General features: G+C 71.9%; 62 protein-coding genes and 1 pseudogene (2 of these 63 running past the window's edge). 27 read left to right on the plus strand and 36 right to left on the minus strand.

The window, feature by feature from the left end; genetic code table 11:
- The 12 genes from HGK68_RS06020 to HGK68_RS06075 all read right to left on the minus strand — a co-directional run.
- A protein-coding gene (locus tag HGK68_RS06020) for a hypothetical protein (protein ID WP_169165143.1) crosses the window boundary here: on the minus strand, positions 1-13 show its start. 491 nt of this gene lie to the left of the window's left edge; only the first 13 of its 504 coding nucleotides appear in the window; the start codon lies at positions 11-13; its stop codon lies off the left edge, out of view.
- Positions 10-363, minus strand: coding sequence for a hypothetical protein (locus HGK68_RS06025; protein ID WP_169165144.1), 354 nt, complete (start codon positions 361-363; stop codon positions 10-12). Before HGK68_RS06025 ends, HGK68_RS06020 begins: the two co-directional genes overlap by 4 nt.
- Positions 360-1,265 (minus strand): phage recombination protein Bet, encoded by a 906-nt coding sequence (bet, locus tag HGK68_RS06030; protein ID WP_169165145.1) that lies wholly within the window; start codon positions 1,263-1,265, stop codon positions 360-362. Before bet ends, HGK68_RS06025 begins: the two co-directional genes overlap by 4 nt.
- A complete protein-coding gene (locus tag HGK68_RS06035; protein WP_169165146.1) occupies positions 1,262-2,173 on the minus strand; it encodes a YqaJ viral recombinase family protein in 912 nt (303 codons plus the stop codon). The genes bet and HGK68_RS06035 overlap by 4 nt, the downstream gene beginning before the upstream one ends.
- Positions 2,170-3,399 (minus strand): AAA family ATPase, encoded by a 1,230-nt coding sequence (locus tag HGK68_RS06040; protein ID WP_169165147.1) that lies wholly within the window; start codon positions 3,397-3,399, stop codon positions 2,170-2,172. Before HGK68_RS06040 ends, HGK68_RS06035 begins: the two co-directional genes overlap by 4 nt.
- Positions 3,396-3,701, minus strand: a complete 306-nt coding sequence (locus HGK68_RS06045) for a hypothetical protein (RefSeq protein WP_169165148.1) — start codon at positions 3,699-3,701, stop codon at positions 3,396-3,398. Before HGK68_RS06045 ends, HGK68_RS06040 begins: the two co-directional genes overlap by 4 nt.
- On the minus strand, positions 3,701-3,892 hold the full coding sequence (locus tag HGK68_RS06050; protein ID WP_169165149.1) for a hypothetical protein: 192 nt from the start codon (positions 3,890-3,892) through the stop codon (positions 3,701-3,703). The genes HGK68_RS06045 and HGK68_RS06050 overlap by 1 nt, the downstream gene beginning before the upstream one ends.
- Positions 3,889-4,059 (minus strand): hypothetical protein, encoded by a 171-nt coding sequence (locus HGK68_RS06055; protein ID WP_169165150.1) that lies wholly within the window; start codon positions 4,057-4,059, stop codon positions 3,889-3,891. Before HGK68_RS06055 ends, HGK68_RS06050 begins: the two co-directional genes overlap by 4 nt.
- On the minus strand, positions 4,056-4,286 hold the full coding sequence (locus HGK68_RS06060; protein WP_169165151.1) for a hypothetical protein: 231 nt from the start codon (positions 4,284-4,286) through the stop codon (positions 4,056-4,058). Before HGK68_RS06060 ends, HGK68_RS06055 begins: the two co-directional genes overlap by 4 nt.
- 70 nt (positions 4,287-4,356) lie before the next feature.
- On the minus strand, positions 4,357-4,551 hold the full coding sequence (locus HGK68_RS06065) for a helix-turn-helix domain-containing protein (protein WP_169165152.1): 195 nt from the start codon (positions 4,549-4,551) through the stop codon (positions 4,357-4,359).
- A complete protein-coding gene (locus tag HGK68_RS06070) occupies positions 4,548-5,327 on the minus strand; it encodes a phage antirepressor (protein WP_169165153.1) in 780 nt (259 codons plus the stop codon). Before HGK68_RS06070 ends, HGK68_RS06065 begins: the two co-directional genes overlap by 4 nt.
- A 124-nt stretch (positions 5,328-5,451) precedes the next feature.
- Entirely contained in the window at positions 5,452-5,688 is a 237-nt protein-coding gene (locus HGK68_RS06075) for a helix-turn-helix transcriptional regulator (RefSeq protein ID WP_169165154.1), read from the minus strand.
- Between the two features lie 270 nt (positions 5,689-5,958).
- On the opposite strand from HGK68_RS06075, the gene HGK68_RS06080 reads away from it, so the two are divergent.
- The 9 genes and pseudogenes from HGK68_RS06080 to HGK68_RS06115 all read left to right on the plus strand — a co-directional run bounded on the left by HGK68_RS06080 (position 5,959) and on the right by HGK68_RS06115 (position 11,458).
- Entirely contained in the window at positions 5,959-6,390 is a 432-nt protein-coding gene (locus tag HGK68_RS06080; RefSeq protein WP_169165155.1) for a helix-turn-helix transcriptional regulator, read from the plus strand.
- A 10-nt stretch (positions 6,391-6,400) separates the two neighbouring features.
- Positions 6,401-6,796, plus strand: a complete 396-nt coding sequence (locus HGK68_RS06085) for an ImmA/IrrE family metallo-endopeptidase (protein WP_169165156.1) — start codon at positions 6,401-6,403, stop codon at positions 6,794-6,796.
- A gap of 87 nt (positions 6,797-6,883) precedes the next feature.
- Positions 6,884-6,961: pseudogene (locus HGK68_RS16055) on the plus strand (DUF2510 domain-containing protein); the annotation flags it as partial.
- Between the two features lie 159 nt (positions 6,962-7,120).
- Positions 7,121-7,660, plus strand: a complete 540-nt coding sequence (locus tag HGK68_RS06090) for a PASTA domain-containing protein (RefSeq protein WP_246260707.1) — start codon at positions 7,121-7,123, stop codon at positions 7,658-7,660.
- A gap of 114 nt (positions 7,661-7,774) precedes the next feature.
- On the plus strand, positions 7,775-8,806 hold the full coding sequence (locus HGK68_RS06095) for a hypothetical protein (protein WP_169165158.1): 1,032 nt from the start codon (positions 7,775-7,777) through the stop codon (positions 8,804-8,806).
- A 2-nt stretch (positions 8,807-8,808) separates the two neighbouring features.
- Positions 8,809-9,348: a hypothetical protein gene (locus tag HGK68_RS06100; RefSeq protein ID WP_169165159.1), complete on the plus strand. Its 540-nt coding sequence runs from the start codon at positions 8,809-8,811 to the stop codon at positions 9,346-9,348.
- A gap of 270 nt (positions 9,349-9,618) precedes the next feature.
- On the plus strand, positions 9,619-10,497 hold the full coding sequence (locus tag HGK68_RS06105) for a tyrosine-type recombinase/integrase (RefSeq protein ID WP_169165160.1): 879 nt from the start codon (positions 9,619-9,621) through the stop codon (positions 10,495-10,497).
- Positions 10,498-10,699: 202 nt separating this feature from the next.
- Positions 10,700-10,897, plus strand: coding sequence for a hypothetical protein (locus HGK68_RS06110; RefSeq protein WP_169165161.1), 198 nt, complete (start codon positions 10,700-10,702; stop codon positions 10,895-10,897).
- A gap of 204 nt (positions 10,898-11,101) precedes the next feature.
- Positions 11,102-11,458, plus strand: a complete 357-nt coding sequence (locus tag HGK68_RS06115) for an ATP-binding protein (RefSeq protein WP_281358426.1) — start codon at positions 11,102-11,104, stop codon at positions 11,456-11,458.
- 23 nt (positions 11,459-11,481) lie between these two features.
- Here HGK68_RS06115 and HGK68_RS06120 read toward each other — a convergent pair whose 3' ends face one another.
- On the minus strand, positions 11,482-12,816 hold the full coding sequence (locus tag HGK68_RS06120) for a PP2C family protein-serine/threonine phosphatase (RefSeq protein WP_169165163.1): 1,335 nt from the start codon (positions 12,814-12,816) through the stop codon (positions 11,482-11,484).
- A 278-nt stretch (positions 12,817-13,094) separates the two neighbouring features.
- Between HGK68_RS06120 and HGK68_RS06125 the strand changes: the two genes are divergently transcribed.
- Positions 13,095-14,057 (plus strand): S41 family peptidase, encoded by a 963-nt coding sequence (locus HGK68_RS06125; RefSeq protein ID WP_169165164.1) that lies wholly within the window; start codon positions 13,095-13,097, stop codon positions 14,055-14,057.
- Between the two features lie 31 nt (positions 14,058-14,088).
- Here the strand turns inward: HGK68_RS06125 and HGK68_RS06130 are convergent, their stop codons facing one another.
- Genes HGK68_RS06130 through HGK68_RS06140 form a run of 3 tightly spaced genes read right to left on the minus strand, consistent with a single transcriptional unit; the run spans position 14,089 to position 15,337 of the window.
- Positions 14,089-14,445, minus strand: coding sequence for a VOC family protein (locus HGK68_RS06130; protein ID WP_169165165.1), 357 nt, complete (start codon positions 14,443-14,445; stop codon positions 14,089-14,091).
- Between the two features lie 50 nt (positions 14,446-14,495).
- A complete protein-coding gene (locus HGK68_RS06135; protein WP_169165166.1) occupies positions 14,496-14,876 on the minus strand; it encodes a hypothetical protein in 381 nt (126 codons plus the stop codon).
- Between the two features lie 2 nt (positions 14,877-14,878).
- A complete protein-coding gene (locus HGK68_RS06140) occupies positions 14,879-15,337 on the minus strand; it encodes a hypothetical protein (protein WP_169165167.1) in 459 nt (152 codons plus the stop codon).
- A 228-nt stretch (positions 15,338-15,565) separates the two neighbouring features.
- Here HGK68_RS06140 and HGK68_RS06145 point away from each other — a divergent pair, with 228 nt between their 5' ends.
- Entirely contained in the window at positions 15,566-15,856 is a 291-nt protein-coding gene (locus tag HGK68_RS06145; RefSeq protein ID WP_169165168.1) for a hypothetical protein, read from the plus strand.
- Here the strand turns inward: HGK68_RS06145 and HGK68_RS06150 are convergent, their stop codons facing one another.
- The gene (locus HGK68_RS06150; RefSeq protein WP_169165169.1) at positions 15,857-16,201 is read right to left on the minus strand and encodes an STAS domain-containing protein; all 345 of its coding nucleotides are present in this window, start codon (positions 16,199-16,201) and stop codon (positions 15,857-15,859) included.
- 3 nt (positions 16,202-16,204) lie between these two features.
- Complete coding sequence (locus tag HGK68_RS06155; protein WP_169165170.1) at positions 16,205-18,415, minus strand: putative bifunctional diguanylate cyclase/phosphodiesterase; 2,211 nt, start codon at positions 18,413-18,415, stop codon at positions 16,205-16,207.
- Positions 18,416-18,923: 508 nt separating this feature from the next.
- On the opposite strand from HGK68_RS06155, the gene HGK68_RS06160 reads away from it, so the two are divergent.
- Complete coding sequence (locus tag HGK68_RS06160) at positions 18,924-19,241, plus strand: hypothetical protein (protein WP_169165171.1); 318 nt, start codon at positions 18,924-18,926, stop codon at positions 19,239-19,241.
- A 59-nt stretch (positions 19,242-19,300) separates the two neighbouring features.
- On the opposite strand, the gene HGK68_RS06165 is transcribed toward HGK68_RS06160, so the two are convergent.
- The 3 genes from HGK68_RS06165 to map form a co-directional block, all read right to left on the minus strand.
- Complete coding sequence (locus HGK68_RS06165; protein WP_169165172.1) at positions 19,301-19,474, minus strand: CsbD family protein; 174 nt, start codon at positions 19,472-19,474, stop codon at positions 19,301-19,303.
- A gap of 90 nt (positions 19,475-19,564) precedes the next feature.
- Positions 19,565-20,341 carry a polyphosphate--glucose phosphotransferase gene (gene ppgK, locus HGK68_RS06170; protein WP_169165173.1) on the minus strand — a complete coding sequence of 259 codons (777 nt, stop codon included), beginning with the start codon at positions 20,339-20,341 and terminating at the stop codon, positions 19,565-19,567.
- A gap of 23 nt (positions 20,342-20,364) precedes the next feature.
- A complete protein-coding gene (gene map, locus HGK68_RS06175; RefSeq protein ID WP_169165174.1) occupies positions 20,365-21,216 on the minus strand; it encodes a type I methionyl aminopeptidase in 852 nt (283 codons plus the stop codon).
- 42 nt (positions 21,217-21,258) lie between these two features.
- Between map and HGK68_RS06180 the strand changes: the two genes are divergently transcribed.
- On the plus strand, positions 21,259-21,438 hold the full coding sequence (locus HGK68_RS06180; protein WP_169165175.1) for an SPOR domain-containing protein: 180 nt from the start codon (positions 21,259-21,261) through the stop codon (positions 21,436-21,438).
- 7 nt (positions 21,439-21,445) lie between these two features.
- On the opposite strand, the gene HGK68_RS06185 is transcribed toward HGK68_RS06180, so the two are convergent.
- The 3 genes from HGK68_RS06185 to HGK68_RS16060 are packed head-to-tail and all read right to left on the minus strand — an operon-like array spanning position 21,446 to position 24,696.
- Entirely contained in the window at positions 21,446-22,150 is a 705-nt protein-coding gene (locus tag HGK68_RS06185) for a M15 family metallopeptidase (RefSeq protein ID WP_169165176.1), read from the minus strand.
- A 49-nt stretch (positions 22,151-22,199) separates the two neighbouring features.
- Positions 22,200-23,030 (minus strand): 3-methyl-2-oxobutanoate hydroxymethyltransferase, encoded by an 831-nt coding sequence (gene panB / locus HGK68_RS06190; RefSeq protein ID WP_169165177.1) that lies wholly within the window; start codon positions 23,028-23,030, stop codon positions 22,200-22,202.
- 1 nt (position 23,031) lies between these two features.
- Complete coding sequence (locus HGK68_RS16060) at positions 23,032-24,696, minus strand: NAD+ synthase (protein ID WP_169165178.1); 1,665 nt, start codon at positions 24,694-24,696, stop codon at positions 23,032-23,034.
- An 81-nt stretch (positions 24,697-24,777) separates the two neighbouring features.
- Between HGK68_RS16060 and glnA the strand changes: the two genes are divergently transcribed.
- Together glnA and HGK68_RS06205 are read left to right on the plus strand one after the other, a co-directional pair.
- Complete coding sequence (glnA, locus tag HGK68_RS06200) at positions 24,778-26,115, plus strand: type I glutamate--ammonia ligase (RefSeq protein ID WP_169165179.1); 1,338 nt, start codon at positions 24,778-24,780, stop codon at positions 26,113-26,115.
- Between the two features lie 497 nt (positions 26,116-26,612).
- Complete coding sequence (locus HGK68_RS06205; RefSeq protein WP_169165180.1) at positions 26,613-29,690, plus strand: bifunctional [glutamine synthetase] adenylyltransferase/[glutamine synthetase]-adenylyl-L-tyrosine phosphorylase; 3,078 nt, start codon at positions 26,613-26,615, stop codon at positions 29,688-29,690.
- Here the strand turns inward: HGK68_RS06205 and HGK68_RS06210 are convergent.
- From HGK68_RS06210 to HGK68_RS06245, 8 genes are read right to left on the minus strand one after another with little or no spacing between them, the layout of a single operon-like run.
- The gene (locus tag HGK68_RS06210) at positions 29,681-30,877 is read right to left on the minus strand and encodes an AI-2E family transporter (protein WP_246260627.1); all 1,197 of its coding nucleotides are present in this window, start codon (positions 30,875-30,877) and stop codon (positions 29,681-29,683) included. The genes HGK68_RS06205 and HGK68_RS06210 overlap by 10 nt on opposite strands.
- Positions 30,878-30,928: 51 nt before the next feature.
- The gene (locus HGK68_RS06215) at positions 30,929-31,321 is read right to left on the minus strand and encodes a hypothetical protein (RefSeq protein WP_169165181.1); all 393 of its coding nucleotides are present in this window, start codon (positions 31,319-31,321) and stop codon (positions 30,929-30,931) included.
- Positions 31,322-31,369: 48 nt separating this feature from the next.
- On the minus strand, positions 31,370-33,820 hold the full coding sequence (locus HGK68_RS06220) for a polymorphic toxin type 15 domain-containing protein (RefSeq protein WP_169165182.1): 2,451 nt from the start codon (positions 33,818-33,820) through the stop codon (positions 31,370-31,372).
- Positions 33,821-33,824: 4 nt separating this feature from the next.
- The gene (locus tag HGK68_RS06225) at positions 33,825-34,190 is read right to left on the minus strand and encodes a DUF6507 family protein (protein ID WP_169165183.1); all 366 of its coding nucleotides are present in this window, start codon (positions 34,188-34,190) and stop codon (positions 33,825-33,827) included.
- Positions 34,191-34,200: 10 nt separating this feature from the next.
- Positions 34,201-34,536, minus strand: a complete 336-nt coding sequence (locus tag HGK68_RS06230) for a hypothetical protein (RefSeq protein WP_169165184.1) — start codon at positions 34,534-34,536, stop codon at positions 34,201-34,203.
- On the minus strand, positions 34,536-35,564 hold the full coding sequence (locus HGK68_RS06235; protein ID WP_169165185.1) for a DUF6177 family protein: 1,029 nt from the start codon (positions 35,562-35,564) through the stop codon (positions 34,536-34,538). The genes HGK68_RS06230 and HGK68_RS06235 overlap by 1 nt, the downstream gene beginning before the upstream one ends.
- Positions 35,564-35,872, minus strand: a complete 309-nt coding sequence (locus HGK68_RS06240) for a hypothetical protein (protein ID WP_169165186.1) — start codon at positions 35,870-35,872, stop codon at positions 35,564-35,566. The genes HGK68_RS06235 and HGK68_RS06240 overlap by 1 nt, the downstream gene beginning before the upstream one ends.
- 14 nt (positions 35,873-35,886) lie before the next feature.
- Positions 35,887-36,228 carry a WXG100 family type VII secretion target gene (locus HGK68_RS06245; protein WP_206155814.1) on the minus strand — a complete coding sequence of 114 codons (342 nt, stop codon included), beginning with the start codon at positions 36,226-36,228 and terminating at the stop codon, positions 35,887-35,889.
- A 189-nt stretch (positions 36,229-36,417) separates the two neighbouring features.
- Between HGK68_RS06245 and HGK68_RS06250 the strand changes: the two genes are divergently transcribed.
- The 7 genes from HGK68_RS06250 to HGK68_RS06280 are packed head-to-tail and all read left to right on the plus strand — an operon-like array spanning position 36,418 to position 44,820.
- Positions 36,418-36,975: a T6SS immunity protein Tdi1 domain-containing protein gene (locus tag HGK68_RS06250; RefSeq protein ID WP_169165188.1), complete on the plus strand. Its 558-nt coding sequence runs from the start codon at positions 36,418-36,420 to the stop codon at positions 36,973-36,975.
- A complete protein-coding gene (locus HGK68_RS06255; protein ID WP_169165189.1) occupies positions 36,975-37,769 on the plus strand; it encodes an FHA domain-containing protein in 795 nt (264 codons plus the stop codon). Before HGK68_RS06250 ends, HGK68_RS06255 begins: the two co-directional genes overlap by 1 nt.
- Complete coding sequence (locus tag HGK68_RS06260) at positions 37,766-38,275, plus strand: hypothetical protein (protein ID WP_169165190.1); 510 nt, start codon at positions 37,766-37,768, stop codon at positions 38,273-38,275. Before HGK68_RS06255 ends, HGK68_RS06260 begins: the two co-directional genes overlap by 4 nt.
- Positions 38,272-39,537, plus strand: coding sequence for an EsaB/YukD family protein (locus tag HGK68_RS06265; RefSeq protein WP_169165191.1), 1,266 nt, complete (start codon positions 38,272-38,274; stop codon positions 39,535-39,537). The genes HGK68_RS06260 and HGK68_RS06265 overlap by 4 nt, the downstream gene beginning before the upstream one ends.
- On the plus strand, positions 39,537-40,346 hold the full coding sequence (locus HGK68_RS06270; protein ID WP_169165192.1) for a MinD/ParA family ATP-binding protein: 810 nt from the start codon (positions 39,537-39,539) through the stop codon (positions 40,344-40,346). Before HGK68_RS06265 ends, HGK68_RS06270 begins: the two co-directional genes overlap by 1 nt.
- Positions 40,343-44,272 (plus strand): type VII secretion protein EccCa, encoded by a 3,930-nt coding sequence (gene eccCa, locus HGK68_RS06275; protein WP_169165193.1) that lies wholly within the window; start codon positions 40,343-40,345, stop codon positions 44,270-44,272. Before HGK68_RS06270 ends, eccCa begins: the two co-directional genes overlap by 4 nt.
- The gene (locus HGK68_RS06280; protein WP_169165194.1) at positions 44,269-44,820 is read left to right on the plus strand and encodes a hypothetical protein; all 552 of its coding nucleotides are present in this window, start codon (positions 44,269-44,271) and stop codon (positions 44,818-44,820) included. Before eccCa ends, HGK68_RS06280 begins: the two co-directional genes overlap by 4 nt.
- Positions 44,821-44,834: 14 nt before the next feature.
- Here HGK68_RS06280 and HGK68_RS06285 read toward each other — a convergent pair whose 3' ends face one another.
- The 4 genes from HGK68_RS06285 to HGK68_RS06300 form a co-directional block, all read right to left on the minus strand.
- Complete coding sequence (locus tag HGK68_RS06285; protein WP_169165195.1) at positions 44,835-45,083, minus strand: helix-turn-helix domain-containing protein; 249 nt, start codon at positions 45,081-45,083, stop codon at positions 44,835-44,837.
- Between the two features lie 12 nt (positions 45,084-45,095).
- Positions 45,096-45,719, minus strand: a complete 624-nt coding sequence (locus HGK68_RS06290) for a hypothetical protein (RefSeq protein WP_425483676.1) — start codon at positions 45,717-45,719, stop codon at positions 45,096-45,098.
- Positions 45,720-45,983: 264 nt separating this feature from the next.
- Positions 45,984-47,714: a DUF222 domain-containing protein gene (locus HGK68_RS06295; protein ID WP_169165197.1), complete on the minus strand. Its 1,731-nt coding sequence runs from the start codon at positions 47,712-47,714 to the stop codon at positions 45,984-45,986.
- Positions 47,715-47,779: 65 nt separating this feature from the next.
- Positions 47,780-49,312 carry a GNAT family N-acetyltransferase gene (locus HGK68_RS06300; RefSeq protein WP_169165198.1) on the minus strand — a complete coding sequence of 511 codons (1,533 nt, stop codon included), beginning with the start codon at positions 49,310-49,312 and terminating at the stop codon, positions 47,780-47,782.
- A 507-nt stretch (positions 49,313-49,819) separates the two neighbouring features.
- Here HGK68_RS06300 and HGK68_RS06305 point away from each other — a divergent pair.
- The 5 genes from HGK68_RS06305 to HGK68_RS06325 form a co-directional block, all read left to right on the plus strand.
- Positions 49,820-50,812, plus strand: a complete 993-nt coding sequence (locus HGK68_RS06305) for a methionine ABC transporter ATP-binding protein (RefSeq protein ID WP_169165199.1) — start codon at positions 49,820-49,822, stop codon at positions 50,810-50,812.
- A complete protein-coding gene (locus HGK68_RS06310; RefSeq protein WP_169165200.1) occupies positions 50,809-51,486 on the plus strand; it encodes a methionine ABC transporter permease in 678 nt (225 codons plus the stop codon). Before HGK68_RS06305 ends, HGK68_RS06310 begins: the two co-directional genes overlap by 4 nt.
- Positions 51,487-51,526: 40 nt before the next feature.
- Complete coding sequence (locus HGK68_RS06315) at positions 51,527-52,375, plus strand: MetQ/NlpA family ABC transporter substrate-binding protein (RefSeq protein ID WP_169165201.1); 849 nt, start codon at positions 51,527-51,529, stop codon at positions 52,373-52,375.
- A gap of 84 nt (positions 52,376-52,459) precedes the next feature.
- Positions 52,460-53,308 carry a PRD domain-containing protein gene (locus HGK68_RS06320; protein ID WP_169165202.1) on the plus strand — a complete coding sequence of 283 codons (849 nt, stop codon included), beginning with the start codon at positions 52,460-52,462 and terminating at the stop codon, positions 53,306-53,308.
- An 85-nt stretch (positions 53,309-53,393) separates the two neighbouring features.
- Positions 53,394-54,296 carry the 5' portion of a hypothetical protein gene (locus HGK68_RS06325; protein ID WP_169165203.1) on the plus strand. 294 nt of this gene lie beyond the right edge of the window, so 903 of the gene's 1,197 nt are visible here — the first part of the coding sequence; the start codon lies at positions 53,394-53,396; the stop codon falls past the right edge of the window.

Consider the following 54,296-nt stretch of genomic DNA (forward strand, 5'->3'; position numbering starts at 1 on the left):
TCGGGTCGGTCATAGCTGCCCCACCGCCCCCGCGGCGAACTCGGCCCGGACAGCGGCGTTCAGGGACCGGCCCACGTCGAGCCTGTCCCGGAGCGTGCGGATCGACTCCCGGGCGGCCCGGACCTTCGCCTCCGCGATCTCCGCGTCCAGCTTCGTGTCGGCGGTTGCCAGCACGGCCTGTTGCTTGCGGGAGTCCACGGACCCGTCCGAGGACAGGAACGTGCGCGCGAACTGCACCTCGAACCGGGACTTCGCGCGGACCGCTTCCTCGTCCAGGCGGGCGATCTCCGTGGTCTTCGCTTCGAGAGCCCGGGCGAGGTCGGACAGCTGCAGCACGACATCCGTCGGCGTGGGAAGGCTCACGAGTGCTCACCCGCGGCCTTCTCGACTGCGACGCCCCGACGTGCGATGAACCCGAGGTCATCACGCGATGCACCCGCGAGCCCGGCCTCGGCGTACAGATTCTTGAGGTCGTCGATGTCGCCCAGTGCCGCAGCCTCAGCGACCCAGTCGCGGCCGGCGGCCGAGTCCGGAACGATCTCGGCGTCCACCGGCTCGTCCTCAGCCGGAGCCCCCGCGGCGGGCTGCACGATGTCACGCAGACCGGCAACACCTGCACCCGTGGTCGGCTGCTCCGGCTCCTGACGATCCGCGTGCTGCAGTTCCTCCTCGACGTACACCCCGGCGAGGTCCTGGGGGAACGCGAGCCGCCAGGCGAGAGCCTCGGCGCACTTCGCGATCTGCCCGGCGGGGCGCTGAGCCCACATCGAGGTCAGATCGCCGTTGCGCTTGACCTGCTTGTACTCCTCGAACAGGGCGACCCCGACGAACGGCTCACCGTCGCGAGTGATCGTGATCCGGGCGGCGACCGGAGAGCCCCATGCCTTCATCCAGACCGGTCGCCAGCTGCCGTCCTCGTGTGCCCATTCCGGGGCGTTGACCGAGATCCGGACCTTGGCAGCGTCGGCGGCTCGACGGCCGATCAGGCGGTAGCCGTCGATACCGGTCTGGATGGTCTGCTTCGTGACCCACCGGTCCTGCCGCTGGTCGTAGGTGTTGCGCCCGATCATGTAGATCTGCCGGGCGAACGGGTCGAGCTTGGTGCGCTTGGCGACGTGGAAGAACACGTCGAGGTCGTCGTCGTCCGCGCCCTGCACACCAAGGTGGTTGAGGACGGCGACCTGCTGCGAGGTGAACCGGGCCTGGTCGTCCCCGATGGTCAGGGCGGTCGTCGGGCGCTCGCTGGTGGCGACGTCGGTGGTCATGCTGCGGCGCTCCTCTCAGCGGGCAGTTCGGTGGTGGACTTGGCCAGGCAGACGACGTTGATGCCGCCCTTGGCGCCCTGCCGGCGGGCGACCGGCACGTCCCCGCACTTCGCGATGCGGGCGGTGCCCATCGCTTCGCGGACCAGGCCGACGACCCGGCGGCGCTCGGCGATCGCGGCCTTCTCGGCGAGGTTCGTTTCGACGAACGACCGGGCCAGGCCGGGGGTGAGCTGCACCTCGGCGTCCGGGTTCAGGTCGGGGTACATGCGGCGGATGACCGCGAACGTGGCCGGGGACCCGTCCATTGCGGGCGGCACGTCACCGGTCAGGGAGTCGTAGAACTCCTTGCACCGGGCGACCACCGCCGCGGCGACCGCCTCGTCGTACTCGACGACGAACTCCTCGAATTCGAGGAACGGACCCAGTCGGGGCACGAACGCGACCCGGGCGCCGGTCATCAGCATCTGGAAGAACACCTGCAGCAGGTACCGGGGCGGCACCTGATCGGTGCCAGGCTCGCCCCACTCGTCGTCCGGGCGGCCCACGGACTTCGCCTCGACGACCGCGAGGGGAGCGACGGGCCCGGTCGCGAGGCCGTCCGGGGTGGCGATCGCCCACGGCAGGTCCTCGCGGAACGCGACGTGCTGCTCGTCGAGGGCGGTGTACTCCGGGTGCCGGCGACGCCACCACTCGATCACGGCGGGCTCGAGGAGATGCCCGCGCTCCTGCTCCGGCGTCGGGTCGGATTCGACCCACGGGACGTCGCCGCGCATCTCATGCCACAGGGCGCGCGCCGAGGAGTAGTTCGGGTTCGCGACCCCGAAGATCGCGGCGACCTTCGACGCCGTCACCAGGCGGGTCCAGGCGGGGGAACCGGGCGTGAGGTCGGCGACGGTGAGGGCGCTCATGCCGCGACCTGCCCGTCGGTGATCTCGATGCCGACACCGGAACCGTCGGACACCCGCTCGATCCACACCTGGTAGTCCTGGTCGATCGCCATCTGTTCAATCAGCGCGAGGCTGTCGGCGTCCAGCAGAGACCCGTCGAGGATCCGGATGACGCGGAGCTTCGGGTTCAGGGCCATCGCCATCGCGAGGGACACCCGGATCTGCTCGGCGGAGGACGCCTGCGAGAACGGCACCCCCTGGTAGGTGACGCCGTCGGCGTCGAAGCCCAGACCTTCGATCGGGAAGTGCGCCTGCGCCAGCCCGGTCGCCTTCTCCTCGTCGATCGAGGCGAGGGTGTCCGTCAGCTCGGCGACGTCCTGGCGGGCGCCGGTCAGGTGCTCGACGGTCGCGGCGCGGGCGGCCTTCGCGCGGACCGCGGCATTCACAACGTCCAGCGACGCGAGCCGCTCCTCGATCACCCTCGTGTCCGGGGCGTCCGGCATCGCCTCGACCCGCCACGCGACCTCACGCTCGGTCTCGATCGCGGCGGCCAGCTGCTCCTGCGCGCGGGTCAGAGCGGCCTGCGCCTGCTCCCTTGCGCTCTGCGCGGCCTCGGCCTCCTGCAGGACCGCGTCGTTCTCCGCCATGACCTGCCGGGCGGCCTGCAGCTCCTGCACCACCGCCGCGGCCGACACCTCAGCGTCCGGGGTCCCGTCCGGCACCGGGTTCATGCCCGCAAGCTGACCCTCGAGCTCCTTGACGTACCGGCCGATTTCGGTGCGTCGCTCGAACACCTCGGCGCGGCGACGCTCCAACTCCGCGGGCTCGAACGGCAGGTCCACCAGAGACAGCAGGGCGTCCCTCTGCGCCTTGGGTGGCATCTGCGTGAACGCGAGCGGGTCGAAGCTCAACCGGCCGACGAGCTTGTCCAGCGCCGCCTGCGGGGACGTGAAGCGCTGCCCCTCGGCGGACTCGACCCGCAGCGTGGACTTCTCGCCCGCCCACGTCCGCGTCACGATGAACTCTCCGAGGTCCAGGCGCACCGACGCGGTGTCCTGCCCGTCACGGACCGGGCGAGCGGTCGCCTTCGACGCGGCGCCGCCTCCCAGCGCGAGCCAGATCGCGTCGAGGACCGACGACTTGCCCTGCGCGTTCTTCCCGGTGATGACCTGAACGTGCTCGTCCGGGGTGATCTGGACGGCACGGAGGCGCTTCACGTTCTCCGCGTGCAGCTCGATGATCTTCACGACGTGCTCCTGGGGGTCGGGCCGACCAGGGACACCTGGACAGCCGGGTCGAATCGGGACCAGCCGGTGAGGATCTCCGTGGGCTGACCGGTGGTGTAGATGACCTCGCGGCCCAGAGGCCGCCCGTCGGTGACGGCCATCGCGAGGGCGTAGCGGCGGACCGGGTCCGCGACCTCGACACGGATCGCGGGGACGTGCGTCTGGGTGACGGACGCGTCGACCTCGGCCTGCGCGACCGCGTGAGCGACGTGCTCGCGGGCCGCAGCGAGGCGCTGGTCGGGGGTCAGGTCGAAGGTGGCCATCACGCACCCCTCTTCGAACGGCCCTGCAGGTCGACCACCGAGTTCCGGCCGGCCTCGTCGTTGGACGCCCCGCAGCGCAGGCACTTCCACCACGTGCACGTCCGCGACGGGCAGTGCTTCCGGTTGTCGATCTGGCGCCGGTAGTTGCAGTTCGAGCAGACCTTCCCGGCGCGCGCGTCGACGGGCTTCATGCCGCCTCCCAACCGTCGTCGTGGTGCTCCTCCGGGTCCCACGGGTCGTACGGCTCCGCGAGAATCGCCTCCTCGGCGAGCTGGGCGATCTCCTCGTCCTGCGCCGCGTCGCGGCGGGCGAGTTCGCGCTCGGCGTCGCTCGCGAGGTGCTGGTCGTGGGAGGTCACCGAGTCACCGCCTGGCCGTTGTCCTCGACGGTTCCGGCGCCGAAGGCGACGTCCAGCAGCGGGTCGCTGCGGGCGGCCTCGGCACGCGCGATCCGGGCGGCGGCGTCCGCGTAGTCGGCGTCGGTGAGTCCGTTCGGGTCCACGAGGGCGCGGTGCTTCGGCGGGCGGGCGGGGCGCAGGCGCTGCATCGCACGGGCGAGGTGCCCCGGCTTGATGGTCTGGGTCATCGGTACTCTCCTTGCGTCGGTGGGGCCCGGTCCCCGGTCTGGAAACTGGTCCGGGCCCCGCTGGTTTCGATCAGGCCGCGGTCTTGTGGCCCGCGAGGTACGCGTCGATGGACGACGCGGTGAAGCGGTAGGCGGCGGTCCTGCCCCGGCCGACCCGGACGGACGCGAGTTCCCCGCGGCGGGCCATGACCCGGACGGTCTCCGGGTTCAGACGCAGACGGTCGGCGACCTCCCGCACGGTCAGCAGCGGGTCGCCCCCGGTCACGACGCCACCGCCAGCGGCGAGGTCTCGGCCTGAACCGGGGCGAGGCCGTGCAGGTGTCCGTGCAGCGCCTCGATGCCTTTGAGCGTGATCCGCACCTGCGGCTCGCACGCCACCCGCTCGCCGGTGCGGTGCGAGATCCGGGTCTGCGGCTTCGACCGCAGCCGGCCGACCTGCACGTGGTGCTGGTAGGGGATCCCGCGCGGATCGATCCACCCGATCTGACGCAGGAGCTTCGCGAGCCGGTTCTGACCGATCTCGATGCCCGGGTCTCGGGACAGGATCTGCGCGGCGTCCCGCATCGAGTAGTCCCCGGCGGAGTCCGCGAGGGCGTTCCATGCCGCGGCCGGGGGAGTGAGGACCGCGATCGTCGCGTCCTTCTCCGCGAGGAGCGCCTGCGCCTCGATCACCGCGAGGGCGATTCGCTGCTCCGCGGTCTGCGCGCCGAGGGCGTATGAGCCGGTCTTGCGGAGGGTGGGGAGGACCTCGGTCGTCACCCACTTCCGGAAGGGCGCAGCTCGGTCGGAGTCGGAGCGCAGGACGACCTCGAACATCCCGGACTCCGTGACGACGGTCGCTCGCTGTCGGCGCCCCATCGAGTCGATGACGTCAGCCTGGCTGACACCATCCGGGTGGAGTCGCTGGGCGACCATCCGGCTGTTGCCGATGCCGATCGCCGAGCACAGGTCGGCGAGGACGAACTGCGGCTCGCCGTGCGCGTCGAGGAGCGTCCGGACCGTGTGGTCCCCGAACGCGTGCTGGATCAGGTCGGTGCTCACGTTGCTCTCCTTGATCAGGCCGCGAGGCGGATGAGGTGGACGGGGGCTGCGGCGGCGATGGCCGGCGGGTCGGGCTCCGGGTCCGGCGTCGGCGCCAACGGGCGGACGAGCGTCAGGTGCGCCATCAGGCCGCGTCCTCGGCAGGGATGACCTCGAACAGGTCGTCGAGGTCCCATCCCGGGAAGCAGTCGACGAGCGCGGCGATGAACCGGGGTCCGGGGGTCTGCTTGCCGCGCAGGACGCGGGAGACCGTGGCGGGGTCCATGCGCATTCGCTTCGCGAGGGCGTCGTCGGTGGTGATTCCGGCGAGCGTGCGGAGCTTCGCGAGCTGGTCCACGCGGAGGCGGAGCGTCGCGGTCATGGTCACCTCCTTGGAGTGTTGGGGCCGCTGACCTGGCGTCTTGCGGCGACGTATAAGAAGTTACGCGCAGGCATACGTGGACGCAAGCATGCCGCGTCACGGTTTGGTAACGGGACGGCGTATGGGTGAACAGGGATGCTCTGACCTGCAGAAACGCATGTGGTGTAATTTGCGGTCCGACATGCTTGCGCGCATGCAAGTCCGAATCGCGCGGTCCGGAGGCCCGAGATGTCTGCCAATGTGCAGCCAGTGACCAAGTGGTGGCAGTACGTGAAGACCGTCGCCGGGTCGGCATCGCAGAAGGAGATCGCCGACGCGGCCGGCGTCAGCCAGCCGACAGTGTCGAGATGGGCCAAGGGCGAGATCGAGCGAGCGACGGCAGACGTCGCCGTGAAGTTCGCAGTCCACTACGACAGCTCTGTCGGTGAGGCGCTCGTCGCGGCTGGCGTTCTCGATGCTCGCCACCTCCCGGTCACGATCTCGCGCTACGAGCAACCGGACGACGCCACGCTGATCGCCCTGTTCTCGGAGCGACTCCGACGCGACAAGGAGAGTGCCCAGGATGACGACCAGCAGCCCGCCGCCATTACGCGGGCCGGGGGGAGCCCGGCCGACGAGTTGTCAGTGGGGGACTACACACTGGCGGCGCACGAGGACGACCAGCTCGTAGACGAGCTGGAAGCCCAGGAGGATCAGCCGTAGGAGGGGGCGGGTGGAAGATCTGCTCGCACACGCAGCGGGCCTTGGTCTGCGCGTGAAGTTCAGAGACCTCGGTCGCCGTCACGGGGAACTGCACAGCAGTGGACTCGTGGTCGTGAACTCCGAGCGCCCGGTGAAGGCGCAACGCATCACGCTCGCTCACGAGTGCGGCCATCGAGCGCACGGTCACGACTGGACCAACGAGCACGATCGACCACGCGATGAGCGCCAGGCGAACACCTACGCCGCGCGATTGCTGATCTCCCGGGAGGACTACGCCCTGGCCGAACGGGCAGTCGGGGCGCACGCCGGCGCGCTCGCCCGTGAGTTGAACGTCACGGCGACGCTGGTCGAGCTGTGGCGCGCCGACTACCTGCGAGAGGTCGGAGTCGTTCGACTCGTGGGCTAGCGCTCAGAGGTGCGGCTGACCGTGCCGATGCAATCAGTACACGCAAGCAGACTCGGGCGGCGAAGCCCGGCAACTCTAGGGGGATACATGAGCGTGCCCGAACCTGGCTGGTATCCGGACCCGGCGGACCCGAACGGCCGTCGTTGGTGGGACGGGAGTCAGTGGACTCACCAGACCGAGTTCGACCTTCAGGCGGCACCGCCGCCAGCGCCAGCCCCGGTCGAGGCTGCGAGAACGGTGGGTGGTGACCGTCCGGCTGAGTCCGAGTCTCGCCGGTCAATGCGAGTCCGTCGGCGATGGGTGCCGTGGACCATCGGAGCGGGCGTGGTGGTCATCGCAGGAGCGGCGGTGCTCGTTGCTCTTGCATTTGGACGGTCTCCCGGAGTTCCCGACGTCACGGGCATGTCCGCCGCTGCTGCCGAATCCGCACTGGGTGAGGCTGGATTCGAGGCGACCTATCGCGGTGCCACGACCCCGGGGAACTCGCACCTGGAGCAGTGGACCGTGAACTCCCAGGAGCCGGCGCCAGGGGAGGCCGCTGGCCCGGAGGGTGAAGTGAAGCTGTGGGCCTCAACTCCCATCACGACCGCGCTCTACGAGTGCGGGACCGACGCTGAACCCGGCGACGGTGGAACCTCTGTGGTTCTGGACATGCGGGGTGAGGACTACGGAACTGGCGACCTCACGATCACGAACGTGATGTGCGTACTGGACGCACTCGAGGTGCCCGACTCGGTGAAGTCCGAGATGCAATCGACCCGTGCTCTCGACGGCCGCCAGACCGGATCGTGGGCCGGTATCGACGCGACATGGTCGTACCACCCGGACAGCGGACTAGATGTGATCGTGGAGATGACGAACTAGGAGTGGTGTGGCGCACGTCGAAGACCGGAAGGTCCCAGCATTCGCCCACACCAGGACCTAGGGTCGCGGACATCGCTTCTGTCACACAGAACTAACATCTCAGGGGGCTAGCCCGTGTCGAAGTATGGATTTCGGCTCTTCACCGCGTCGCTGCGCAAGGGGGAAGGGCGCAAGGCGGTGCCCTTCAAGCACACGCAACCGGACTCAGATTTGGCCGACTTCATCGCCATGGTGTGGGAATCGCGTCGAGACGTCCGCGTCATCGGACTGCCTCACGAGCCAGCCCCAGAGGGCGAGGAAGCCGACGGGCCCGACCGGTCGCGGGATCCAATTTTCTACATCGAAGAGGTCGCCAGGATCGGACGGCACATAGGCTTCAAGGTGCGTTATGGGCGCCCCGGTGATCACGACCGCGCGACTTCACCGGAGGGATCCAGCTTCGACAAGGACATCACGGGCCTTCCTCCGACCCGCGGATACTACGGGTTTCTGATCGTGCCGTCTGGTGCCGGCGATTGCACCGGTGTTCTTGCCGTAGAGGCGATCTCGGGCGCGTGCCCTCAGGCCCCCCTCCAGCGCTGGCTACGTCAATGGGCGAGCGAATCACCCGTCGCGCTCGGTCCTGGTACCGCTCCGGCGTGGTGGAAGTTGGTTCTCAAGCCGCTGGGAGACGACGAACTGCTGAACTCGTATCTGCGTAGGGCGCAGCCCAACGAACTCGTTCTCACCCGGCACAAGGAGCGGATTGACCGCCAGATGCAGAAAGAGGAACTCAGGTTGACTGCCGCGGTCGACACCGATGCGGCCAGGCGCGCAACGCGACGCGAGCTCAAAGCGTGGCAGGACGCGTTCATGTCTGAGCGGCCCATCGATCGAGCGGTTGCAGCATCCTCCGTCGCCGCAATTCTCGGTGACGAGATCGCCGAGGTCGGCTTCGACGACGTCTCGATCAGGGTTGAAGATGACGACTTCGGTCCCCGCACTCTGACACCCAACTCCATGTCGGACGTCTTCACCTACCAGGTAGGCGATCGTGCCCCGGATCGAGACGAGTTCCTCGGGCACGTGCGCAGGGCTGTCAGTAGGGTCCTGTATGAAGAGAAGCCTGACTTCGACTGGACAGGCTGGCCATCACCCCGGGGGTAGAGATGAGTAGGTTCGACATCTCAGCGGTGATCCGGGGCCACTGGAAATCGCTGAGTTTCGGTGAGGCCGGTGTCGGCAAGGACCGCCTTGCGCACGTCGTCTTCCTCGGGGTTCCAGGTGTACTAGCCGCGCTGACGTTGGCTCTGCGTTGGGAGCTCAACCAGCCCGCTGCGCTCCTCACCGCCGTAGCTCTCCTCATCAGCGGTGCGCTAAGCGTCTTCGCTCAGATGGTCGGCCTGCGCGCGCGCCTCGCGGAGCGGGACGGTGAGTGGGTGGAGCGTCGCCGGGAAGGTCTCGACGAGACGGTCAACCACCTCTTGGCAGCCGTACTCGTGGCTATCGTCGACGCGATCGTGCTGGTGGTCGGGATGAACGTCGGTGGCACGGGGCACGTGCCCTGGTACATCGCATGGGCGGCTATCTTCCTCACGGCCTACCTCGGTCTCCTCCTCTTGGTGTGCGTCCCACGCCTGTACTCCGCTTACACCACGACCTTCTCAGTCCCGCCTCACCTCGACGGATGGCATAGCTCGATGCGGTGACCGTCCGCGGGGATCACGATTCGGAGAGCTTGCTTGGCTCACATCGAGGATCGGTGGACGATCCCCGGCTCGACCGGCCGGAAGATCAAGGGACCCCGCCACGGGAAGGGTTCACGATGGCTCGCGGTCTGGCATGAAGCCGATGGGCGCCGCCGGAAGAAGGCGTTCGCCACCAAGGACGCCGCGGAGGCACACCTCGACCACGTCGGGGTCGAACTTCGGTCCGGGACCTACGTGGCTCCGGAGCGATCAGGGATCTCCTTCCGGGAGATGAGCGAGCGCTGGTTCGACGAGCAGCTCCACCAGCGGGCCTCGTCGCTCGGTGTGATCCGGCGCCGACTGGACAACACGATCCTGCCGGCGCTGGGGGAGCGGCCGCTGTCCGCGATCGACCGCGGTGTCGTCCAGCAGGCCGTCACCGGGTGGTCGCGTGAGCTCGCGCCATCGACCGTGCGAGTGACGTACGTCTACCTCGCGGGGATCTTCTCCCTCGCGGTCGACGAGCGTCGGCTGACGGCGTCGCCGTGCCGGAAGATCAACCTGCCCGCGGTCGAGCGTGAGCCGGTCATACCGATGGCCGTGGCGAAGGTGCAGGACCTCACGAACGCCCTCTGGCGGCCGTACCAGCGCATGGCGGTGCTCGCTGCGGCGACCGGCATGCGGTCCGGGGAGCTGCGGGGCCTGACGTGGGACCGGATCACGCCCGCCCCAGGTGGTGCGCAGCTGCGCGTCGACCGGCAGATGACGTCGACGGTCTCTTCGGCGCCCGCGTGGGGGCCGCTCAAGACCACATACTCACTCCGGGTGATCTCGATCGGCACCGCCACCCTCGAAGCGCTGGGTGACCGCGGCACCGGTCTCGTGCTGACCACCGGCACCGGGAACGCCATCACCCGGGGCATGGCATCGACGGCGTGGCGAGCTGCGGCGGCCAAGATCGGCCTCGACGAGGGAACGGGCTGGCACGAGCTACGCCACTTCCACGCCTCGATGCTGATCGCACAGGGGGCGTCACCGGTGGCGGTGGCGCACCGACTCGGTCACAAGGACGCGACGGAGACTCTGACGACCTACGCCCACCTCTGGCCGGACGACGATGAGAAGATGAGGGACGCGTCCGACGGCGTGATCCATCTCCCAGCAGCCTGAGCCCCCACACAGCCCCCAGAACGGCGAAGCTGCTGGTCAGGCCAGCGTTCTGCGGAACCCGGCGTATCGGCCAGCTCATCCACCTCTGGCGGTTCGACGTCACCGCCCCGCCGTCAGCGCTTCATCGCCGCGGCTCCGAGGCACCGGATCCCGGTCCGAGAATCCCCGGACACCCGCGCGCCGACGCTGGCACCATCGACGGATGGAACATCGCCGCAGTCGCAGCCTGACCGTGCTGCTCGCCGCCGTGGTCGGGGCCATCATCGGTGCGCTGGTGGCGCGGTGGGTGTTCGGTGAGTCCGACCCCGGGTCGATGCTGGTGATCGCCGGCGCCGCGGCCCTGGCCTCCTGGATCGGGGCCACACTGCGCACCTCACGGCGGTCTCGCCGCTCTCGTTGAGTCTTTGCCGCGAGCCCGGTGCGCGGCGCGTTCGCGGGCGGTGGCCCGGGGGTCTACGTTGAGGGCTTCACACCTCGACGTCTCGGAGACCCCGCTGTGCAGCATCGACCGGCGGGTTCGTCGCCGCGTGGCCTCACTCGGAACGCTCGACCCCCGCGCAGGTTCTCCCGGGTCCGGCAGTGGGGGATCGGGTCGCTGGCGGAGATGGCGGGCGTCCGGCGGAGCCTGCGTCACGAGTTGCTGGACCTGCGCCGTTCGCCGAGGTTCTCCGAGCGGGGTCGGACGGATCCGGTGATGATCGTCGCCTCGGAGCTGCTGACGAATGCGATCCGGTACGGCGGTGAGCGGGCGACCCTATGCCTGCGCAGCGACGGGAACGGCTGTGTCCTCGATGTGACGGACGGAGCTCCTGCGGTGACGCCGAAGGTCGTGCGCGGCAGGCCGGTGGCCGAGGGTGGGGTGGGCCTGGTCCTGGCGCTCGCCCTGTCGTCGGAGGTCGGGTGGTACGTGACGGCGCGGCAGAAGCATGTCTGGGCGCGGTTCCTGCCCCATGCGATGTGAGCAGCGCCCGGGGTCTGCCGTGATCAGGCGGAGATGTCGGCCTCGTCGTCGGGGACGTCCGGCGGGACGACGTTCGGACCGGCCTCGGGCGGGCGAGGGCGGTCCTGGGGGTGCAGGCGGGCGGCGATCAGCGCCACGTCGTCGTCGCCGGGGCCGGCGGGCAGTTCGGCCAGGAGACGGTCGCAGAGGGAGTCGAGGTCCCGGCGGGCGTGTCGGCTCAGCGCGTCCTGCAGGGCTGCCATGCCGTCCCTGATCGACCGGGTGCGTCGCTCGATCAGGCCGTCGGTGTACATCAGCAGGGTGGTGCCGCGCTCGAGGACGACCTCGCTGTCCACCCGGGGGCGCTGCGGATCGATGCCGAGGAGCAGCCCGGGCGCCTGCGCGACCAGAGCGGTGACCTCACCGTGCTCGGTGACCACCATCGGCGGCGGGTGTCCGGCCGCGGCCCAGCGCACCCGGGTCACCCCGAGCTCGCGCTCGCGGTCGGTCTGCTCCAGCCGGGCCACCAGCGCGCTGGCCATGGTGGTGATCCGCAGGGTGCGGGCGGCGGCGTCGAGGTGGGCGAGCACCTCCGCGGGCGAATCCTGGGTCACGACCGCGATGCCGCGCAGCATGGACCGCAGCTGCGCCATGACCGCGGCGGCTTCGATGTCGTGTCCGACCACGTCGCCGATCACCAGCATCGTCGATCCGTCGGGCTGCAGGAAGGCGTCGTACCAGTCGCCGCCGACCTGGGCGCCTTCGGCTGCCGGCTGGTAGCGGACCGCCACCTCGACGTGGTCGGGTTCGACCGGTGCCGTCAGCAGGGAGCGCTGGAAGGTGAGTGCGACGTCGCGCTGGCGGCGGTACAGCCGGGCGTTGTCCAGCACCACGGCCGCGGCCGACGCCACCTCGGTCAGTGTCGCGCGCTGGGCGTCGGAGAGCGCGGGGCGTTGCGGACCGTTGAACAGGGAGACAGCGCCCAGGGTGCGCCCGCGGCTCTGCAACGGCATGACGGTCAACGACTCGGGCGCGAGGAGATCGGCGAGTTCGCGGGCGCGACCCGGTTCCAGGACGCGATGCAGCGCGGTCAGCGCGTCGGACGGCACGTGCACCACCTGCCCCGAGTCCATCGCGTCCATCAGCATCGAGCTGGACCGCAGCGCACCGATCCTGGTGGCGGCGTACTCCTGGACCAGTGCGGCGTGGTCGGGGTCCGTGTGCCACCACCCGATGTCCCGCAGCCGGCGGTGACGCATCCGGGACTCGTCGTCGTCGACCAGGCTGATCACGCACCAGTCCGCGAGGGTCGGACACAGCAGCCGTGCCAGGCGTCCCACGGCGACCTCGGCGTCCAAGGTGCGGGTGAGCTCAGTCATCACCGTCGCGAGCAGTCGGTCGCGATCGGGCGTTGCCTCGTGCACGCATCATCCTGTCTCGACGTCGACAGGGTGCCGACATCGTGTCGCGCAGCGTACGGCACCTGCGGGCCTCGACGATGCGGTCCGCCTCGGCCGTGGTGCCTGACACGTCAGCCCTCGGGGGGAGCTTCACCCGCACCCGTGGGATGACTGCTCGCCGATGGTGTCGGGTCCCGGGGTTGACGCGGTGGCACGTCCCGCTCGGTCAGAGTTGCCCTGACCAGGAGGAGGACGTGGTGAGCAAGCGAATGCGACCGGTGTGGTGGACGGTGAGCGCCGTGATGGCGGTCGGTGTGGTGGGCGTGCTGGGTGCGGTGTGGGCGTTCGGACCCCGGATCGGGATCTGGCTGGTACCACCGTCGCCGGAGCGGTACGGGCAGGACATCGTGCGGATGCTCGACTCGGGGCTGTACGCCCACGGAGCGGAGTGGGCCACGGCCCGGCAGGAAGCCCTCGACGCACTGACCTCCGTGCACTCCTTCGACGAGGCGGACGCCGCGCTGGCCGATGCGGTGCGGGTCGCCGGCGGGCATCACTCGCGGATCATCCCGGCGAGCGGTTCCTCGTCGGATCCCGACGGCGGTCCGGCGCTGCCGACCGTGACCGTGGACGGCGGGATCGCCACGGCGGTGGTGCCCGAGTTCACCGGTGACCCCGCGGCAGGACAGCGGTACGCCGACACGCTGGCCGAGGGTCTGGTCGACGCCGACGTCTGCGGAGTGATCGTGGATCTGCGCGGGAACGGTGGTGGCGACATGGGGCCGATGCTCGCCGGGCTGGCACCCCTGCTGCCGGACGGTGACGTCTCCAGCTTCGTGATCCGGGACCAGGTGACGACGGTCCGGCTGACCGACGGCACGGTCTCCGGTGGCGGCACGACGACCAGCACGGCCGCGGGCGCCACCACACTGGACGTGCCGGTCGCGGTGCTCACCGACGACGGGACGGGCAGCTCAGGTGAACAAGCGGCGATCGCGTTCCACGGGCTGGACCGGGCGCGATCCTTCGGCCTGCCCACCGCGGGCTACGCCAGCGTGAACCAGACGATGACGCTGTACAGCGGATCGACGCTGGCGCTCGCGGTGGGGGAGACCGAGGACCGGACCGGCGCCCGATTCGGTGATGCGCCGATCGCACCGGATCAGCCGTCGCAGGACCCGGTGGCGGACGCGACCGCGTGGCTCACGGGGCAGTGCTGACGGTGCCGACAGTGCTGACGGTGCCGATGCGTCAGTCGGTGCCCCAGCACAGGCAGAACGGATGACCCGCCGGGTCGGCGTACACCTGGAAGTTGTGCTCACCGGCCTCGGCGAGCACCCGGGCGCCGAGCTCCATCACGCGCGCGTGGGCGGCCGGGAAGTCGTCCACCCACAGGTCGAGGTGGATCTGCTGCTGCGGCACGCCGTCCGGCCAGTCCGGCGGCACATGGTTCGGTGCCAGCTGGACGCCGATCCGAGCGTCTCCGTCGACGCTGATCATGTGCCAGTCGTCGTCCCGCCGGACCTGCCCGTCGAGGATCCCGGCCCAGAAGGTGCTCTCGGCGTCGAGATCCGCGGCGTCGAACACCACAACCTGTGAGAAGCGCATGGGCCACGGTAGTCGGCGGCGGCAGAGGTCGGCATCCGGGCCGCCCGGGGTCAGCTCGCGGCGGCGCGGGTCCAGTCGATGGAGAACCGCTGCGGCTCGAACCGCAGCATCCACACCGGCAGGAGTTCGCCGACCCGGACCGGTCGTGGCGGTTCCGCGGTGTGGGTGACCCGGGGCTGGCCCGGTCCGTCGATCCGGAGGACCAGCTCCACCCGCCGCCCGCTGGGGCTGGGCAGCTGGCGTACCTCCTCGACCAGCGCGGTGGTGGGCACGCCGTTGTGCGGACCCACCACCCCGCTGATCAGCGCGTCCTGATACGCCCGGACGTCCTCGGTGGCCTGCACCGAGGTCGCCATCGCGTCGGCGAACGACGGTCGGGGCTGGTCGCGGCTCCACCGGACCAGTCGCATCAGGTCGCGCAGTGCTCCCATGCTCAGGCGCGACCCTCGCGGGCGATCCGGCCCATCTCGCGGCCGACGGCCGGGTTGGTCTGGGCGCGGGCGGCGAACTCCTCGGCCGCGGCGGTCCAGGCGGCAGCGTCGATGCCCTGGCCGGCGGCGAGACCGGCGAGGGCTGCCTGGTCGTAGTTGACCGCCTGGGACTGGGCGATCACGGTCGCGTACTGCTGCCAGGTCACCCCGTTGGCCGCGGGGGCGAACGCTGCGTCGTCGGCGGTGCCGCCGGTGTTGCGGAAGTCGGCCTCGGCCTGGCCGCCCGGCTGGGCCATCGCCTGGGCGATCAGGGCCTGCTGGTCGGCGGCGCTCATCCCGGCGACCCCGGGTGCCTGCGGTGCGCCGGACGCGGCGCGCGCGGCGGCCACGGAGGCGTCCGCGTCCTTGCCGGCCTGCTGGGCGTTGCCGACCGCGCCCTTGATCCGATCGAAGATTCCCATCGTGTACTCCGTCTCATTCCGGCGATATGTCCGATCCTTGCCTATCAAGGTGCAGGTCAGAGGGCAAATCGTTCGGGAAAGAGGCGGCGCGGCGCTACTCATCGCACTGCTGCCAGATGGGTGACATGTCACAAAATGCGGCGGTTTCCTCACGCGAGCGACCGTCGACCGGCACGCTGAGGCCGACACCCGCGACCAGCGGGCGACCGGCAGAAGAAACGCGATGTGATGTCCCGACGGATCAGCCAGCTGGCGACGGACCAGATCCGGCACGCCCGGGTGGTCGTGCTGCACGCACCCCAGGACGTGGGCGACGGGCAGATCAGGTGGTCACTGAGCGTCGTCGATCTGAGCGGGGCGGTGGTCGCCCGTGAGACCGTGCTCGCGCCTGACTGCCCGCACCCGCTGACCGAGGTGGTGCGGCCGTACCTGGATCTGATCGGGCGGCGGGTGACCGGCGAGTGGATCAGCGACCACGACGGACAGGGGCAGGTGCGGCACCGCGCGCTGATCGTCTGATCACTCGAAGTCGACCTGCGGGGAGATCCCGGAGACGCCCAGGACGAAGGTGAGCATCTCCGTCGCCCCGCGGATCCGGAGCCGGGGCCGGTCGGCGGGTCGTTCGAGCAGTACGACGGCGACCACGCTGATCACGCCGGAGTCGGCGAAGCTGACGCCGCTGAGGTCGACCAGGTCGACGGCGCGCAGGTCCTCGGGGGAGTACGTGGTGCGGAAGCGGCGGGTGGCATTGAGGTCGATCTCGCCGTTCAGGTACAGCGTGCCCGGGTCGTCCGCGGCGATGGTGATGGTGCCGTGGCCGAGCGCGTCGGGGGAGTCGGGGTCGGCGCGGGGTCGGCGGGGCACGGCTCAGTGTGCACCACTGTGGTCGACGACGGTGGCGGCTTCGCTGAGCCAGGCGCGGAAGTCGTCGGCGGGCATCGGCCGGGCGTGCAGGTAGCCCTGGGTGCGGTCGCAGCCGAGCAGTCGCAGCTGGTCCAGGGTCTCGGTGTCCTCGACGCCCTCGGCGACCAGCCGCAGGCCGAGGTGGTGGGCCAGGTCGATGGTGCCGGAGACGATGGCGCGGGTGCGCGGGTCGGTGGTCAGTTTGCCGGTGAACGTGCGGTCGAGTTTGAGTTCTTCCGCCGGCAGGTCGTTGAGGTACGCCAGGGAGGAGTACCCGGTGCCGTAGTCGTCGATGCTGACCGCGATGCCGAGGTCGCGGATCTTGCGGGTCACCTCGATCGCCAGCTCCGGGTCGTGCATCAGGGTGGTCTCGGTGATCTCCACGACCAGGGAGGACGGCGGCAGGCCGGTCCGGGTGAGGGCGGCGGACAGCGCGCCCAGCAGCCCGGGGAACTCCAGGCAGGAGGTGGACAGGTTGACCGCCACCGGGATGTCCACCCCTGCCGTTCGCCAGGCCAGCGCCTGCCGGGTGGCCTGGTCCAGGACGTGCCAGGTGAGCGGCGTCATCAGCCCGTGCTCCTCGGCGAGGTCGAGGAAGGCGAAGGGGCCGAGCAGTCCGCGTCGCGGGTGGTCCCAGCGGACGAGGGCCTCGGCGGCGACCACGGCACCGGTGTGCGCGTCGAGCTGCGGCTGGAAGTGCACGGTGAGCTCCCCGTGCTCGGTGCTGGTGCCGGTGAGCAGTCCCCGGAGGTCCTCCGCGAGTTCGTGCTGGGTGCGGGCGCGGGCGTCGATGGCCTCGTCGTAGACCTGCACTCCGGTGCCCGACCGCTTGGCGATGTACATCGCGGCATCGGCGCCGCGCAGCAGCTCACCGTCGCGGTGCTCGCCGAGCAGGGTGCTGGCCACGCCGATGCTCGCGGACACCCGCAGCAGTCGCCCGCCGATCTCACTGGGCATCGTCGCGGCGGCGCAGAGTTCGTGGGCGATCCCGGCGGCGCGCTCCGGGTCCGGGTCGTCCAGCACCACGGCGAACTCGTCCCCACCGAGGCGGGCGAGCAGTCCGCGACCCGCCAAGACCGTCTCCAGCCGCTCGGCCATGTCCTGGATCAGGGCGTCGCCGACCGCGTGTCCGTAGCGGTCGTTGACGTCTTTGAACCGGTCCAGGTCGATGACCAGCAGAGCGGTGCCGTCGGAGTCGGAGACCGCGTCGAGTCGTTCGACCAGGGCGCGCCGGTTCGGCACGCCGGTCAGGGAGTCGGTGCGCGCCTCGACCCGGGAGGAGGCGAGCAGTGCCAGGTCGCGGACCAGGCGCAGTGCCCGGACGCAGGCGATCAGCCCGGCGGCCACGGCGACGGCGACCACCACACGGGAGCCCCCCGGCAGCACGGCGTTGGTGGCCACGATGGCCAGGGCGGCGGCGATCACGACCACCGAGCCCGCGGTGGTGGCCCGGGACGAGGAGTAGGTGGCGGTGCGATCTGAGTGGGGGAGTCCGCAGGCGATCGCGGCGGCGACGATCAGTGCCGCCCACCCCATCCCCGCCACCACGTCGAGGCCGGCCAGCATGGCGATCAGCTCGGCGATCAGCGCGGTCAGGGCGCCACCGCTCAGAAGGGCCGCGCGGCGATCGGAGCGCAGGTCGGCGATGGCGGTCACGGTCAGGCAGCTGCCGACCAGGACCGTGGCGGCGGCGAGCCGGAGCACGTGCCCGAGCAGATCGGGGCCGAGGGTGGAGGGTCCGGGGGACAGCTGCGTGCGGATCAGGCAGCCCAGCGCGACCGCCGCGAGGAAGGCGCTGACCCCGTTCGCCCAGTCGCCGGGGTCGGAGAGTGCGGTGCTGGACCGGTTCCAGCGCACCAGTCCCTGGTACACGGCGGCGGACGCCGCGATCGCCGCGCAGCTGAGCGCCCAGTCCTGGGCGGCGCTGCCGAGGCCGACGGCGCGCACGACCGATTCGATGCCGAGTCCGACGGTCAATGCCCAGCCGCCACGCGTACTCCAGCGCCAGAGCGTCGCGTCGTCGTCGGCGTGGACGGTACGCAGTCGGACGGTGCCGGCAGCGGCCGCGAGGGTGGCGAGTGCCCACAGGGCGATGTCGGGCCCGCCCGCCACGAAGGCCGTCGCCAGCACCAGGAGTGCGGCGACGACCGCGGGGGTCGGACGTATGCGGGCCATCTCTCTCTTATCGGCAGTGCGCGGGTCGAGGCAAGATCGCATCCGCGAGTTCACCCGCTGTCAACACGACCAGCGGCGTTCGGCGGCGAGTCCGGCCGGCACGGACGCGCGACCCCACCCCCGGACGTCGTGGCAGCCCTCGGCCACCAACGCACCACAGGAACAGGTCCACAGCGTGTGGGTGCGCCGGGGTGCGCAGCGGCAGAACACCGAGCCCTCCCGGGGCCGGAACGGTCCGAAGGTGGGCCAGGCCCATCCGCAGGCGGGGCACTGCGGCGGCGGGATACGCAAGAACCCGCGCCTGGTGCGCACCCATCGCCCCGGGTCGGTCATCGAACAAGTGTACGAACGGCAGGAATCGGGCAACTCGTCGAAAACGACTCAACTGTGACGTCGGCCACACTTTGCCGGGCGCTGTGAACTGGGGTGATGTCGCTGACCTGGGACGTAGGTCCCGGGAAGTTCACCCGATGCGCCGCACACTGGCCGCACAGAGCGGGGGGTCTGGATGGGGGACGGGACGCTGCCTCGGATCGCGGGGCTCAGCGGTGCCGAACTGGCACTGGTCACGACGGTGGCGATGCACTCGCCCGGGTCGGCGGGTGCCGGATCGCTGACCTGGACGCTCACCGTGCTGACGGCGGATGGGGTCCCGCTCGCGGAGAGCCGGGTGACGTCGCCGGACTACCCGGTGCCGCTGGCCGCCATCGTGCAGCCGCACCTGGATGTGGTCGGCCTGGAGTCCCGGGGGGCGTGGCGGACCGAGGCGACCAGCGACGGCGTCCCGCGGTTCAGCGTTCCGGTCCGCCTGCGCCCCGACCGGTGACACCCGGGCACGGCGATGCCCCGCCCCACCCGGAGGTGGAACGGGGCATCGGTACGGGGTCAGCCCTTGAAGGCGTCCTTGACCTTCTCGCCGGCACCCTTGAGGTCCGCCTTGGACTGGTCGGCCTTGCCCTCGGCCTCCAGACGCTCGTCGTCCGAAGCGCGGCCGGTGGCCTCCTTGACCTTCCCAGAAACCTTCTCAGCGGCGTTCGCGATCTTGTCGTCGAGTCCCATGGGGTCCTCCTCTGCTCGGGGATGACTCGACGGTAGGTCGACTGTGCGGGTGCCGCATCCGGAAACGGGGTGAGCGCGACCCGGAACGGGTCAGCTGGCGGCGACCGGTGCGCCGTGCGCGGCGGCCAATGCGGCGGCGCCGACGATCCCGGCGGCGTTGCGCAGCTGCGCGGGCACGATCGGCGCGCGCAGGTGGAGCAACGGCAGGAACTTCTCGTGGTGCTTGGACACCCCGCCGCCGACCACGATCAGGTCCGGCCAGAACAGGTCCTCGATCACGCCGAAGTAGCGCTGCAACCGCTCGGCCCACTGCTCGAAGCTCAGGTCGTCCCGGTCGCGGGCGGCGTCGGAGGCGCGGGACTCGGCGTCGTGGCCGTCGATCTCCAGGTGGCCCAGCTCCAGGTTCGGCACCAGGACACCGTCGACGATCATCGCGGTGCCGATGCCGGTGCCCAGGGTGGCGACGAAGGTGGCGCCGGTGGTGGAGCGGGCGGCACCGTAGCGCGCCTCGGCGTACCCGGCGGCGTCGGCGTCGTTGACCGCCAGCACCGGACGACCCAGCGCCTCACCGAGCACGGTCTCGATGTTGGTCCCGATCCAGGAGGAATCGACGTTCGCGGCGCTGCGCGCGACACCGTGCTGGACCACGGCCGGGAAGGTGACGCCGATGGCGGCGTCCTTCGGCAGGTCGAAGGAGGCGACCAGCTCGGCGCAGGTGGCGGCGACCGCCTGCGGGGTGGCGGGCTGCGGGGTCGGGATCCGCACCCGGTCGGCGGAGAACTCACCGGTGGTCAGGTCCACCGGGGCGCCCTTGATGCCGGAGCCGCCGATGTCGATGCCGAACGCGGTCGTGGGATGCGTGCTCATGGTGGTCTCCGTCGACGGTGGTGTCAGGGCAGGGTGAGGATCTCGGCGCCGGTCTCGGTGACCAGCAGGGTGTGCTCGAACTGGGCCGACCGGCGACCGTCGGCGGTGAGCACCGTCCAGTCGTCGTCCCACATGATCCAGTCCGGCGTGCCCAGGTTCAGCATCGGCTCGATGGTGAAGACCATGCCCGGCTCGATCAGGCGGTCGTAGCGGGGCGCGGCGTCGTAGTGCGGGACGATCAGCCCGGAGTGGAACGCCTCGCCGACGCCGTGGCCGGTGTAGTCGCGCACCACGCCGTAGCCGAACCGGCCCGCGTACTTCTCGATCACCCGGCCGATGACGTTGAACTCCCGGCCCGGCTGGACCGCCTTGATCGCCCGATTCAGGGACTCGCGGGTGCGCTCGATCAGCAGGGCCGACTCCTGGTCGACCTCGCCGACCGGGAAGGTGGCGTTATTGTCGCCGTGCACGCCGCCGATGTACGCGGTGATGTCGACGTTGACGATGTCGCCCTCGGTCAGCACCGTCGAATCCGGGATGCCGTGGCAGATCACCTCGTTCACCGAGGTGCACAGCGACTTGGGGAAGCCCCGGTAGCCCAGCGTGGACGGATAGGCGTGGTGGTCGAGCAGGAACTCGTGCCCGATCCGGTCCAGCTCGTCGGTGGTGATCCCCGGGGCGACGGCCTCGCCGACCACCTGCAGCGCCTGCGCGGCGATCCGGGCGGCCACCCGGATCCGGTCCAGGACCTCCGGCGCCGGGATGTCGCTGCCCGTGAAGGGGGTCGGGCCGGGCTTGCCGACGTACTCCGGTCGCGGGATGGAGCGCGGCACGGTGCGGGGCGGGCTCACTGTCCCCGGGTGGACGGACGTCATGCCTGGCAGTCTACGGATCAACGCAGTCACGAGGAGGATGCGATGAGCGAGGGCTTCTACTTCAACGTCGAGACCGGTGAGGTGGAGCAGGGCAAGCAGTCGTCCTGGTCCAGTCGCCTCGGCCCCTACGACACCCGGGAGGCCGCCGAGCACGCGCTGGCCACCGCCCGGGAGCGCAACGCCGCCTGGGACGAGGAGGACCGGCGCGACGCGCAGGACTGACGGCGGCTCACCCGGCGGCGGTGAGCCGGGCGGCGACCTCGGCCACCGCCGCCGGGTCACCGACGATCTCGAAGTGCATCTCGTCCCGGCGGCCGGTGAAGTCACCGCCCCAGGCGACCACCGGTGACACCTCGGCCAGGATCGCGTGGATCGCGGCGACCTGCTCGTCGCTGAAGGTGTCGTCGGCACCCAGCGGGTGCTCGGTGGCGTTCAGGTCGATCGAGGTCCCGGAGGCGTGGTTGGACAGCTCGCTGCCACCTGCCGCCGTCGCGCTGACGTCTTCGGAGCTGTCGCCCTCGCCGCGCACGCTCCGGTAGCCCCAACCCCAGGAGGAGTCCGGGTCGACCGACTCGACGGTGGCGTCGAAGCGCTCGGCGACGTGGTTCAGCACCACCTCGACGTCACCGGCGAGCACCCGGCCGGTGAACCAGGGCGACTGCACCAGGCGGTCGTCGTTCCCCTCGGTGATCGCCGGCCAGCAGTTCTGCGAGGTCTCGGCGGTGGGCACACAGGTCGGTGGCACGGTGGCCACCGGCGTGATCGGGGTCGCGGGCGCGGGGTCCGGTCGGGTGAGCTGTACGAGGACCACCACGACGGTGAGCAGCAGCGCCAGGATCACGCCGGTCCGCACCAACCGACCGCGCCGGGTCAGCCGCAGGCCCGGGGACGGCGACGACACGGTCGGGCGCTCGTCCACCATCAGCCGGGGCATGCGGACGAGCGTAGAGGTGCGCCCGGGGTCCCCGGGGCCGAATCGCCGGTCAGTCCAGGAAGGAGTGCCCCTCGTCCGGGAACTCGCCGCCACGCACCTCGGCCGCGTACGACCGGGCGGCGTCCGTGAGCAGCTGCCCGATGTTCGCGTACTGCTTGGCGAACCGCGGTGACCAGTCGCCCATCCCGGCCATGTCGGTCCAGACCAGGACCTGACCGTCGCAGTCCGGCCCGGCACCGATGCCGATGGTGGGGATGTGCAGGATCTCGGTGACCCGGGCCGCGACCGGGGCCGGGACCATCTCCAGCACCACGGCGACCGCACCGGCCTCCTGCACCGCCAGGGCGTCCTCGCTCAGCAGCTCGGCGGCCTCGTCGCCGCGGCCCTGCACCCGGTGCCCGCCGAGGGTGTTCTCCGACTGCGGGGTGAAGCCGAGGTGCGCGACCACCGGGATCCCGGCGTCGGTCAGCGCCCGGATCTGGGCCGCGCTGCGCTTGCCGCCCTCCAGCTTCACCGCGTGCGCCCCGGCCTCCTTGACATAGCGGACGGCGGTGCCGAGCGCCTGCGCGGCGGATGCCTCGTAGGAGCCGAAGGGCAGGTCGGCGACCACCATCGCCCGCCGGGCGGCCCGGACCACGGCGCGGGTGGGGGGCAGCATCTCGTCCACCGTGACCGGGATCGGCGACTCGTGGCCGAGCATCGTGTTGCCGATCGAGTCCCCGACCAGCAGCAGGTCGATCCCCGCGTCGTCGAACAACCGGGCCACCGCGAAGTCGTAGGCGGTCAGCATGGTCAGCTTCTCGCCCCGCTGCTTGGCCTGCGCCAAGTGGTGCACCCGGACGCGACGGGTGGTGGTGGCGGGGTCGGGCATGTGCGACATCTCAGTGCTCCGTGCTGGTGGTGGACGTGTGCGGGTCGATCGGTTCGCGCCAGCGACTGGTGATCGGAAGTCGACGGTCCCGGCCGAACGCCAGGGCGGTGACCTTCGGGCCGAGGGGGTACTGCCGCCGCTTCCACTCGGCGCGGTCGACCAGGGACAACACCCGGTCGACGACCTCGGGGTCGAAGCCGCGAGCGAGCAGTTCGGCGCGGCCCTCGGCGTGTTCGACATAGGCGTCCAGCACCTGGTCGAGGAGGTCGTAGGGCGGCAGCGAGTCCTGGTCCACCTGACCGGGCCGCAGCTCGGCCGACGGCGGCTTGGTGATCGAGTTCTCCGGGATCGGCGGGATCTCGCCCCGGTCGACGGCGTGGTTGTTCCGCCACCGGGACAGCGCCCACACCCGGGACTTGTCGACGTCCTTGATCGGGGCGTAGCCACCGACGGCGTCGCCGTAGATCGTGGAGTAGCCCACCGCCAGCTCGGTCTTGTTACCGGTGGCGAGCACCAGGTGCCCCTCGGCGTTGGACACCGCCATCAGGATCATCCCGCGCACCCGGGCCTGCAGATTCTCCGCGGCGACCCCGTCCAGCGGCAGCCCGGCCTCGAAGGCGTCCACCACCGGCTTGATCGGCTGCACCCGGTAGTCGGCACCGATCCGCTGGGCAAGGTCGGCGGCGTCGTCCTTGGAGTGGTCCGACGACCAGCGCGAGGGCATCGAGACACCGGTGACGTTCTCGCCCCCCAGCGCGTCCGCCGCGATCGCGGCGACCAGGGCGGAGTCGATCCCGCCGGACATGCCGAGCACCACCCGGCGGAAGCCGTTCTTCTGCACGTAGCCCGCCAGGCCGGTGACCAGTGCCCGGTAGACCTCCTCGTCGGGCTCCAGCGGGGGAGCGAGCTTCCCGGTGGTCTGCTCGGCACCGGCGTCGGCCAGGTCCCAGAGCGCCAGGTCGGCCACGAACTGCGGCGACTGGGCCAGCACCCGGTCCCCGGCCACCACGAAGGAGCCGCCGTCGAAGACCAGGTCGTCCTGGCCGCCGACCATGTTCACGTAGGCGACCGGGATGCCGCCCAGGGTCGCGGAGTGCCGGGTCGCCAGGTCGGCGCGCTGGTGCACCTTGCCCTCCTCATAGGGGGACCCGTTCAGCACCAGCAGCAGCTCGACACCCTGGCCGACCAACGCCTCGACCGGGCCGTCCTGCCAGATGTCCTCGCAGATCGCCAGGCCGACCCGCCGGCCGTCGACCTCGATCACGCAGGACTCGTGGCCCGGGGTGAAGATCCGGAACTCGTCGAAGACGCCGTAGTTCGGCAGGTGCCGCTTGTCGTAGCGGGCGGTGACGGTGCCACCGTGCAGCACCACCGCCTGGTTGGTCGGTCGCCCGTCGCGGGTCCCCACCATCCCCAACACCACGGTCAGGTCGCCCAGGCCCTCGTCCACCAGGGTGGCGGCCAACCGGGCCAGCGCCGACTCCGCGCCGCGCCGGAAGGACGCGCGCAGCGCCAGGTCCTCGATCGGGTAGCCGGTGACGGTCATCTCCGGGAAGGCGACCAGCCGTGCTCCCGCCTCGGCTGCCTTGTGGGCGGAGGCCAGCACCGCCCGGGTGTTGCCGTCGAGGTCTCCGACACAGGTGTCGATCTGGGCGAGCGCGATCCGCAGTGGCATGAAGGTCAGCCTAGGTCTTTCCTTCGGCGATTCTCCCGCCATGTCACCTGCTCGCAATCTTGATCGTGCAGGATGGGGCGCATGGACAGGCAGCAGGAGTTCGTGCTCCGCACGGTCGAGGAGCGGGACATCCGCTTCATCCGTCTCTGGTTCACCGATGTGCTGGGGACGTTGAAGTCGGTGGCCATCGCGCCCGCCGAGCTGGAAGCGGCCTTCTCCGAGGGGATCGGCTTCGACGGCTCGTCGATCGAGGGGCTGACCCGGGTCTACGAGGCGGACATGATCGCCAAGCCGGACCCGACCACCTTCCAGGTGCTGCCCTGGCGCGGCGAGCGACACGGCACCGCACGGATGTTCTGCGACATCCTCACCCCGGACGGCGAGCCCTCGCTGGCCGACAGCCGGAACGTGCTCAAGCGTGCGCTGGCCAAGGCGTCGGCGCAGGGCTTCACCTTCTACACCCACCCCGAGGTGGAGTTCTACCTGTTCGAGCCGAGCACCGACCCGAACCGGCCGCTGGTGCCGGTCGACCAGGGCGGCTACTTCGACCACGTGCCGCGCGGCACCGCCCACGACTTCCGGCGGGCGGCGATCACCATGCTGGAGTCGATGGGCATCTCGGTGGAGTTCTCCCACCACGAGGCCGGGCCGGGCCAGAACGAGATCGACCTGCGGTACGCGGACGCGCTGACCACCGCCGACAACATCATGACCTTCCGCACCGTGGTGAAGGAGGTGGCGCTGGAGCAGGGGGTGTTCGCCTCGTTCATGCCCAAGCCGCTCGCCGACCAGCCGGGGTCCGGGATGCACACCCACCTGTCGCTGTTCGAGGGCGACCGCAATGCCTTCCACGGCCCGGGTGAGCCGCTGGAACTGTCCGGGGTGGCCCGCTCGTTCATCGCCGGTCTGCTCAAGCACGCCGCCGAGATCACCGCGGTGACCAACCAGTTCACCAACTCCTACAAGCGGCTGTGGGGCGGCGCCGAGGCCCCGTCGTACATCTGCTGGGGGCACAACAACCGCTCCGCGCTGGTGCGGGTGCCGATGTACAAGCCGGGCAAGTCGAACTCGGCGCGGATCGAGTACCGCGCCGTCGACTCGGCGACCAACCCCTACCTGGCGTTCGCGGTGATGCTCGCGGCCGGGCTCAAGGGCATCGAGGAGAACTACCAGATGCCGGAGGGCGCCGACGACGACGTCTGGGAGCTGACCGACTCCGAGCGTCGGGCGATGGGCATCGACCCGCTGCCCGCCACCCTGGAGAACGCCATCGCGGTGATGGAGTCCTCCGAGCTGGTCGCCGAGACCCTGGGCGAACACGTCTTCGACTTCGTGCTGCGCAACAAGCGCCAGGAGTGGGAGGACTACCGCTCGCAGGTGACGCCGTACGAGCTGAAGCGGTTCCTGCCGATGCTCTGACCCGCGCGGCTGCTCTGACCCGCGCGACTGCTCTGCTCCGCGCGACTGCTCTGCTCCGCCCGACTGCTCTGCTCCGCGCGCCGGGCGCAGATGGCGCGGTCGAGGACTGCTCGGGCCCGGGCTGCTTGGGCGCGGCGCGGGCGTGCGAGGGCGCGGCCCGGACCGCTTGGGCGTGGGCCGTTCGGGTGGGCTCGGGCGTGCGGCCGCTGGGTGGCGCGCGGGCCGCAGGTGGCGAGGTCGTGAGTTGACGCCAGAATCCGGGTGGCGAACTGCCGACTCCGGGCGCGAACTGCCGACCTCGGGCGCGAAGCGCCGACCTCGGGCGCGAACTGCCGACTTCGGCTGGGTTGGGGCGTTCGTGGGGCGCGAAGCGCCGAACTCGGTGCCGGAGGGTGGGGCAGTCTGGGCGGGGCGGCGCGGGCCTTCGGGCGGGGGGCTGCGGTGCGCCGGGCGGGGGCGCTGAGGTGAGCGGGGCGGTGGCTGGGTACGGTGATCGGGTGAGTGCGACGACACCGCGACGTGCGGGTTCGCTGGCCGGACGGCTGACCCGGGCCGGGTTCGACGATGCCGCGCGGGCTGAGCGCCTGCTCGGCGACGCGGCGCTGGCCGGGGTGCTGGGCTGTGGCGATCCGGACGGAGCGGTGCCCGGGGACACCGCCGCCGAGCGGGTGGCCGATCTGCTGCTGCCCGCGCTGGCCGAGGCGGCGGAACCGGACCTGGCGCTGCTGGCCCTGGCCAAGATCGCCGGGTCGGCGGGTGCTGACCTGGCACCGCTGCTCCGGGACGACTCCCCGGCGCGCCGACGGTTGATCGCGGTGACCGGGGCGTCCGTCGCACTGGGGGACCAGCTGGCGGCGCATCCGGAGGACCTGGCGCTGATGGTGGACGAGACGCCGGGTGTCGGGGTGGACGCCGGTGTCGTGCGGGCCGAGCTGCTGACCGCGGTGGGGGCCGATCCCACCGCGGCGGTGCCGGTGGCGGACGCCGTGGCGGGTCAGCCGGAGTCACCGACCGACGCGCTGCGCCGTGCCTACCGGCGGCGGCTGCTGCGGATCGCCGCCACGGACCTGACCAGCGCCGAACCGCTCACCCTGCTGCCTGCGGTGGCGGCGGCGATCGCCGACCTGGCGGCGGCGGCCCTGGAGGCGGCGCTCGCGGTGGCCCGGGCCGAGCTGCCGGACCACGGGATGTCGGCCCGGCTCGCGGTGATCGGGATGGGCAAGACCGGCGGTCGGGAGCTGAACTACGTCTCCGACGTGGACGTGGTCTACGTCGCCGAGCCGGTGCCGGGTGCCGACGAGGCCGAGGCGCTGGCCGCCGCGACCCGCCTGGCGACCGGCCTGGCCCGGGCCTGCGCCGGTCCCTCGGCCGAACCGGAGCTGTGGCCGGTGGATGCCGCGCTGCGACCGGAGGGCAAGGACGGCCCGCTGGTGCGCACCCTGGACTCGCACCGGCAGTACTACCAGCGCTGGGCCAAGACCTGGGAGTTCCAGGCGCTGCTCAAGGCGCGCCCGCTCGCCGGGGACCTCGCGCTGGGCCGGGCCTACGTCGAGGCGATGAACCCGATGGTCTGGCAGGCGGTGCAGCGGGAGAACTTCGTCGCCGACTCCCAGGCGATGCGACGCCGGGTGGAGAACAACGTGCCAGCGGCGGAGGCCGACCGGCAGATCAAGCTCGGCAAGGGCGGACTGCGGGACGTGGAGTTCACCGTCCAGCTGTTGCAGCTCGTGCACGGCCGCAACGACGAGTCGATCCGGTCCGGCAACACCCTGACCGCGCTGACGGCGCTCGCGGAGGGTGGGTACGTCGGCCGGGACCACGCCGCCGAGCTCGGGGTCTGCTACCGGTTCCTGCGCGCGGTGGAGCACCACAACCAGGTGCACCGCCTGCGCCGGACCCATCTGATGCCGACCGCCGAGGCCGACCTGCGCCGGCTGGGCCGGACCGTCGGGCTGCGCACGGATGCCGCCCAGGCGCTGACCGAGCGGTGGCGGCAGGTGCGCCGCGACGTCCGCCGCCTGCACGAGGAGCTGTTCTACCGCCCGCTGCTGCCCGCCGTCGCCCAGCTGTCGGCGGAGGAGGCGTCCCTGGCGCCGGAGGCGGCCCGCGCCCGGCTGGCGGCGATCGGGTACCGGGACCCGGCCGGTGCCGTCCGGCACATCGCCGCGCTGACCGAGGGGGTGTCCCGCCGGGCGTCCATCCAGCGTCAGCTGCTGCCGGTGATGCTCGGCTGGTTCGCCGACGGCCCGGACCCGGACGGCGGCCTGCTGGCGTTCCGCCGCCTGTCCGACGACCTGGGCGGCACGCACTGGTACCTCAAGCTCCTGCGGGACTCCGGCACCGCCGCGCAACGGCTGGCCACGGCGCTGTCCACCTCGCGCTACGTGGCCGATGCGCTCCGGCGCTCCCCGGAGTCGGTGGTCTGGCTGGACGAGGACGCCGAACTCCTGCCGCGCACCCCGGAGCGGTTGGCGGCGGAGGCGGACGCGATCCTCACCCGGGCGCACGAGCCGGTGCCCGCGGTGACGGCGCTACGGGCCCTGCGGCGCCGGGAGCTGGCCCGCACCGCGGTCGCCGACGTGCTCGGGGTGGTGACCGGCACCCGGGCATCGCGCAGCCTGTCCACCAGCGCCGATGTCCTGATCGCCGGTGCGCTGCGGGTGGCGTCGGCCGAGGAACGGGTCGCCCGACGGCTCGACGCGGACCCGACCGCCCTGCTGGTGGTGGCGATGGGCCGGTTCGGCGGCCAGGAGATGGGCTACGCGTCGGACGCGGACGTGATGTTCGTGCACGACCCGCGCCCGGGTGCCGACCCGACCCTGGCGCAGACCTTCGCGATCGGGGTGGCGACCCGGCTGCGGTCGCTGCTCGGCGCGGTGAGCCCGGAGCCGACGCTGGAGGTGGATGCCGATCTGCGCCCGGAGGGCCGCAACGGGCCGCTGGTGCGCTCCTTCGACTCCTATGCCGAGTACTACGCCCGGTGGGCGGAGGTCTGGGAGTGCCAGGCGCTGCTGCGCGCACGCCCGGCCGCGGGGGACACCGACCTGGCCGAGCGGTTCGTGGCGCTGATCGACCCGCTGCGGTACCCGGCGGACGGGCTCGACCCGAGTGCGGTGCGGGAGATCCGGCGGATCAAGGCCCGGGTGGAGTCCGAGCGGCTGCCGCGCGGCGTCGACCCGACCCGGCACCTCAAGCTCGGCCGCGGCGGGATCGCGGATGTGGAGTGGACGGCGCAGCTGCTCCAGCTGCTGCACGCCGCGACGGTCCCCGGGCTGCGCACCACGAGCACGCTGGACGCGCTGGCGGCGGCGAGCGAGGCCGGGCTGGTGGACGCCGAGGACGCCGCGGTGCTGACCGAGTCTTGGGAACTGGCGTCGAGGCTGCGGGACGCCCTGGTGCTGTGGACCGGCCGGGTCGGCGGCGCGCAGGCCGATGTGCTGCCGCACGACCGGCAGGCGGTGGCCGGGATCGCCGCGGTGCTCGGTGCACCGGGGTCGGCGGCCGAGCTGGAGGAGACCTGGCTGCGGGCGGCGCGCCGGTCGCGGGCGGTGGTCGAGCGGGTGTTCTACGCCTGATCGGTGCTGGCGGTCGGCGCTGCCTCGTCGTCCTTCTTCTTGCGCACCGGCTCCTCGGCCAGCAGCTCGGACTCGATCAGCTCGTGCCGCCGCAGGTAGGTGGAGGACACCGCCTGGATGGTGGCGACCACCGGCAGCGCCAGGATCGCGCCCAGGGCGCCGAACAGCGCGCCGAAGGCCAGCACCGACAGGAAGGCGACCGCGGGGTTCAGCTGCAGGGACTTCTGGGAGACCTTCGGGGTCAGGATCAGGTTCTCGACCTGCTGGTACGCCACGATGAACACCAGCACGATGACGGCCTTGATCGGGTCGAGCGCCAGGGCGACCAGCACCGGGGCGGCGCCACCGATGTAGGTGCCGACGGTGGGCACGAACTGGCTCACCAGACCGGTGAAGACGGCCAACGGCAGCGCGTAGGGCACCCCGAGCAGCGTCAGGCACAGGAACGTGGCGACGGTGGAGATCGCCGCCAGGATCACCCGGGAGTTGATGAACCCGGCGACCTTGTCCTGGGACAGCTCCCAGATCCGCAGCACCTCGCGCTGCCGGTGCGGCGCCAGGTAGCGGCAGACCGCCGCACGGAACTTCGGCCCCTGGCTGGCCATGTAGTAGACCACCAGCAGCACGGCGGTGAAGGTGAACAGGGTGCCCGCGACCGCGGAGGTGACGCCGAGCACCTGACTGCCGATCTCGTCGCCGTAGCCGCTGATCGTGGTGATCAGGTCGCTGGTGTTCGGCACGTCCACGCCGAACTGCTGGTCCAGCCAGATGCTCAGCTTCCGGTAGTAGCCGGGGATGGACGTCACCAGGTCGACCAGCTGGCTGATGAACAGCCCGCCCATCAACGCCAGCATCCCGGCCGCGAGCAGCAGCCCGCCGATCATGGTGATCCCGGTGGCCCAGGTGCGTCGGATGCCGTGCCGACCGAGCCAGAGGATCAGCGGCTCCATCGCCAGCGCGATGAACCAGGAGATCACCACGATGGTGATCACGTTGCCGAGCAGCCCGGCCGCCCGCCAGATCATCAGCCCGAGGAAGACCGCGGCGCCGATCATCAGCAGCGCGCGCGGCAGCCATCGGGGCGGCACCGGTGACCGCCAGTGCGGGGGCAGCTCGCGCATCAGACGCCGTTCGGCCGGGGTCAGCCGGGGGCCGTCGTCGGTGTCGTGACCGTGCATGGTGGACATCGGGGGCTCCGGGGCTGGGCGACGGATGGGACTGCTCCGGAGCGTAGTGCGTCAGTGCTGGCCGAAGGCGGTGCGCGCTGCGGTGAAGCCGACCTCCGCGAAGGGGTCGAGGAGGGCGTGCAGGTGCTCCGGGCTGAGCTGTTCCTGCGCGGCGATGGCGGTGCTGGCCGTGCTGATCGCGGTGTCCACCCGGGGCAGGTCGCGGCGACCGGGGAAGTCCTCCCGGCGCAGCCCGAGCTCGCGGAAGGTCTTCACCGCCGCACTGTGCACGCTGGTGCGCACCGAGGCGGACAGCCGTGCGTCGGCGATCGCTCGGGTCGCGTCCACGCGCAGGTCCGAGGGCACGATCGCCGCGGCCAGGGCGCGCATCGTCTCCAGGTCGGCGGCACGCACCTGCTCCAGGAAAGCGCTGACCAGGTCGTTGTGCGGTCCGTAGTTCGTCACGTTGTCAGTCTGTCACTCTGTCGCTCTGTCGCTCTGTCACTGTTCGGGTCAGGGCGCGGCGACGGCGAGGCCGTCGTGCACCACCAGCTTCACGTTCATCCGGACGTCGTCCCACAGGTGCTCGGGGATACCCGACCGCTCCAGACGCACGTCCATCGCCTCGCGGAGGATGTCGGCCTGGCCGCCGTGCTCCCAGCCCCAGCCGTACGCCCCGTTGACCCCCGCGTCACCCAGCCCGGTGAACTGCAGCGGGTTGCCCCCGGGACGCTGGTCGGGTCCGTGCAGCGCGGCGGTGCCCTTGAGCTCCTGCTTGGCCTGGGCGAGCGCCTGCGCCGGGCTGATCTCGTGGTCGGCGCGGGCGATGATGGCGTCGGCGCGGAGCTGGATCTGCTGCTCGCGGTATGCCTTCTGCGCGGCGGCCTCCGAGCGACCGTTCTGCTCGAAGTTGTCCAGCCGGGCGTCCCAGTCCGCCACGGTCTGCTGCTTGAGCGACTGCATCTGCATCTCGCCCTGGCGCTGGAACTCGGTGAGGTCGTGGTTCGGGTTGCGCCGGGTGAAGTCGACCTGCACCTCGTCGGACAGTCGCAGCACACCGTGGTCGACGGTGAGCGTGCCGTTGTCGACGAAGGGACGCAGGGCCTCCGGGACGACCCCGGGCGGGTCGAGGCGGCCGCTGAGGGTCAGGCCGGAGCTCGACGGCACATCCGGGTTGACCGTGCCGATGTTCCCGTGCTCGCCGCGCGGCTGACCGTCGTACCGGTAGTCGGCGGGGTCGTACCGCGGGTCGTTGTAGTGCGAGGGGTCGACGTCGTGGATGTCCGGGCGGCCGTCGGGGTGCCGGTCACCGGTCCACTCCGGCGCCGAGGAGCCGTGGGATCCGTTCGAGCCGTTGGACCCGTCGGAGCCGTGCGAGCCGGTGCCGTTGTCCACCCCGTGGTGCGCACCCGGGGTGTTCCCGCCCTGCGTGCCGGGGGCGTGCTGCCCGTTCGGGGTCCCGTTGTCGAAGCCGTGGTGGGCGTTCGACCCGGGGTTGTCCAGGTGGCTGCCCGGCCCGCGGCCGAACAGGTCGCCGCTGACCGGGGTGGACCGCACCGGGGGAGTGTGCGCACCGGGGTTGGCGTGCCCGAGGTCGTCCATCATGGCGATCAGGCCGGAGGGGCTGAGTCGCACACCGCCCGCTCCGGCGGCGGCGACCTGGCCCGGGTGCAGGTTGCGCAGCACGTCGTCCAGCCCGAAGCGCACCGCGTGGCTGAGGCCGGTGACGATCTTCACGCCGCCCTTCACCACCCAGGAGCCACCCTGCACGGCGAACTCGGAGGCGGCCCCGGCGATCCTGACCACCTTGGCGCTGATGCTGCCGGTCTTGAGTCCGGCACCGACCTGGCCGGCGCCGGGGATGAAGAAGGTGCCGACGTTCAGCACCGTGCTGGTGCCGGTGGCGACGGCGTCGTCCTTCCAGGCGTGCCAGGGGTCGTCCTGGTTGTGCGGGTCGAAGCCGATCAGGCTGCCCGCGCCGGACAGGAAGGTCATCGACCGGTCGTACATGAAGTCGGAGAAGTCGTTGTCGTTGTTGCCGGTGGCGGCCATCCCGGCGGCCACCCAGCCCACCGGCGAGGCGAGCAGCAGGGTGGAGCCGACCAGGTCGCCCAGTCCGCCCCAGGCCTGGCCCCAGCCGGTGCCGGTGAAGAACTCGCCGTTCTCCGGGTTGTAGCCGAGCACCAGCATCCCGGCGCCCTCGGCCAGGCCGGTGCCGAAGTCGCTGAAGCCCTTGCCGACCGACTCGCGGCAGTTCCGGTCCTCGGTGGCGGCGCCGCCCCAGGGCATCGCGGCGTCCGGCGCGGTGAACGCCTCGGCCGGGACCGCCTCGACCGGGGCCATGCACATGCCCTGCACCAGGCCGTTGATCGCGTTCGCGGCGGTGGCGACGGCGGCGGTGATCTCGGACAGGATCCCGGCGTACTCCTCCAGCAGCGCGTTGTTCTTGTCCACGGACGCGCCGTCCTCGTACCAGGGCACGGTCACCTGGCGCTGGTCCACCCCGGGCACCCAGTCGAAGGCCCAGGCCATGTGGTCGCCGAAGCTGGCGTCCTTGGCGGCGGAGGCGTCGACGGTCACCCCGTTGATCACCGAGGCGCGGAACGCGGCGGCGCGCTCCTCGACCGAGGCGAGCCGGCTCTTGAGTCCCTCGAGCGCTGCGGCGTAGGTGTCCAGATGCCCGGCGACCTCGTCGAAGGTGGTCTTCAGTTCGGTGGCGGAGGTGACGGCCGGGTCCATCAACGCGAACACCCGGTCCTGCTCGGGTGCCTGGTAGATGCCGTTCAGCCGGCCCCAGGTGGTGTGGATGGTGTCGGTCTTGTCGGTGACGGCGGTGCCGAAGCCGCGCATCGCGGTCGCCGACTCGGTGATCGTGCTGGTGTCCAGGTCGCCGGCCCGGGCCGGGAACGCCTCGGGGTTGATCAAGCCCCCGTCGGCGACGCACATGGTGTCGGTGATGGTCATCGCGTCACCCCTGGTAGCCGTGGTCGACGAAGTACTGGAAGTCACCGGACTCGGCGGACTTGAGCAGCTCCGCCTGGTAGGTGCCGGACATCTCTTCCTGGCCGTTGTTGTACGCGATCACCGCGTTCGCCACACCCAGGGTCCCGGCGGTCACCCGATTGCCGATGTTGGACAGATTGGTGCTCTGGTCGCCCAGGACGGCGTTGACCGCCATCGCGACCTCGCCGGTGAGGGCACCGCCCCAGGACAGTCCGTCCAGGACGCCCTGGAACTTGTCCTCGGACAGGGCGGTGCCCAGTTCGTCGGCCGTCGCCTGGACGTCGGTCAGCACCGACTGCACGTCGGCGGGCTGGATCTTCCATCCGCTCATCGGTTGCTCCTCAGATCCGGTTCCGCACCACGCCACCGACCAGGGTGGCGAGTTCGTCGGCCACCGCGCGACCGGCGGTGGGGTCCCCGAAGGGAATGGTCAGGTCGGTCCACAGTCCGTACCGCGCCGGGGGATCGGCGACGGTTGCTGCGGCCTCGGTGGTGTCCACGATCCGCCGGGACGCCCACACGCTGAGCAGGCCCCGGCCGTCGGCGTCCAGCACCTGCCGGATCGCCCCGTCGTGGAACTCCAGGAAGCTGCCGTCCGGGTGGGCGCCCGCCGCCGCCCGGGCCAGGGTGTCGGCGGTCGGCGCGACGTCGGAGAACAGCACGAGTTCGGTCGGCATCAGCTGGCTCCGTCCATCCCGATCGCGGTGGCGATCCGCTCCGGCCCGATGTCGTGCGCGAAGGCCAACAGCTGCGCCCACAGTCCGATGTCCGGGCGGCTGAACCGCACCAGCACGCTTGGCGTGCGCGGACGGCCCAGGACCGTCAGGTCGTACTGCGCGCGCAGGGCGTCCAGGTCGAGGCCCAGGTCGTGCACGCCGCGCGGGCCGATCAGCACGGCCAGCGGCACCTCGGGCTTGGCCCCGTTCGGCCGGGTGTCCAGCCCCGCCTCCATCTCGGCGAGGGAGACGAAGGCGATGGTGGGCTGATGCTGCTCCGCCACGGCTGTCAGGGCGGTGGTGGCGGCGGTCAGCACCGGTTCCAGCCGGGTGGGGTAGCTGCCGGTGCGCACGCCGCCCTTGACGTGGTGCAGCAGTCCGCTGCGGGTCCGGGCCACGTCCAGGTCGACGAAGCCGTCCCCACCCCGGGAGTGCACCACCGCGCTGACCGGCATCTGGCGCCGCAGGTCGTCGGTCACCGCCTGCGGGTCCCAGGGGGCGAGCAGCGGTTCGGCGGCTCCCCAACGCTCCGGGACGACGCCGCCCAGCCCGGTCAGGACGGTCTCGGCGAGCGGCCCCACCGTCACCTCGGCGGTGGCCCGGGTGTGGGCGTGCACGTCGAACAGCAGTACGCCCTCCCGGGGGCTGGTGCGCTCCGGCTCCCACTCGTAGCCCGGCAGGCGGGCCCGGTCGGTGCCGGACCGCCGCCACAGGTCCTCGACCGCGTCCACCGCGTAGCCGGACAGCCCGTCGAACACGCCCCGGTCGGTGCGCACCAGCCAGTAACCGCCGCTGCGGCGCATGGCGGCCACCACGAACGGCGACAGCGAGGCGTCGCCGGTCGTGAGCAGCACCGGCTTGAGGCCGTCGGTGACGGCGGCCTCCAGGAACGTGGCGAACGGGGTGGTGAGCAGCACCCGCCGGGCGTTGCTGCTGAAGAGCGAGTACTCCTCGGTCCACTCGTCCGCGACGGGGTGGACGACGTGCATCAGTCCGGGATGGCGGCGCCGGCCCGCTGCAGGCCGCGGCGGGCGATCTCGTCGTTCTCGGCCAGCGAGTTCCGGATGGCGGAGATGATCCCGCGCACCTCGGTACCGGCGGCGTTCCACTGCGCCTCGACCCCGGCGTAGCGGTCGGAGACACCGTCGGCGGAGTACACCGCCATCGCGGCCTTGACGTCCTGGTCGCGGCGGGCGAGGGCTGCCTCCAGGGCAGCGGCGGCCCGCTCGAAGTTCGACTGCGCCGACTGCGAGGCGGCGATGTCGTAGTCGTTCCGGTCGATCTGGTTGCTCGACATGGCGATCCTCCTGCTCAGCGGGGGGCGAACTTGGACGTGTCGGCACCGGCGAAGTCCGCGGCGCCCTCGGCGGAGTGGTGGGTGTCGGCACCCTCGTCGGCCGCGGTGACGAACGCCAGGTTCTGACCGGAGATCGACTGGGTGATGCCCACCAGGGCGTTCGACAGGGTGGCGGCGACCTCGTCGGTGCGCTCCTTGAACGAGTTGAACGCGCCCTTGGCGGTGCCGTTGAAGGTGCCCTCCAGCGGTTCGGCCGCGTCCACCAGGTTCCGGACCAGCTGCGCGAGGTCATCGGATTCGGTGGAGGTCTTGCGGCCGAGCACCTGCAGTGCGTCGGCTTCCATGGCGAACTTCATGGCTCTCCTCCTAGGCTGACCGGCGGTTTGGCATGCTTGAACCGGTATGAGCGAGTAGGGCGATTTGTCCGACCCCGCGCACGACCGTAAACGACAATCGTCCTGACTGCCAGATACACGCGACTCGACTCGCGGATGTCGCCCGTCCAGGTACCGTCGGGCCGACGCCCCGCCCCCGCAAGGAGACCGATGCCGACGTTTCCCCAGTTCAGCCAGGCCGCACCCCTGTCCGCCGAGGCATTGGACCGTTACGCCGGACGGGTGCCGGAGCCGGTGCTGCGCGCCTGGTCGGAGCACGGAACCGGCCTGATCGGCGACGACGGCTACGTCCGCCTCCTGGACCCTGACCACGCACTTCAGATGCTCGACGGCGTGATCGGCATGCCGGAGGGCACCGTGCCGGTGTTTGTCACCGGAATGGGTGACCTCCTGCTGTGGATCGACCCGGTGTTCCATTTGGTGAGATTCCGCTGGGGGACCATCGAGCCGTTCAGCGCCGACCCCGAGCAGTTGATCGCCGACCTGCAGCAGCCGCAGATGCTGGACGACATCCTCGAACGGCGCCCGTACACCGCCGCGCTGCCCCGGCTCGGCATCCCCACCATCGACCAGTGCTTCGGCTACGTGCCGCTGCTGCCGCTCGGCGGCTCCACCGATCCCGACCGGCTCGACCTCGGCGGGCTCTGGGAGCACCTGGCGCTGATCGTCCACATGGTCGGGCTGCCCCGGCCCCGCCAGCTGAGCTGATGGACGTCCGGGCGTTCCGCGGGGCGGCCGACGGCGCAGAGCTCACCCGCATCTCCGGCGGCGACCGCTCGGTGGTGCCGGCCGAGGCGCTGCTGGCCGGGTCCGTGCCGCCGCAGGGGTGGCGTCGGGGCTGGTTCGCCGTCGACTGCGTGCTGATCGTGCTGGTCGGGTCGACCGCACTGCTGCACTGGGCGCTCGGACTCGTCCTGGTACTCGCGCTGATCGCCGCCGGCATCGACGACCTGACCCGCACCGGCCGCACCCCCGGCCAGCGGCTGCTCGGTCTGCGCACCGTGGACGCCGACACCGCCCTGCCGCCGCGGCGGGGGATGCAGCACTGGGCCACGGTGGATCTGCGCCGGGGCGCGGACCCGCTGGCGCTGATCCCGCTCGCTGTGCCCCGACTGCCCGGTGGTCCGGACCGCTGGTCGCCGCGCCGGGCCGAGAACGCCGCCGCGGTGGCGGTGCTGGTGGACGACGGCACCGTGCTGGCGATCAACGGGGCGACGGTGCTCGGCCGGTCGCCGGAGGCCCCCGCGGATGCCCGCTACGGCGTGGCCCGGGTCACCGACCTCAGCCGCACGCTGTCCCGCAACCACGTCCTGCTCGAACCGGTGGACGCCGGGGTGCGGGTCACCGACCTCGGATCGGCGAACGGCACCGCCGTGGCCGCGCCGGGCGAGACCTTCGCCGCGCTCACCGCCCACCAGCCGGTCGAGGTGCCCCTGGGCGCCAGGATCGCGATCGGTGAACGGGTGCTGCTGCTCGCCGACCCGACGGGGGTGACCGGATGATCGACCGGGATCAGATCCTGCTGGAATCGACCCGCACCCACCGGGAACGGGTCAGCTCCGCACTGATGTTCGGCGCCCTGGACCAGCGGCGGGCGGTGCCGACCAACCTGGGCCGGTTCGTCGGCTCGGTGGTGCTGGCGGCGGTGGCCGGGGTGGGCTGCCTCGGGTTCTCCTTCGTGAAGGACCAGCTGGACAGCCGCCGGGAGACCTCCGCGGTGGAGTCCCTGACCGCCGCTCTGGCCGCCAACCCGCTGACCGCCTCGGAGTACCTGGTCGAGGACGAGGCCAGCGGTTATCTGCGCGACCAGCGCACCGGCGAGCTGATCGACCCGCGTACCGGCTTCCCGGTGGACGAGTCCACCGGCTATGTCCGCAGTCCCGACGGGCGCTGGATCGACCCGCGGACCAGTTGGTACGTCGATCCGGCGTCCGGCTATCTGACCGACCCGTCCAGTGGCGTGACCGTCGACCCGGTGTCGATGCGTGTGGTGGAGGAGAACCAGTGAGCGGGTACACCCGGCTGACAGTGCAGGGCGCCGCGCGGAAGGCCGACGTGGTGCTGCCGGACGACGAGCCGGTCGCCGCGCTGCTGCCGCCGCTGCTGGACCTGCTGGCCGAGGACCGTTCCGGTTCCGGTCGCCCGGTCACCCTGACCACGCTGCTCGGCCAGCAGGTGGACCTCACCCGCACCCTGGCCGAACAGGAGCTGGCCCAGGGCACCCTGCTGCGGGTGGTGCGGGTGGACCAGGCGCCGCCGCCGCCGGAGGTCGCGGACGTGACCGATGTGGTGGCGCAGGCGCTCGCCGACCGGGCCGACCGCTGGCGTCCGGTGTGGTCGCTGACCGCCCTCGCGGGTGTGGCGGCGGTGACCGGCTGGTTCGCCGTCCGGGAGCTGGACCGGGGCACCGGGGCGCTCGCCGTGCTGGTCGCCACCCTGCTCGCCGCGCTGCTGGCCCGGTTGCACCGCGCCGGACCCGCCTGGGTGCTGGCAACCGCCGCTGGTGGTGGCGCTGTCGCGCTCGCCCCGCTGCTGGGCTGGGACGCCCCGGTGGCACTGCTGGTCTGGGGCCTGCTGGGTGCCATCGCCGGGATCGTCGGCGGACTGGGCGCGGGCGCGATGTCCGCCGGACTCGGTGGTGGCACCGCCGTGCTGCTGACCGGTCTGGCCCTGGTGCTGCCGCCGGTGGCCACCGACGCGGGCGCGCTGGCGGCCGCCGGGGTGCTCGCGGTGCTGCTGCTCGGGGTGCTGCCCGGACTGGCGATGACCGGCTCGGGGCTGAACGGCCTGGACGACCGGGCCGTCGAGGGGCGCCGGCCCGAACGCCGTCGGGTGCTGCACGCGGTCACCGAGACCTACCGGGCGCTGACCTGGGCGACGGTCGCCGCCGCCGGTGTCGTCGCGATCACCGGCTGGCTGCTGGTCCGCGGCGACGTGGTGTGGTCCACGGTGCTCGGCGGGGTGCTCGGTGTCCTGGTGCTGCTGCGTGCCCGGGTGCTCCCGCTCGCGCCGCAGCGGTTGGCGCTGATCGCCGCCGGGGTCGCCATCGCGGTGGGCTGGACGCTCACCCGCGACCAGCAGTCGGTGCTGATCGGCTCCGGGGTCGTGCTGCTGCTGGCCGCCGTGATCGCCGGTTCCGCGGCCGCCGGCCCGCTGGCGGCCCGGTTGCGCCGACTCGCCTCGGTGATCGAACTGCTCTGCGTGCTCGCCACGGTGCCGCTGCTGCTGGCGATGCTCGGTGTGTTCGGCGACCTGGTCGGGACGTTCTGATGGGGGTGGTCGCCCGGGTGCTCGCCTCCGCGCTGCCGGACCGGGTCGCCGAGTTCACCGCGCTGGACGCCCAGGTCCGGGCACCGCTGGCGCTCAGCAGCCGGATCGGCGTGGTCGGTGTCTCGGCCGGAGCCGGGTGCTCCACCGTCGCCGGGATGCTGGCCTCCACCCTGGCTGCGCGCCGCGAACACCGGGTGCTGGCGGTCAACGCCTCCGCCGGGAACCGGTCGTTGCTCTGGCACGCCGGGTGCACGGTCGCCGCCGGGACCACGGTGGAGAAGGACGCCACCCGCCGCGCCGCCCGCAGCGGCGAGGAGGTCACCGCCGGTCTGGTGCGCACCCCGGTGGGACTGCACTGCCTGGACCTGGCCGACGACGCGGGCCCGGTGCCGGACGGTCGCTGGTGGCGTGCGCTGGGACCGGCCGGACGGTTCTTCGACCTGGTGGTCACCGACTGGGGCGCCCGAAGCGGTGCCGACGTCGGCGCGGCGGTCTCCGCCAGCTCGGTGCTCTGCGTGGTCGCCGAGGCCGAACGCGCAGCCTTGCAGCACGCCGTCGACCTGGCCACCGCCACCCGACTCCCCGCGGTCATCGCCGCCGTCGACCTGCGGGGTGCCCGGCCGCGGTGGCTGCGCGAACTGGCCGCCCACTCCCGGATCCCGGTGGTGCCGGTGCCGCACGACCCCAGTCACGGCGCTCCGCGCCCGGTGTCCTCGGCGCGGCTGTCCGCGGCGACCAGCCTGGCCACGCTGCGCCTGAGCGCCCTGCTGGTGGCCGCCGCCGGACCCGGCCTGGAGATGGCCCGATGACCGCGACGATCGTGCACCGCCCCACCCGCTCGACGGTCCCGCTGTCGGCGCCGGGGGAGAAGGTGGTGGCGGCCCCGCCGCCGATGGAGGACGACCGGGGCGGACGCACCCCGCTGCAGTTCCTGCTGCCCGTGGTCGGGGCGATGTCCTCGGTCGTGATGATGGTGGTGCTGCGCAACGGCCAGCCGCTGTTCCTGGTCGTCGCGGCGCTGGTCTTCGTGGTCGCGATCGTCGGCGGCGTCGGCTTCGCGCTGACCAGTCGTGGTCGGGCCGCCCGCCAGGCCCGCAACCGGCGCGAGCAGTACCTGGACTACCTGGAGCGGCTGCGCGGCGAACTCACCCAGGAGTCCGCCACCGCCCGTGCCCGCGCCGTCACCCTGCATCCGGATCCGCCCGCGCTGGCCGGGGTCGCCCGTGATCCCGCCCGGGTCTGGGAGCGCCGCCGCCGGGACGCCGACTACCTCAGCGCCCGGGTCGGGGTCGGCCCGGTGCCGTGGTTCGAGCTGCGGGTGCCGCCCCCGGAGTCGCCGGTGCAGCCGCACGACCCGCTGATGTCGGCCGAGGTCGAGCTGGTCACCGAGCAGTTCGCCCGGGTGGACGGGATGCCGGTGCCGGTCGACCTGCGCTCGGCCGGGGTGATCGCGGTGGTCGGTGACCGGTCCCGTACCGTGCCGCTGGTCCGCGCCATGCTGCTGCAGCTCGCGGTGGCGCACAGCCCGGACGACCTGAGCATGGCCGCCGCCTACGGCGAGGACCGGGCGAGCGAGTGGGCGGGGTTGGACCTGCTGCCGCACACCCAGGATCCGGACGTCTTCGACGGACCGGTGCCCGCCCGTCGGGTCGCCCCCGATCTGGGCACTCTGAGCCGGGTGCTCGGCCGCACCCTCGGCGAGCGGTTGCAGCACGCCCGGGCCGCCCGCCGCACCGGTGCCACCGTCGTCCCGGCCGCTCGGCTGCTGGTGGTGGCCGACGACCACGGTGCCCGCGCCGGGACCCTGGCCGCCCCCGGCGGTGACCCGCGTGCGCTCGGGATCGCCGTGGTGCACCTGGTCGACGATCAGCTGGACGAGCCGGAGGATGTGGACGTCCGGATCGTGCTGAGGGAGGCCGGTGCCACCCTGACCACCGCTCCGGGCACCGCCGCCGCCACCGAGACCCCGTTCACCCCGGACCTGGTCGGTGGCGCGCTGTTCACCGCCACCGCCCGGGTGCTGGCCGCCCTGCGCACCGCCCAGGTGCTGGCCCCGGACGAGGACGACGACCGCACGCCCGCGGTGCACGACCTGCTCGGCATCGACGGCCCCGGCGCCCTCGACCCGGAGCTGCTGTGGGCCAGTCGCGGCCCGGAGGACTTCCTGCGGGTGCCGTTCGGCTGGGACGACTCCGGGAACCCGGTGGAGCTGGACCTGAAGGAATCGGCCCAGCTCGGCATGGGGCCGCACGGCATCTGCGTCGGGGCCACCGGCTCCGGCAAGTCGGAGATGCTGCGCACCCTGCTGCTCTCCTTGGCGCTGACCCACCCGCCCGAGGACCTGGCGATGATCCTGGTCGACTACAAGGGTGGTGCCGCCTTCGCCCCGCTCGGGCCGCTGCCGCACCTGGCCGGGCTGATCGACAACCTCGCCGACGACGCCCAGTTGACCACCCGTGCCCGCTCGTCCATCGCCGGGGAGGTGCTGCGCCGCCAGCGGATCCTCAAGGAGGCCGGGTCGCTGTCGTCGATCACCGCCTACCGCCGGCTGCGGGCCACCGAACGCCCGGACCTGCCGCCGCTGCCGCACCTGTTCCTCGTGATCGACGAATTCGGTGAGCTGCTCACCGCCGAGCCGGAGTTCATCGACCTGTTCCTGCAGATCGGCCGGATCGGGCGGTCCATCGGCGTGCACCTGCTGCTGTCGAGCCAGCGGGTCGAGGGCGGCAAGCTGCGCGGCCTGGACACCTACCTGTCCTACCGCCTCGGCCTGCGCACCTTCTCGGAGAGCGAGTCGCAGGTCGTGCTGAACACCGCCGACGCCTACCACCTGCCCGCGCTGCCCGGCTACGGCTACCTCAAGGTCGACACCAGCGTCTACACCCGGTTCCGGGCCGGCTACGTCTCCGGTCCGGCTGGCCGGGTCGAGGAACCGGCGGTCAACGCCACCGACCTGGTGCTGCCGGTGCCGACCTACAACGGGCTGCGCGGACGCGGCAGTGGCAGCGCCGTCGGGGTGGTGCCGGAAGACGACCAGGGGCCGTCCCTGGTGGACGAGGTGGTGCGCCGACTGCGCACCCCGCAGCGGGCGGTCCGCCCGGTGTGGCTGTCCCCGCTGCCCGACCGGCTCGGCCTCGGAGCCGTGGTGGACCAGGCGGACCGGGGTGGGGTCGGCCTGTCCGCGGTGATCGGACTGGTCGACGACCCGGCCCGGCAGGCGCAGGAGCCCTGGCGGCTGGACCTGACCCGTTCCGGTGGTCACGTGGCCGTGATCGGCGCGCCGCAGTCCGGTCGCACCACCGTGCTGCGCACCCTGGCATCGTCCCTGGCCCTCACCGCCACCCCGCGCCAGGTCGCCGTCTACGGCATGGACCTCACCGGTGGCGGGCTGGCCCGGATCGAGGGCTTCCCGCACGTCGGCGGGGTCGCGACCCGTGCGCACCGCGAACGCCTGGTCCGGTTGCTAGAGGAACTCACCGGCATGCTGCGCCAGCGGGAGACGGTGTTCCGGGAGCGGGGCATCGACTCCATCGCCCAGCTGCGTGCCTGGCATGCCGAGGGCCGGGTGCCCGAACTCCCCGCCGCGGAGGTCGTGCTGCTGGTGGACGGCTACGGCCAGCTGCGCAGCGACTTCCCCGAGCTGGAGGACCCGTTCGTCTCGGTGCTGCAGCGCGCCGCCTCCTTCGGCATCCACCTGGTCCTCGGCCTGACCCGGTGGAGCGACGTGCGGATGGCGCACCAGTCGCTGATCGGCACCCGGATCGAGCTCCGGCTGAACGACCCGGCCGACTCCTCGGTCGACCGTAAGCTGTCCGCGACCATCACCCCGGAGACCCCCGGTCGGGCGCTGCTGGACGACAAGCGCTTCGGTCAGATCGCGCTGCCGGTGCTGGACGCGGTCGCCGACGACGCGGTCGGGGTCGAGCTGGAGGAGCTCGCCGCCCGCACCGCCGCGTCCTGGTCCGGCCCGGCCGCCGCGCCGATCCGTCTGCTGCCCACCGTCGTCGACCCCAGCGACCTGCCGGACCGGTTCGACGAGCCGGAGGCGGTGCCGATCGGTCTGCGGCAGGACACCATGGAGGCGGCGCTCTGGGAGCTGACCGCCGACGAACCGCACCTGCTGGTCCTCGGCGACACCCGCTCCGGGAAGTCCACCCTGCTGCGGACCCTGGCGATCGGGCTGCAGGACCGGTTCACCGCGGACGAGGTCACCATCGCGGTGATGGACGTGCGCGGCCAGGTGCCGGATGTGGTCGGTGAGGACTACCTCGCCGCCCACGCCCGCAGCCCGCAGCAGGCCCGTGGGCTGGCGGCCTCCATCGCCGCCGAACTGGAGAAGCGGCCCACCCGCGACGAGCGGACGCGCTCCCGCGAACCGCGGATCGTGCTGCTGGTGGACGACCACGACGTGATCGCCGCCGGGGGAGTCGACCCGCTGGAACCCCTGCTGCCCTTCCTGCCCAGTGCCCGCGACCTCAAGCTGCACGTGGTGCTCACCCGGCCGGTCGCCGGTGCCGGGCGCGCGATGTTCCAGCAGTCGTTGCAGGGGGTGCGGGACACCGGCGCGTCCACCCTCATCATGTCCGGCGAACGCTCCGAGGGACCGCTGGTCGGCCGGGTGCACGCGGAGCGGTTCCCGCCCGGCCGTGGTCGCCTGGTCCGCCGCGGTCAGGCGCCGTTCATCGTGCAGACGGCGCTCACGCCACTGCCGACCGAGCCGGGTGAGGACGCATGACCACCGTGACCGTGGTCGGCACCGGGGGCGGGGTCGGCGTCACCACGCTGGCAGCGCTGGCCTTCGCCGCGCTCCGCGACCACCCGCAGGGTGCGCCGTGGCTGATCGGTGCACCGGAGGGTGACCTGGTGCAGCGCGCCGGGGGCGATCAGGTGCCTCGGGTCAGGGTCGAGCACACCGTCCGCGACGCCGGGGTGCTGCGCGCCGACGCACCGGTGGCCGGGCTGATTGCCGAGGGCAGCGCGCTCGCCGTGGCGACCCCGTGGTCCCCGATCGGCCTCGCCGACGCCCGAGCGGTGGTGGACCGCGTGTCCGCCGTCGACCCGACCGCCGTGCGCCGCACCGCGGTCGTCCTGGTCGGGCGCCGGGGGTGGCGCGGTGGCCGCAACGGGGCCGATGCCTGGCCCGACGCGGTGCCGGTGCTGCACCTGCCCTACGACCCGGCGCTGCACCGGCCGGGACCGGTGCCGGGTCCGGACGCCCTGGGCCGGGCCGGGCGCGAGGGTGTGGCGGCATGGCAGGAGCTGGTGGCCCGGCTGCTGGGCTGACCGCGTCCCGGGAGCTAGGGCGTCGGTCCCGATCCCGGTCGCGGGGTGACGACCAGGAGGTCGCCGATCTGGCAGCCCAGCACGTCGCAGATCGCGGTCAGGGTGGAGAACCGGATCGCCTTCGCCCGGTCGTTCTTCAGCACCGACAGATTCACCACGGTGACGCCGACCAGCTCCGACAGCCGGGCCAGCGTCATCCCGCGCTCGGCCAGCAGCTCGTCCAGTCGGCAGTGCACCCGCCCGGTGTCCTCCAGCGGTGGCATCAGACCAGGCCCTCAGCGTCGCGCTGCATCCGCTCGCCGGCCCGGAACACCGCCGCCAGCCCACCGATCGCCATCGCCGCCATCACCGGGGTGTAGTCCAGCGGCATCCGGGCGGCGTCCGACACCACCGGGTCGCCGATGGTGGCCAGCGCCCAGTTCGAGGTCATCACGGTGAACCCCAGCTGCGCTGCCCAGCCTCCGGCGACCACCAGCGAGACCGCGGTGACGATCTTGGTCGCCGTGGGCGAGAAGAACTGGCCGTTCAGGATATTGCGGCACAGCGCCAGCACCAGCAGGGCGACCGCGATCGTCGCCAGCGGCACCACCGCCACCGCGCCGAGTGCGAGCAGTCGCACGAACACGGGCATGTCCGACACCGGTACCGTCGCCGCGCCGATCTGCGCGGGCACCGCAGCGCCGTCCGGTCCGATCGGCAGGGTCAGCTGGACGCCCCGGAGCAGCACCGTCACGTCGACGTCCTGGTTCGGCAGCAGGCGCACCACACCGCGCACCAGGACGATCAGGTTCCACACCACCGCCGCACCGCCGACGATCAGCACGCTCCACAGATCGGCCGGTCGCGCGAACCACGGCTGCTGTTCCTGCTGCATGACCCCACTCCTTGCATATCGACACTCGATAACATCGAGAAACGATATGGGCGGGGCCGCGGCTTGTCCAGGCAGGCGGCGGCGTGTGTGGCTCGGCGGGGCCGGGATGTGCCTGGGTGTGGTGGGATGCGCGAGGTCCGGCAGGGTCGGGGTGCGCCTGGGTGTGGTGGGACGTCAGTGGTCCGGTAGGGGCCGGGATGCGCCGTGTTCGGCGGGATGGGAAGTCCCCGGGCCGAAGGTGCCGGTCCGGTCTCGGCCAGCGACTACGGATGTGCCCCGTCCGCGGTGCCTAGAACGGTGGCATGCCGTCACGAGCGTCGAGTTCCGCCTGGGTCAGGGCATTCTCGCGTGTGGACGGGGCCGCAGCGGTGGATCGACCGGCAGCGTCACTCCGGCCACCCCGGCCGGCCCCGCTGGCTCCGAGCAGCTCGCCGGCACGATCCGCTCCCGGCCGCAGGCGGTACCGATGCCCGGTCGGGGTCAGCCACTCGAACACCCCCGGCTCCGGCTGGCGCAGCACGAAGCCGGCGCCGGACTTGAGTCGGTGGTCACGGCGGCACAGCGGTCCCAGGTTGTCGGCGGAGGTGCTGCCCGGTGCGGGTGGGTCGGTGCCGGGCGGTGTCGACGCTCGGCCGTGGAACTCGATGGTGTGGTCGAGGTCGCAGCGTTCGGCGGCGACATCGCATCCGGGTCGCGCGCACCGCCGGTCGCGGGCGCGGATGTGCGCCGCGAGCGGCGCCGGTGGTCGGTAGCGGGTGCGGCCCACGTCCAGGACGGCGCCGGACGGGGGATCGGTGACCAGTCGACGCCAGGTCGCGTCCGCCGCGAATGCCAAGTCCCGGGTCTGGTCGGCGTCGATCGGACCGAAGCCGTGCAGGTCGCCCGGAGCATCGTCCTGACCGAGCAGGGTGCTGAGCGCCACGGTGACATGCACGGTCGTGGCCTCGTGCGGCCGGGTGCAGCGGTGGCGCGGGTCGGGCAGGCGGTGGTCGTCCGGCGTGGGCAGGCACTGTGGGCCGCGGTCGGGCAGGCGTCGGTCATCGTGCTCTGAGCGCGCGCCGAGCGGGCCCGTGCTGTCGACGTCGAGCGAGCGGACCCACTCCGGGGTATCGAGCACCAGGTCGCGGAGACCGTCCGCACGCAGCTGATCCAGGGTCCGCGGATCACCCGCGGATCGTGCGCGGCGGGCGGCACTGTCCATCAGTCCGTCGATCCGGGCGGCATCGTGCGCGGGCAGCACCCACCACATCGCGGCCATGCCGTCCGCGAGGCGCAGCGGGTGGGTGAGCTTGCGCTCCCGGCGGGCCGCGCGGTGGCGGTCGACGGCGTGGGCACCGTCGACCTCACTCAGCACGCGGTCGACGTCGCGCCGCAGCTGCGTGACCGTGCGTCGACCGGCATCGGGCAGCACCCGGTCCTGGACCTCCCACGCGACCTCACCATCGACGCCCCGCAAGCGGTCGACGAGGATCCGTGCCCGTCGCGCGTCGATCGACCCGGCACGCAGCGCGTCGCCGGTGGGGGCGAGGAGGCCGTCGTAGGCGATCCCCTCGGCGACCAGGCCGGCGGCGGCGCGGCGTGATGCGGCCAATCGCATCGCCAACTCGTCACCCGCGACGCAGCCGTCCTCGGGGCGGGTGCTGGGCGAGCCGGTCGGACGCATGGCCGGGCGGCGGGCGAGAGCGGCGGCGTAGGAGGTCGACTGCGCGTGGGCCCAGGCGGCCAGCCGTTCCGCGGCGGCGACCATCTCGACCAGTTCGCCGTCCGACAGGGCGCTGGGGTCGGTGAGGTCCAGCAAGGTGGTCAGCGCCGGGCCAGGGGCGACGGTGCTGAGCTGCCGGGCCCACGCGCTGAGAGCGGCGTCGTCGTCCGGCGAGCGGTCCGGATCGTCACGGAACGAGCGCGCGAACAGGAGCTGCCAGACCGCGTCGTCCGACGGGCTGCCCAGGGCCGCGAAGCCCGGTGCGCGCGTGTCGGACACCGTGGTGTCTCGGCGTCGTTCACGCAGGTCAGCTCCCATGAAACGACCCTAGACCCGACCACTGACACGGCCCGGACCATGTCGGGCACAGCGGGCGGTCCCGCTCATTCGACAGCCGTCGCACGCGCGGCGTCGACCGACTCGATCTCGACAGTCGCCCGCCCGCTCTCGGCTCGCCCTCCCGCGACGATCGCACCCGCCCGCGGACGTTCCGGCCGGTCCGCCCCGGGCGCCGCCGGAGGGGTGTCGACGCGCACGGCCGTTCCGGCTCGCCCCGCGCCGCGACCGACCCGCCCGGCGTCGCTCACCTGGCCGGTGCGACCGTCCGCGCCGACCCGCCCGGCGTCGCTCACCTGGCCGGTGCGACCGTCCGCGCCGACCCGCCCGGCGTCGCTCACCTGGCCTGCCCGACCGTCCGCACCGGCCCGCCCGGCGTCACTCGCCTGACCGGCCCGACCGTCCGCACCGGCCCGCGTTTCGCTCGCCCCGACCCGTGCCCGCGCAGCCTCGACCCGCCGCGCCAGCGTCCCCACCCGTGCGCCCAGCGGCCACCCCGCGACGATCGCCCGGGGCAGCAGCCCACCGGTCGCCACCACCAGGTCGACCTGCGGCCGTCGATCCGGGAACAGTCGCGCCCCGACCGTGTACCGCTCGTCGAACCCGGGGTCGAACAGCGGTGCGTCCGTCGCGGTGAACACGTGGGTCAGCGCCGCGAGGCGACCGAGCACCCCCGGGCTGAACCGGTGGAACCGCTCGGCGTAGGCGTCCAGGAACCCGAAGTAGGAGTCACCCGAGCGCAGCAGGTAACCGATCCACAGCGTGTGCTCACCGGCCCGCAGCCGCAGTCCGACCAGATCCCCGTCGGCCCGGAAGGCGGCGACCACCTCCCGGAACCAGCGCTCCCGGCGCGGGTGGAGGTGCAGGGCCGCACCACCGTCGGCCGCCTGGCCCTTCCATCCGGCCTGCTGGAGCGCCACGAATTCGTCGTCGAGCGCGGGGTCGTCGCTCAGCAGGTCGACCACCGGCGCGGCGCCGACCTCCCGGACCAGGCCGCGCAGTCGTCGCCGGACGTTCTTCGCGTCGTCCGGCACCAGGTGACCGAGCAGCAGCGGGAGCGGTCCTGGTTCGACGGCGGGGGAGCGGCTGAGCACGGTGTGGCGCAGGGCGATGGGTGCCTGGGCGCGACGTCGCTCGACCGTGCCGAACCGCGCCCCGGCGCACACCGCTGCCACGGCATCGGCCACCGGTCCGTCCTCCGGCAGGTGTTGGAGTTGGATCAGGCCCGGCAGCCCGCCGGAGCGCAGACCGGTGAGCAGAGCGCGCAGGGCGGCGGCGGGGCGGTCCCGGTCGAGCAGGGGGTGGTGTCGGTCGGCGTGGCTGGTCATGAAGTCGCCGCCGGTGGTGGTGGTGCGCCCGGGCAGGCGGTGGGGCATCGACTTGGTGGTGACGGCGAGGACGCCCTGCCACTCGGTGCCCTGGTCGGCGACGACCAGGCGCAGGTCCCGGGATTCGGGGAAGCCGGAGCGGACGGTGTGCAGGAAGCGCGGGTCCAGGAAGGCGTTCGGGCTGACCGCGCGGGCAGCGAGTCGCTGCCAGGCAGCCAGATCGTCTGCGGTCAGGTCGGCGAGGTCGATCACCCGTGTCCGCACTGCTGCCCCCGATGGTCGCGTCGCCCGCCCGGTGCAGGCGAATGAAAACTAGGGGCGACGGGGGTGGTTCCGGGAGAGCAAACGGGTGACGATATCGGGTGAAATCGGACATCGGCCCATATGGCCCATCTCGCCAAACGGACAGGGCGGCCTGCGTGCGGCGCCGAGAATGAACCTCTGACCTGCACGTTCATCAGGACTGGAGGTGCGATCGTGCGTCGTGTCGCTAGCTCTGTCCATCATGCGGACAGCTGTCTCATGCGCATCGAACCGGTTGCTACCGTCCCCGTCATGAGCAGCCGCCGCAGCACCGAGCGTGGCTGCTGCATGCCCGCGGACGTCGCAGTCCGCGGCTGCTGTTGTCGGTTCTGACCCGACCCCGGCCCACGGCCCCCGGCACCGCAGGTGCCTCCCGAGCTGCTTCGGACGTTCGCTCTCCGGTGACCCGCTCGGCGTCCGGCGAGACCCGCCCCCTCCCTGCCTGAAGGGCAACCCATGTCAGCTCCGCGCATCCAGATCTCCGGTCTGCGCAAGGTGTACGGCTCCGGCGATCGCGCCGTCGTCGCCCTGGACGGTGTCGACCTCGCGGTGGCTCCGGGCGAGATCCACGGGGTGGTCGGTCGGTCGGGCGCGGGCAAGTCGACCCTGATCCGCTGCCTCACCCTGCTGGAGCGACCGACCGAGGGCAGCGTGGTCGTCGACGGTGTGGATCTGTCCACCCTGTCCGAGCAGAAGCTGCGCACCGCGCGCCGGGCGATCGGTCTGGTGTTCCAGCACGTCAACCTGCTCGACTCGCGGACCATCGCGGCGAATGTCGCCTACCCGCTGGAGATCGCCGGGGTGGGCCGCGCCGAGCGTCGACGGCGGGCGCTGCAGCTGCTGGAGCTGGTCGGACTCGGTGACCGTGCCGACGCCTACCCGGCGCAACTGTCCGGCGGGCAGCGTCAGCGGGTCGGGATCGCCCGGGCGTTGGCCGCCGAACCGGCCGTGCTGCTCTGCGACGAGCCGACCTCCGCGCTGGACGGCGAGACCACCCGGCAGATCCTGGCGCTGGTCCGGGAGCTGCGGGACCGACTGGGCATCTCGGTCATCGTCATCACGCACGAGATGGCCGTGGTCCGGCAGGTCTGCGACACCGTGACCCTGCTGGAGGGCGGACGGGTGGCGCAGCACGGGGCGGTGCGCGACGTAGTCGCCGATCACGGCAGCCGGCTGGCGCGGGAGCTGATCCCAGTGCCCGAGCTGCCGGTCGGCGCCGAGCGTTCACTGCTGGAGGTGAGCTTCGACGACGGCCACACCGCGGTGCGGGACGTGCTCGCCGTGGTCGCCGGCCTCGGCGCGGGGGTGCAGGTCGCCGCCGGCGCGATCGAACAGGTGGCAGGACGCAGCGTCGGCCGTCTGCAGCTCGACGTCCCCGCCGCCGACCGTGACCAGGTGCTGACCGCCCTGCACGCCGCGGGCCTGACCACGACGGAGGCGACCCGATGAGCTGGTGGCAGGACCTGATCGACAACCCGGTGATCCAGCAGAAGCTGCCCGAGGCCACCCTGGAGACGCTGTACATGGTCGGGCTGTCCGGGATCCTGACCGGCCTGTTCGGGGTGCCGCTCGGTCTGCTGCTGCACGCCAGCTCGTCCGGCGGCCTGACCCCGAACCGCCCGGTGAACGCCGTGGTCGGGTTCGTCGCGAACATCATCCGGTCGATGCCGTTCCTGATCCTGATGATCGCCCTGATCCCGCTCACCCGGCTGATCGTCGGCACCACCTTGCAGTGGCAGGCGGCCGTGGTGCCGCTGACCATCGGTGCCGTCCCGTTCTACGCCCGCCTGGTGGAGACCGCCGTCCGGGACGTCAATCCCGGCAAGGTCGAGGCCGCCCGCGTCATGGGCGCCACCCGGGTCAACATCGTGTGGCACGTGCTGCTCCGGGAGGCGCTGCCCGCCCTGGTGTCCAGCTACACCGTCACGCTCATCGCCCTGCTCGGCTACTCGGCCATGGCAGGCGTGATCGGCGCGGGTGGCCTCGGCGCCCTCGCCATCTCCTACGGCTACCAGCGGTTCGACAACGGCGTGATGTTCGCCTGCGTCGTGGTGCTGGTCGTCATCGTCGTGGTCGTCCAGGCCATCGGCGATCACCTGGCCCGGCGGCTCGACCACCGCTGAGCCTGTCGTCACCTATCCACCAACCGTCCGGGAGGACATGATGAGGAAGACCTGGGGAGCCATCGCTCTCGCTGCCGCCACCACGCTCGCCCTGACGGCCTGCTCCAGCGGCGACTCCGGCTCGGACGACGCGGCCACCGCCGGCACCACCGAGAACGGCGTGACCACGCTCAAGGTCGGCGCCAGCCCCACCCCGCACGCCGAGATCCTGGAGTTCGTGCAGGACAACCTGGCCGCCGACGCCGGGCTGAACCTGGACATCGTCACCTACGACGACTACGTCCTGCCGAACACCGCGCTCTCCGAGGGTGACATCGACGCCAACTACTTCCAGCACCTGCCGTACTACACCGCGCAGGTCGAGGAGCAGGGCTACGACTTCGACCACTTCGACGGCATCCACATCGAGCCGTACGCGGTGTACTCCAACAAGTGGGACGACATCGACGCGGTGCCGGACGGCGCGAAGTTCGGCATCACCAACGACCCGGGCAACCAGGCGCGTGCCCTCGACCTGCTGGCCGAGAACGACCTGATCACCCTGGCCGACACCGGCGACGCCGACCCGACCCTCCTGGACATCGAGGACAACCCGAAGAACTTCGAGTTCATCGAGACCGCCCCCGAGTCCCTGGTCCGCGCCCTGGACGACGTCGACCTGGCGATCATCAACGGCAACTACGCCCTCGAGGCCGGTCTGAACCCGGTCGAGGACTCGCTGCTGATCGAGTCCGGCGAGGACAACCCCTACGCCAACTTCCTGGCCGTCCGCGCGGAGGACAAGGACAACGCGTCGCTGGTGAAGCTGGACGAGCTGCTGCACTCTGATGAGGTCAAGGGCTTCATCGAGGAGCGGTGGCCGGACGGCGAGGTGCTGCCGGCGTTCTGATCGGCGGATCGACGCCCCGGGTGCAGGTCGCCCGGGGCGTCGTCGTGTCTGGACCCGGACGCCCCCGAAGTGCGACCGTGACCCGTGCGGATCACCAAGGTGTTCAACAACAACGCCGTCCTCGGCCTCGATCCGGTCGGCGGGGAGCGGGTGCTGCTCGGCACCGGCATCGGCTTCGGCGTGCGCCCGGGCGACCCGGTGGACGCGTCGCTGATCGGCAAGACCTTCGTGCCCACCCACGGCACACCACCCGAACGCCTGGTCCGACTCCTCGCCGACATCCCCGCGGACGACCTCGACCTGGCTGCCGAGGTGCTGGAGGACGTGCAGGACGTCCTCGGCCCGGACGCCGCGGAGCACGTCCTGCTGCCGCTTGCCGACCACCTCAGCTTCGTCCTGCGCCGCACCCGGGACGGCGCCCCGGCCATCGAGTACCCCCTGCAGTGGGAGGTCCCCACTCTGTACCCGGCGGAAGCGGCGCTGGCCCGACGCGCGCTGCGGGTGGTCGAGCGGGTCCGGGGCGTGCGGCTGCCGGACGCCGAGGCGGTGCCGGTCGCGCTGCACTTCGTGAACGCCCAGCTCGGCACCGCCGACATGTCGCAGACCGTGCAGCTCACCCGGGTGCTCACCGAAGTGCTCCAGCTGATCGCCGACGACCTCGGGGTACGGATCGACCCGGACGCGACCGTCACCGCGCGGTTCATCACGCACCTGCGCTACCTGGTGGTCGACCTGCGGGCGGAGCGCGCGCCGCGCTCGGCACCGGACGACCAGATGGCCGCCGCACTGCGGGACGCCCGGCCCCGGGAGTGGGGGACAGCCGAGCGGGTGGCGGCATTGGTCGGCGAGCGGTTCGGGCGGACGGTGGATCCGACGGAGGTGCCGCTGCTGGCGCTGCACGTGGATCGGTTGCGCTCAGAGGGTGATCGCTGACGATTCCTGCCCGCGGGTCGGGCCATGCTCCCTAGGGTCGACCCACTGATGGAGGGGGAATCGCGTGACCTATGCGCCGGGTGTCGTGTCTGACCTGTTGGACGCCGTGATCCGCAGTGCGCGGACCTTCCATCGGCTTGAGCACCTCGGTCGCCGTGGGCCGACCTCGACGTTGAAGGAGGAGACGATCACCGATCTCCTGCTCGCCGAGCTGCAAGGCCGCGAGTTCGAGGTCGTCGGCAGGTGCCCACGCTGTGGCGGGGAGTGCCCCGACTGGACCGGGTCGCCCCGGCGGCCGATGCGGGTCCGGGCTAAGGCGCTGACCAAGTATCAGGAGGGCGGGAACTCCGCGCACGGAAAGGCACCGACGGGCGCCGACTTCGTGCTGGCGATGCGTGGCACCGACGGCCGCGAAGTGCTGATGTTCGTCCAGGCCAAGCGGGCGGTGCCGGGAAAGAAGTCCCTGGTGGAGGCGGATCAGTACCGCGCGCTGCTGCGGGCCGCCACGGACCATCACGCGGTGCCGCTGTACGCGTTCTATGTCCAGCAGCCTGACGCCCACACCAGCACGGACACCAGGTGTTCCCGGCACGTGTCCGCTGCTGAACGGTCGATCGTGCTGGTGATGGCGGGGGAGTCCGGCACCGCCGACTACCTCCCCGGACTGTCCACCGTGGACCTCCTCTCGCGTGGACTTCCGCTGCGTTGTCTGGGTGGGTGTCCGACCGTGGGGTCGACGGAACGCGCTCCGGTGGTCGAGCGCGCCGACGCGTTCATCCGGGCCCTTGACTCCGACTACCGACCGAGGGAGCGGGTCGACCGGTCCGACGATGGCGCGCCGCCGGATATCCCGGACGGTGCGGCAGTGGTGTACGACGACGGGGCGTGGCGGGTCGGTCGGGTCGATGCAGCCGAGGACCAGGTGCTCGTGGTGCGCCTGGGGGCCCAGGCGGTGGCCGAGGAACCCGATCGGACCTGCATCGGCTGG

This window comes from Cellulomonas taurus (assembly GCF_012931845.1).
Taxonomy (GTDB): domain Bacteria; phylum Actinomycetota; class Actinomycetes; order Actinomycetales; family Cellulomonadaceae; genus Cellulomonas; species Cellulomonas taurus.

Excerpts from the sequence above, each read along its gene's own strand:
- bet (WP_169165145.1), bottom strand. The coding sequence starts at position 1,265 with ATGACCACCGACGTCGCCACCAGCGAGCGCCCGACGACCGCCCTGACC.
- HGK68_RS06035 (WP_169165146.1), bottom strand. The coding sequence starts at position 2,173 with ATGAGCGCCCTCACCGTCGCCGACCTCACGCCCGGTTCCCCCGCCTGG.
- HGK68_RS06045 (WP_169165148.1), bottom strand. The coding sequence starts at position 3,701 with ATGGCCACCTTCGACCTGACCCCCGACCAGCGCCTCGCTGCGGCCCGC.
- HGK68_RS06050 (WP_169165149.1), bottom strand. The coding sequence starts at position 3,892 with ATGAAGCCCGTCGACGCGCGCGCCGGGAAGGTCTGCTCGAACTGCAAC.
- HGK68_RS06060 (WP_169165151.1), bottom strand. The coding sequence starts at position 4,286 with ATGACCCAGACCATCAAGCCGGGGCACCTCGCCCGTGCGATGCAGCGC.
- HGK68_RS06075 (WP_169165154.1), bottom strand. The coding sequence starts at position 5,688 with ATGACCGCGACGCTCCGCCTCCGCGTGGACCAGCTCGCGAAGCTCCGC.
- HGK68_RS06100 (WP_169165159.1), top strand. The coding sequence starts at position 8,809 with ATGAGTAGGTTCGACATCTCAGCGGTGATCCGGGGCCACTGGAAATCG.
- HGK68_RS06105 (WP_169165160.1), top strand. The coding sequence starts at position 9,619 with ATGAGCGAGCGCTGGTTCGACGAGCAGCTCCACCAGCGGGCCTCGTCG.
- HGK68_RS06110 (WP_169165161.1), top strand. The coding sequence starts at position 10,700 with ATGGAACATCGCCGCAGTCGCAGCCTGACCGTGCTGCTCGCCGCCGTG.
- HGK68_RS06115 (WP_281358426.1), top strand. The coding sequence starts at position 11,102 with ATGGCGGGCGTCCGGCGGAGCCTGCGTCACGAGTTGCTGGACCTGCGC.
- HGK68_RS06120 (WP_169165163.1), bottom strand. The coding sequence starts at position 12,816 with ATGACTGAGCTCACCCGCACCTTGGACGCCGAGGTCGCCGTGGGACGC.
- HGK68_RS06130 (WP_169165165.1), bottom strand. The coding sequence starts at position 14,445 with ATGCGCTTCTCACAGGTTGTGGTGTTCGACGCCGCGGATCTCGACGCC.
- HGK68_RS06135 (WP_169165166.1), bottom strand. The coding sequence starts at position 14,876 with ATGGGAGCACTGCGCGACCTGATGCGACTGGTCCGGTGGAGCCGCGAC.
- HGK68_RS06140 (WP_169165167.1), bottom strand. The coding sequence starts at position 15,337 with ATGGGAATCTTCGATCGGATCAAGGGCGCGGTCGGCAACGCCCAGCAG.
- HGK68_RS06145 (WP_169165168.1), top strand. The coding sequence starts at position 15,566 with ATGTCCCGACGGATCAGCCAGCTGGCGACGGACCAGATCCGGCACGCC.
- HGK68_RS06155 (WP_169165170.1), bottom strand. The coding sequence starts at position 18,415 with ATGGCCCGCATACGTCCGACCCCCGCGGTCGTCGCCGCACTCCTGGTG.
- HGK68_RS06160 (WP_169165171.1), top strand. The coding sequence starts at position 18,924 with ATGGGGGACGGGACGCTGCCTCGGATCGCGGGGCTCAGCGGTGCCGAA.
- HGK68_RS06165 (WP_169165172.1), bottom strand. The coding sequence starts at position 19,474 with ATGGGACTCGACGACAAGATCGCGAACGCCGCTGAGAAGGTTTCTGGG.
- ppgK (WP_169165173.1), bottom strand. The coding sequence starts at position 20,341 with ATGAGCACGCATCCCACGACCGCGTTCGGCATCGACATCGGCGGCTCC.
- map (WP_169165174.1), bottom strand. The coding sequence starts at position 21,216 with ATGACGTCCGTCCACCCGGGGACAGTGAGCCCGCCCCGCACCGTGCCG.
- HGK68_RS06180 (WP_169165175.1), top strand. The coding sequence starts at position 21,259 with ATGAGCGAGGGCTTCTACTTCAACGTCGAGACCGGTGAGGTGGAGCAG.
- HGK68_RS06185 (WP_169165176.1), bottom strand. The coding sequence starts at position 22,150 with ATGCCCCGGCTGATGGTGGACGAGCGCCCGACCGTGTCGTCGCCGTCC.
- panB (WP_169165177.1), bottom strand. The coding sequence starts at position 23,030 with ATGTCGCACATGCCCGACCCCGCCACCACCACCCGTCGCGTCCGGGTG.
- HGK68_RS16060 (WP_169165178.1), bottom strand. The coding sequence starts at position 24,696 with ATGCCACTGCGGATCGCGCTCGCCCAGATCGACACCTGTGTCGGAGAC.
- glnA (WP_169165179.1), top strand. The coding sequence starts at position 24,778 with ATGGACAGGCAGCAGGAGTTCGTGCTCCGCACGGTCGAGGAGCGGGAC.
- HGK68_RS06210 (WP_246260627.1), bottom strand. The coding sequence starts at position 30,877 with ATGTCCACCATGCACGGTCACGACACCGACGACGGCCCCCGGCTGACC.
- HGK68_RS06220 (WP_169165182.1), bottom strand. The coding sequence starts at position 33,820 with ATGACCATCACCGACACCATGTGCGTCGCCGACGGGGGCTTGATCAAC.
- HGK68_RS06225 (WP_169165183.1), bottom strand. The coding sequence starts at position 34,190 with ATGAGCGGATGGAAGATCCAGCCCGCCGACGTGCAGTCGGTGCTGACC.
- HGK68_RS06230 (WP_169165184.1), bottom strand. The coding sequence starts at position 34,536 with ATGCCGACCGAACTCGTGCTGTTCTCCGACGTCGCGCCGACCGCCGAC.
- HGK68_RS06235 (WP_169165185.1), bottom strand. The coding sequence starts at position 35,564 with ATGCACGTCGTCCACCCCGTCGCGGACGAGTGGACCGAGGAGTACTCG.
- HGK68_RS06240 (WP_169165186.1), bottom strand. The coding sequence starts at position 35,872 with ATGTCGAGCAACCAGATCGACCGGAACGACTACGACATCGCCGCCTCG.
- HGK68_RS06245 (WP_206155814.1), bottom strand. The coding sequence starts at position 36,228 with ATGAAGTTCGCCATGGAAGCCGACGCACTGCAGGTGCTCGGCCGCAAG.
- HGK68_RS06250 (WP_169165188.1), top strand. The coding sequence starts at position 36,418 with ATGCCGACGTTTCCCCAGTTCAGCCAGGCCGCACCCCTGTCCGCCGAG.
- HGK68_RS06255 (WP_169165189.1), top strand. The coding sequence starts at position 36,975 with ATGGACGTCCGGGCGTTCCGCGGGGCGGCCGACGGCGCAGAGCTCACC.
- HGK68_RS06260 (WP_169165190.1), top strand. The coding sequence starts at position 37,766 with ATGATCGACCGGGATCAGATCCTGCTGGAATCGACCCGCACCCACCGG.
- HGK68_RS06270 (WP_169165192.1), top strand. The coding sequence starts at position 39,537 with ATGGGGGTGGTCGCCCGGGTGCTCGCCTCCGCGCTGCCGGACCGGGTC.
- eccCa (WP_169165193.1), top strand. The coding sequence starts at position 40,343 with ATGACCGCGACGATCGTGCACCGCCCCACCCGCTCGACGGTCCCGCTG.
- HGK68_RS06280 (WP_169165194.1), top strand. The coding sequence starts at position 44,269 with ATGACCACCGTGACCGTGGTCGGCACCGGGGGCGGGGTCGGCGTCACC.
- HGK68_RS06285 (WP_169165195.1), bottom strand. The coding sequence starts at position 45,083 with ATGCCACCGCTGGAGGACACCGGGCGGGTGCACTGCCGACTGGACGAG.
- HGK68_RS06295 (WP_169165197.1), bottom strand. The coding sequence starts at position 47,714 with ATGGGAGCTGACCTGCGTGAACGACGCCGAGACACCACGGTGTCCGAC.
- HGK68_RS06305 (WP_169165199.1), top strand. The coding sequence starts at position 49,820 with ATGTCAGCTCCGCGCATCCAGATCTCCGGTCTGCGCAAGGTGTACGGC.
- HGK68_RS06310 (WP_169165200.1), top strand. The coding sequence starts at position 50,809 with ATGAGCTGGTGGCAGGACCTGATCGACAACCCGGTGATCCAGCAGAAG.
- HGK68_RS06315 (WP_169165201.1), top strand. The coding sequence starts at position 51,527 with ATGAGGAAGACCTGGGGAGCCATCGCTCTCGCTGCCGCCACCACGCTC.